Source organism: Pantoea sp. Seng (genome assembly GCF_009829935.1).
Taxonomy (GTDB): Bacteria; Pseudomonadota; Gammaproteobacteria; order Enterobacterales; family Enterobacteriaceae; genus Pantoea; species Pantoea communis.
The window spans coordinates 56,506-114,176 of record NZ_SZZV01000010.1; the positions used below are offsets into that span (position 1 = coordinate 56,506).

Here is a 57,671-nt window from a genome sequence, read left to right on the forward strand (position 1 = left end):
TAATTGGTGCGGGTGCGTTTGCCATGCTGGCGCTCAACCGTGGCGAACACGTCAACGCCGTCTGGCTGGTTATTGCGTCCGTTGCCTGCTACAGCATTGCTTATCGCTTCTACAGCCTGTTTATCGCTGAACGTATTTTCGAACTGGATGATCGTCGCCGCACGCCTGCAGAACGGCTGAATGATGGTCTCGATTATGTGCCCACTAACAAATGGGTGCTGTTTGGCCACCACTTTGCGGCGATTGCCGGTGCAGGTCCGCTGGTTGGCCCAATCCTCGCGGCGCAAATGGGCTTTCTGCCTGGCACCATCTGGATTCTGGTCGGCGTGATGATGGCCGGTGCGGTGCAAGATTTCCTGATCCTGTTTATCTCCACGCGCCGCGATGGTCGCTCGCTCGGCGAAATGGCACGTCAGGAGCTGGGTTCGTTTGCGGGCGTGGTCACCATGCTCGGTGCGCTTGGCGTGATGATCATCATCCTTTCAGCGCTGGCGCTGGTGGTGGTGAAAGCGTTAGCCAACAGTCCGTGGGGACTGTTTACCATCGCCGCAACCATTCCAATCGCGCTGTTTATGGGCGTGTATATGCGCTATCTGCGCCCCGGCAAGATCGCTGAAGTGTCGATTATCGGCTTTGTGCTGATGATGGCGGCGATCATTTACGGTGGCGATGTGGCTGCCGATCCTTATTGGGGACCGCTCTTCACACTGAAAGGCACCGAACTGACCTGGGTGCTGGTGATCTATGGCTTCGTCGCCTCTTCGCTGCCGGTGTGGCTGCTGCTGGCTCCGCGTGATTACCTGTCAACTTTCCTGAAGATCGGCGTCATCATTGGTCTGGCAATTGGCATTGTGTTTGCGATGCCGGAACTAAAGATGCCGGCAGTGACCAAATTTATCGACGGTAGCGGTCCGGTGTTCTCGGGTGCGCTGTTCCCGTTCCTGTTTATCACTATCGCCTGTGGCGCCATCTCCGGTTTCCATGCGCTGGTCTCCAGTGGCACCACGCCAAAACTGGTGGAGCGTGAAAGTCATATCCGATTCATCGGCTATGGTGCGATGCTGATGGAATCCTTCGTGGCGATCATGGCGCTGATATGTGCCTCGGTGCTCGATCCGGGCGTCTATTTTGCGATGAACTCACCCGCAGCACTGATCGGTACCACCGTTGAGAGCGCTTCGCAAGTGATTAACGGCTGGGGCTTTGTCGTGACGCCGGAGATGCTGAGCGGTATCGCGCGCGATGTGGGTGAAAGTACTGTCCTCTCGCGGGCAGGTGGCGCACCAACCTTCGCCGTGGGGATGGCGCACATCATCACCGAGGTATTTAACAGCCGGGTGATGATGGCGTTCTGGTATCACTTCGCCATCCTGTTTGAAGCGCTGTTTATCCTGACGGCGGTCGATGCCGGTACCCGCGCCTGTCGCTTTATGGTGCAGGATTTGGTTGGCACCGTGGTGCCCTCCATGGCCAACAACCGTTCCTGGCTGGGCAATATGGCGGGCACCACGGTGGCCGTAGCCGGATGGGGCTTCTTTGTCTACCAGGGTGTCGTCGATCCGCTGGGCGGCATCAATACCCTTTGGCCGCTGTTTGGCATTGGCAACCAGATGCTGGCCTCAATGGCGCTGATTCTCGGCACCGTGGTGCTGTTCAAAATGAAGAAACAGCGTTACGCGTGGGTGACGATTTTACCGACCGCCTGGCTGTTTGTGACCTCCATGACCGCCGGTTGGCAGAAGATTTTCCACGAGAAGCCCTCCATTGGCTTCCTTGCGCAAGCCAACAAGTTCCGTAAAGGAATTGATGAGGGGGTGATTATCGCCCCGGCGAAAACCGTGGCGGACATGCAAACCATCGTGTTTAGCAATCAAATTAACGCGGCCCTGTGTGGCTTCTTTATGCTGGTGGCCGTCACCATGTTGATTGCAGCGTTCTTTGTTATTCGCCGTGCCCTGGGCAGTCAGGTACCTACCACCCATGAGTCCGAAGTCTCCCTGCGTGAGGAGGTGCGGAATGTCTGAGTCCATTCATCGCTGGAAAAAACCGATTGGTGTCTGGCACATTCAGCATTGCTTACCGATCACACCCCAGGCCACCGGGCAAACTCTTAATCGCTGGCAACAAATATGGCAGGGACTGAAGCAAAGTTTTCGCTTAATGGTTGGCGTTCACGACTATCAAACTTATCTGAAGCATATGCGTGAGCACCATCCCGGGCAAACGCCGATGGATGAGCGAGCCTTTCATCGCTACTGCCTTGAGGCCCGTTTTCCCAGCCAGGCAGGCAAGCTCGGCAAGTGTCCTTGCTGACATTTTTAAGCCCCGATTTTCGGGGCTTTTTCGTGCCATTCTTTAGTGAAAACAAAAATATATTTGGTTTGCATCTTGTGCTAACGCAGGAGGTTGAATACTGTTGCTAAAATAATGAGATACCGCCTGCTCAGCATTTCCCCGGAGGAAGTTTCCATGACCGATGAACAAGGGCAAACGTTGCTATACACCCTGTTTGGCACAACCAGCCCTCATTGGCGTTTAACTTCAGATAGCGATGCTTTGCATTTTGCCGAAGATGAGAATGCCAATACCAATTTGGCGGTTCCATTAACCCCCGCGCAGGCCAGTTTGCTGCGTGCGATGACGGTGATCACCTCCAGTATCAACCTGACCCTCTCCCTGCGCGGTGCGCCGGTGCCTATGCACTTTGTCGGCCGCAAGGTCAACCAATCAACATGGGCCGGCACCTCTTCTGCCTGGGGTGATACCTCCTCCGTAGCGCGTGATTTAACGCTGGGTTTATCCTTCGCTGAACAAGTGGTCTCCGAAGCAAATTCGGTGATTGTGATCCTCGACCAACGCGGGAATATTCAGCGATTCAATCGCTTAAGTGAAGAGTACACGGGTCTGAAAGAGCAGGAAGTGATCGGCCGCAACGTGTTTCAACTGTTCATGACCAAGCAGGAAGCGCAGGCTTCGCGACGCAACATTTCGGGTTTCTTCCGCGATGGCAATTCTTATGAAGTGGAACGCTGGATCAAAACCAAAAAAGGCCAGCGACTGTTTCTGTTTCGTAATAAGTTTGTGCACAGTGGTAGTGGGAAAAATGAAATTTTCCTCATCTGTTCTGGAACCGACATCACAGAAGAGCGACGTGCTCAGGAACGCTTACGCGTCCTCGCAAATACTGATACGGTGACCGGTTTACCGAACCGCAATGCCATCCATCAACAGATTAGTCTGGCACTGGAATTAGCCAATGGCAGTCAAACTGGCGTGGTTTATCTCGATCTGGACAATTTTAAGAAGGTCAACGACGCCTACGGCCATATGTTTGGCGACCAACTGCTGCAAGCGGTCTCCCTCGCCATTCTCAGCTGTCTGGGCAAAGATCAGACGCTGGCCCGTCTTGGTGGGGATGAGTTCGTGGTACTGGCAGAACATACCAGCCAGGCTGCGCTGGAAGCCATGGCATCACGTATTCTTGAGCGCCTGCGTCAACCGTTCCGCGTCGGTTTGATCGAAGTCTACAGCGGCTGCTCGATTGGTATCGCCCTGGCCCCGCTGCACGGCGAGGATCGGGAAAGTCTGATTCGCAACGCCGATACCGCGATGTATCACGCCAAAGAGAATGGGCGCGGTAAATTCTGCGTGTTCGCTAACGAGATGAATCAGCGTGTTTTCGAATATCTCTGGCTTGATACCAACCTGCGTAAAGCACTGGAGCTGGAGCATCTGGTGGTGTACTACCAGCCCAAATTAGATCGTGACGGCGAAGTGCGCAGCGCAGAAGCATTGGTGCGCTGGAATTCCGTCGAGCGCGGTCTGGTGCCGCCTGGCGACTTTATCTCGTATGCTGAAGAATCGGGCCTCATCGTGCCGCTCGGCCGCTGGGTGATGCTGAACGTTCTGCAACAAATTATTCAGTGGCGCAGCGAGGGAATTTACCTGCGCGTTGCCGTTAATGTTTCGGCTAAACAATTGATTGACCAAAGTATCTATACCGATTTAAAGCAGGCGCTGAGCGAAGCCGGCCTCACGGATTGTCCCATTGATATCGAGCTCACCGAAAGCTGCCTGATTGAGAACGAAGCCGGTGCACTCACGCTGATGAAGCAGTTCCAGGAACTGGGGGCTCAGGTTCATCTTGATGACTTTGGTACAGGTTATTCCTCGCTTTCTCAGTTGGCTCGCGTTCCCATTGATGCAATCAAACTGGATCAAAGTTTCGTACGTAACATCAACAAACAACCGGTGTCGCAATCTTTGGTCCGTGCCATTGTCGCCGTGGCCAAAACCCTCGATCTGCAAGTCATTGCGGAAGGGATTGAAACCAAAGCTGAGGAGAAGTTTGTGATGACCAACGGTGTCGATGGGCGTCAGGGTTATCTTTATGCAAAACCAATGCCCGCAGAACAGCTCGGGCATTGGCTGGCTAAGCATCCTGCCCGCGTTTAAAGCTGCTCTCGATTATCCGGCTTTGCGCAGGGATGCGCTATGACGGTTCTGTAGTTGCACCAGTCGTTCCATGTAAGCAATGTCTTTAGGCTCCAGTGTAAAGGCGTAATCCACCCAGTCTTCCGTAATATCCATCAGCTCGGCACGCGAGAGTTGCAGTACGCGCTGGCGCGCTTTCAACATGGCACGCACACCATTCAGCTTCGGACGTAGAGTATCGATAAAGGTACGCGTGGTACGATAAGCATCACCTGGCTGGAAGACTTTATCTACCAGACCGCGCGTCTCATACCACTCTGCGCTATGCGATTCCCCTTCACAGATCAGCTCTTCGGCCAGTTTCATGCCGGAACGCCGTGCCACCAGTGAATAGCCGCCCATGCCAGGGAACAGATTGAACGCGATCTCCGGGAACCCCATCCGTGCAGAGTTCTGCGCCAGAATGAAGTGATGGGCCAGCGCGGCTTCAAAGCCACCACCCAATGCACTCCCTTCAATCATCGCCAGCGTCACCGCTCCGGTATCAAAACCCCGCGCTGCCGAATGGATGCAATCCACGCAGGCACGCGCATAGGCCCGCAGCGCTTCACGACGGTTGTTACGAATGCACTCTACAAAGAAACGCAAATCGCCACCGGCGTTGAACATCTGCGGCACCAGCGAACCCGTCACCCAAAAATCAATCGGCAAACCCGAACGCTGAGCGGCATAGCTCAGATTCATGATCTCCTCAATTAATTCGTGGTTGAAACTGGGGCGCGGTTGGGCACGCAGCATCATCCACATGGTGTGTCGACCCTCTTCATAGTAGGCCGCCAGCTGGGTGGTTTGTCCGACTTCGGTAAACAATCTGCAAGTTGGTTGGTTAATTACTGTCATAGTCTCATCCTCTAGTTATGTGATGCGTTAAACGCAACATCAGCGTAATCCAGAGTGAGGCCAGACCAAATGTGAGATTGATTTATAAAGTAAAATCCAGAGATATCCCCGACCATGGGGTCGGGGAAAGATAAGCAGGCTTACTTGATGGCAGCGCGCTGTCCTACCGCCACATGAGAACGCTTAACGCGTTTTGAATAGACGGCGGTAATAATCGGTACTAATACAGAAGTCACAATAACGGATGTCGCCACCAGTGCGGTGGCTGCGGGAGCGACCGGTTTAAACTGTGGCAGCATCTCGGCAATCAGCACCGGCGTCGCCACTGCCGCGCCTGCGGTACTGGATGCTGCAATTCCAGCCGTGCCATCACCACCACCAATCAAGCGATCGGCAATAATGAGTGGGATACCGGTGATGATGATGACGGCAACACCGAGCAATACGCCCAATAAACCGGTTTGTGCGATCACGGCCAAATCGATGGTGTTACCCAAAGCGAAGGCAAAAAACGGAATCAAAGTATGTACGGCTTTGCCGAAGAACTCGCGCAATTCCGGGTCAAGATTGCCAAGCGCGAAACCGACAATAAAGGGCAACACCGCGCCAACAAACACGTGTGGCTCAAACGAAGCAATGCCAGCGGTTCCCAAAATCACCATGGTCATCAGCGGACCCGATTCCAGCGACATCAGCACAAACGCGCCAGCTTCTTCTTTTGAACCGTATTGCTGCATGATGGAGGCATAAAGGCCGCCATTGGTCATGTCCATCGCAGCAACCAAAGCTAGCGTGGATAAACCAGCAAACATACCGACTTCTACGCCATTTTCCGGCATCATGCGGGATGCCACGGCAGCCACGACCCAGGCAACGGCGATTTTGGTTAATACCAGGGTGCCGGATTTACGCAGCACGGTTCCGGTTGCGCTGAGTTTGATCGATGCCCCCATGCAGAAAAACCATACCGCCAGAATCGGCACAGTGCCCGTCATCAGGCCGTTAGTAAAAGAGCCAAAGTATTTTCCTGCGCCGGGTGAAAACGTGTGGCAAAGCGCGCCCAAAAACAGCGGGATTAACATCATACCGCCTGGAATCTTATCGATTGCACGTTTGATATGCATAGTTGTGTCACCTTTACTGAGCCAGAAGGAGGTACGTTATCGTTCGCCGGATGGCATGGCAGGCAAGATAACCACTGGCAGTCAGGGAAAAAGTGATCGAATCGATATTAATGAAACGGTGTTTTATTTTTATAGATTTGACATTTCTTTTTTATGATATGCATCGCCATACCAGCGCTAAATAGCAAAAAATTAAGGCGCCCTCAGGCGCCTCAATGAAGTTTCAATGTTTAATTCTGCCCGTACCATGCATTCTTGCCATGCTTACGCAGATAATGCAGATCGAGTAAATTCTGCGAAATCGGAGGCAATTCGCTGCGCAGTTGTTCGGTGTGAAGTGCCATGTAAGCCACTTCTTCCAGCACCACCGCACTGTGCACAGCTGCATCCGCGTCTTTACCCCAGGCAAAGGGGCCGTGCGAGTTGACCAGCGCAGCAGGAATGTCGGTGGGTTTAATGCGGCGTTGCGCAAAGCTTTCGATAATCACCTGCCCGGTGTTCCATTCATACTCTTGCTGTATCTCTTCACGCTTCATCGCACGCGTACAGGGAATGGTGCCGTAGAAATCATCCGCATGTGTTGTACCCAGAGCCAAAATGTCGCGTCCGGCCTGCGCCCAGATTGTGGCGTGGCGTGAATGGGTATGTACGATGCCACCAATCTCCGGCCAGGCAAGATACAGCGCGCGATGGGTGGCCGTATCGGATGACGGACGTAGCGCCCCTTCCACCACTTTGCCGCTGGCTAACTCCACCACCACCATATCGTCGCGCTGCATATTCTCGTATTTCACGCCCGAAGGTTTGATCACCAGCAGACCATGGTCGCGGTCAATGGCGCTAACGTTGCCCCAGGTGAAAGTGACCAGGTTATAGCGCGGTAAGTCAAGGTTGGCTTCCAGCACCTGCTGCTTGAGCAATTCCAGCATGATTATTTCTCCTGCGAACTGTGATAGCTGAATTGTGCTGAACAAGCAGAGAAAACGTTATGGATCGAATCGCTGTAAAAGCAGCGGAAAGTCGCTGAGACCGAAGAAGTGTGGCGTAAATTAAGAATTTTCTATCCTGGAGGAATTTAGCTCTGCTTCAGCTGGCTAAAGTCAGGAGCGGTACGGTTTCCACCGGTTAATTCGCCCATTAAAGCGCTGTACGCGGGCATCAAAGTGAACAATGAATGACACGCAGGGATGACGTACTTCGTTGCGCAACATCTATACTTACAAGGTTGCCTCTGTACATACAATCAAGGAGAAAGAGATGACGACAACAATGAAACGTATGACCGTTGCGGTATTAGCTGCCACCCTGGTTGTTGCCTTGAGTGGTTGTTCGAACTGGTCAAAACGCGACCGTAATACCGCCATCGGGGCGGGTGCGGGTGCAATCGGTGGTTCTGTCCTGACTAACGGGAGTGCACTGGGTACAGTGGGTGGTGCAGCCGTTGGCGGTATTATCGGCCATCAGGTTTCTAAATAACGATAAAGATTCAGGCTACGCAGCGCATCTACAGCATCACGGGCCGCACAGTGTGCGGCCCGTTTTTATTAACCACCGGCTAATTTAACCTTCATGCCTTTGGCTTCAAGTAGTGCTTTCAAGAGATCACGTTTATCGCCTTGAATCTCGATCACGCCATCTTTGAGTGACCCACCACAACCACATTTTTTCTTCAGTTCTGCTGCCAGCTTGTTGAGCGCATCGTCATCCAAATCGATACCGGTAATCAGGCAGACGCCTTTGCCTTTACGGCCGCTGGTCTGGCGTTGAATGCGCACTATGCCGTCCCCTTGCGGGCGCGGCGCTTTTTCTTCTTCCTGTGCGATTCGGCCAGTTTCAGTGGAGTAAACCAGTCGGTTGTCCTGAGCCATTAGACCTCCTGTAAACTTTGCAGGATAGTGTGCAGCGTTGCAGCCGGATCATTGGATTGGGTGATCGGACGCCCAATCACCATGTAATCCACGCCAGCCAGTTTTGCCTGCTGTGGCGTCATGATACGGCGTTGATCGCCCGCATCACTGCCTGCCGGACGAATACCTGGGGTCACCAGTGCGAAATCCTGACCTAACACCTGTTTAAAGTGCTCAGCTTCCTGAGCGGAACAGACCACGCCATCCAGGCCACACTCACGCGTCAGGCGAGCCAGACGTTCCGCCTGCTGAGCGGGAGAAAGCGTAATGCCGAGACCTCTGAGATCGTCTTCATCCATGCTGGTTAATACGGTTACCGCAATCAACAATGGCGCATCTTTGCCAAAAGGCAGCAGCGCTTCACGAGCCGCATTCATCATCCGCGCCGCGCCACTGGCGTGAACATTAACCATCCACACACCGAGATCGGCAGCCGCGGCTACCGCGTGCGCGGTTGTATTCGGAATATCATGAAACTTCAGATCGAGAAAAACGTCAAAACCACGCGACTGCAGTGTTTTCACCAGTGACGGGCCAAATAGCGTAAACATCTCTTTGCCGACTTTCAGGCGGCACTGGCTCGGGTCAATGCGGTCCACAAACTGCAGTGCGCTGTCGAGATTATGATAGTCGAGCGCCACCAGAATCGGTGAAGTGGTTACAGGCATAACGTTTCCTCAAAGGCAGGCACCCGCGGGCGCAATGGACAAACGGCAAGCATTCTACCCGTGCATGCCCTTCCCGACAATCTCACAGCGCGCTTTAAACCGATGATCGACCGAAGGCTGCACAGTGCCACGACTCCCTCTAAGAATTCAAAATCATAGTATGTTGTAACTATAATGCGGTTATAATAAAAAAACGGCCGTTACTGGCCGTCAAGTCCGCGGATTGGTTTCACAGAAGACCATGCGCGGCAGGATGGGCAATGCCAATAAAGCGCATGCGCGGTAAATCCGCACTTTTGGCAGCGGTAGCGTGGTTTGGTGCGAATCTGTTCGCCCACCATATCGCGCAGCACCATCAGGCTCTCTTTGGCACGACCGTCTTCTGCTTCATGCAGGTGGAAATCCATCAAGCGATGGAACACGCGCATGGTCGGATGGCGCTGTAACTGGCGATTAATGTATAACTGCGCCGCTTCAGGCCCCTGCTGCTGTTCGAGGATATCAGAGAGGTAAAGTTCAGCGGCCGCGCCGGTATTCTCCTCAACGCAGCGTTGTAAAAATTGCGCCCAATCTTCAGGCTGATTCAGTCGCTGATAGCAGGTTTCGAGCATCGATAAGGTTTCGCTCACCAGCTCTTTATCTTGATCCAGTACGCGCTGCAGGCGGGCCGTTGCTTTAGCGTATTCGCCCTGCTCCATAAAGATGCGGCCCATCATAATGGAAACGCGCGCGCTTTGGTGATCGGCCGATTCACCCTTTTTCAGTAAGCTCATGGCGCGATCAAGATCGTCACTGCTCAACGCCTGAAGCGCAAGCTCGCAGTAGAAATGGGCAATTTCGCCCTTGTGCTTCTCTTTGCCGAGCTTGACCAATCTTTCCGCCACTTCGATGGCTTTCTGCCAGTCACTGGTTGCCTGATGAATCTGTATCAGCTGTTGCAGCGCACCGATACGGAAGTCGGTTTCATCAATAAGCTGGCTAAACATGTCCTCGGCGCGATCGTAAAACCCGGCGGCCATGTAATCGCGTCCCAGTTGCTGGATAGCCAACAGGCGCTGTTCATAGCTCAGGGAAGCGCTTTCCATCAGGGATTGGTGGATGCGAATGGCGCGATCAACTTCGCCGCGTGAACGGAACAGATTGCCGAGCGTCAGGTGAGCTTCAACTGTGCCGCTGTCCTCCTTCAGCATATCCAGAAAGAGATCGACAGCTTTGTCCTGTTGATTGGAAAGCAGGAAGTTTACGCCGGCAACGTACTCACGTGACAGACGATTGGCTTCCTGTTGCTTATCCTGATGTGCACTGCGACGGCCCATATACCAGCCATACGCCGCAGCAACAGGGAGAAGCAAAAACAGCAATTCAAGCATCGAAACTTAATCCCGACGACCAGCAGTAGAAGAATTTGTCACAGCCGTTGATTGTTCGTTCTGCGCCTGCATGCGTTTCAGCTTGCGCTGCGCGTGAGCGAGAGAAACACGTATCCGCAACCAGAAAAGACCGCAAATTGCCCATCCAAGCAGGAATCCGGCACCAAACAGGCTCGCCAGCAATGTGGAGATGCGGAATTCACCCTGCGCCAGCAGATAGTTAAAAGTGACGATTTGGTCGTTATGCGCTCCAAGCGTGACGGAGATGATAAAAATGACCAAAACCACGAGAAAAATCAGCAAATATTTCACAATGCGTCCTGTCGTGAGGTTATCCAGTAGAAGTATGCCAAAAAAGTGCCGCCGATGCTGCTTATCAGCACATCACTTAGCGCATTTTCCGTAAGCGCAATCAATCATATGGGGGCGCGCGCAGAAATTACAATCCATCATCACGCTGCTTAATCTCCTGCTGCTCTTCGCGCGGCACCGTAAGCGGGCCACAAAAACGCTGCGCCAGCCATGTGGCAACCGTAACCAGCAGCCAGGAAATCAGTGTGGCCACCACCAAATCGCGCGGCCAATGCATACCCAGCAGTAAACGACTGCCCATGACCATGGTAGCCCAGGAAAACAGCACGACCACGGTCACGATGTGGCGCCTTGGCCAGAGTAAGCCAATCACCAGCAGCGCCCAACTGGCAGCAAACATGGTATGTCCGGAAGGAAAGGCAAAGCCGGTTTCAAACGCCCAGTGTTTTTTTAGCCATTGCGGCAACTGAGTGTCGTTAGCCACTAAAGTCGACACCAACTGACTGCGCCCCTGACGGTTTTGCTGATAAAACGCCCCTTCATCAATACCGTAGCTCTTCTCCAGCCAAACCACATAGGGACGGGGTTCCTGCACCTGCTCTTTAATGAAAGATTTGGTGTACTGACCAGCAAGAATAGCGCCGTTCATGAAGAGGATCAGTAAAATGGCGGGTTTAAGCCGGAAGCGTAAGCACCATAAAACCCAGGCGCTGAGGATAACGCTGGTCAAAATGCCCCATGGGCTGGTGACGGTTTCGGTCATCCAAAAGAGTACCTGTAAAAACGCGCTACTCTCACCTGGCTGCCATTGCCAGCCAGAGAGCCAGACAGCAACTGGCATGATTAATAACAAAAGCATTCCCAGGGTGGTGCGCTGCGCAATTTTTAACATCCGTTTCCTTTTAGATCCGCTGATATTCGCGTGGCTGGCATAACTTTAGCTGAAAAAAGAATAACATACCCGTTGCAGCTTAGATAATTGTGCTTTATCACTACAATAACTCTGACTGATTAACGGCCCGGGTACAGGTTGTGGCACAATATTGTCAGTTTTGTCGGGCCAATCGGGCCCGTGCGTTGTCATGATGATAGCGCATCCTCTGAAGGTTCTGGAGAGTCACATGCAGCTTAAACGGGTAGCAGAAGCCAAACTGCCCACGCCATGGGGAGATTTCCTGATGGTTGGTTTTGAAGAACTGGCAACCGGCCAGGATCATGTCGCGCTGGTTTACGGTGATGTTAGCGATCACAATCCAGTGCTGGCCCGCGTTCACTCCGAGTGTCTTACCGGTGACGCACTGTTCAGCCTGCGCTGCGACTGTGGTTTTCAGCTGGAAGCGGCGCTCACCGCTATCGCTGAAGAAGGTCGTGGCGTGCTGTTATATCACCGTCAGGAAGGCCGTAATATCGGTCTGCTGAACAAGATCCGCGCCTATGCTCTGCAGGATAAAGGGTACGATACGGTGGAAGCGAATCATCAACTGGGATTTGCCGCTGATGAGCGTGATTTCACCCTGTGTGCCGATATGTTTAAACTGCTGGGCGTCAATGAAGTCCGCCTGCTGACGAACAATCCACGCAAAGTCGAGATTCTGAGCGAAGCGGGAATTAATATTGTTGAGCGCGTGCCATTAGTGGTCGGGCGCAACCCCAAAAATGCCCACTACCTTGATACCAAGGCGGAAAAAATGGGTCATCTGCTGCCAAAAGCGTAACGCAGAAAGCAAAAAGCCGGGAAATCTCCCGGCTTTTTCTTTAGTTCAGCATATTACGTATCACATAATGCAATATGCCGTCGTTCTGGTAATAGGTCAGCTCATTGCCGGTATCGATACGACACCGGGTTTCCAGCGTCTCTTTTTTACCATCGACGCGCGTCAGGGTGACATTCACAGTACAACCCGGTTTCAACTGGGAAAGGTTTTCGACATCAATAAACTCCTCCCCGGTTAATCCCAGTGTTTTGCGCGTGACGCCAGCAGGGAATTCCAGCGGCAGGATCCCCATGCCGATCAGGTTAGAGCGATGGATACGCTCGAACGACTCAGAAATAACCACGCGCACACCTTGTAAACGTGGGCCTTTCGCAGCCCAGTCGCGGCTGGAACCTGAGCCATACTCCTTCCCGGCGACCACTGCCAGTGGCACACCTTCGGACTGATACTTCATGGCAGCATCGTAGATCGCCAGCTGTTCATTGCTGGGGAAGTGTTTGGTGTATCCCCCTTCCACGCCCGGCACCATTTCATTACGAATACGAATGTTGGCAAAGGTCCCGCGCATCATCACTTCGTGGTTACCACGACGCGAACCGTAGGAGTTGAAATCGGTGCGCTCAACACCATGCGACAGCAAATAGCGTCCAGCAGGACTTTCCGCTTTGATGCTGCCCGCTGGCGAAATATGGTCGGTGGTGACAGAGTCACCCAGCATTGCCAGAATGCGCGCGCCTTTAATATCCTGGACAGGCTCCGGTGTTTTGCCCATATCGTCAAAGAACGGCGACAGGCGGATGTATGTCGATCCCTCATCCCAGTCATAAGTCGCGGCTTCACTGACTTTGATTTGCTGCCACTCAGGCGTACCGTCGAAGACCTCGGCGTATTCCTTATGGAACATATCACTGGTCACTTTCTGCACTGCGGCGGCGATCTCTTCTGGTGATGGCCAGATATCCTGCAGAAAGACATCCTTGCCCTGCCGGTCCTGCCCGATGGGATCGTTCTGCAGGTTGAGTTTCATGTTACCGGCAAGTGCATAAGCCACCACCAGCGGTGGCGACGCCAGCCAGTTAGTTTTCACCAGCGGATGGATGCGCCCTTCGAAGTTTCGGTTACCCGACAGCACAGCACCGACGGTCAGATCGCCCTCTTTAATCGCGCTTTCAATTTCATCTGGCAATGGGCCCGAGTTACCGATGCAGGTGGTACAACCATATCCCACCAAATTGAAACCTAATTCATCCAGATAAGGTGTCAGTTGAGCCACCGCGAGATAATCCGACACCACTTTTGATCCCGGTGCCAGCGAGGCTTTCACCCAGGGTTTGCGCATCAAGCCACGCTCAACCGCATTTTTCGCCAGCAGGCCCGCGGCCATCAAGACGCTGGGGTTGGACGTATTAGTACAAGAGGTAATGGCAGAAATGACCACCGCGCCATCTTCCAGCTGATAGCTATCGCCGGTCTCGCTGTCGCGATACGTGACGGTCTTGTGCGCTTTCTGCGCATGATTAACTTCAAGTTCGTTGCTGGCATCAAAGGCGGCGGGTACATCACCTAAAGAGACGCGATCCTGCGGTCGTTTTGGACCGGCAAGACTGGATTCAACATCTGCCATATCCAGCGCCAGTGAGCTGGTAAACCGTGGTTCGTCGCCCGGATTTCGCCACATCCCTTGTTGCTTCGCATAAGCTTCAACCAGCTCGACTTGTTCTGCATCGCGCCCGGTCAGCGTCATGTAACTCAGCGTAATCTCATCGATGGGGAAGAAACCGCAGGTTGCACCATATTCCGGTGCCATATTGGCGATAGTTGCGCGATCGGCCAACGGCAAATCGGCCAGGCCATCACCGTAAAATTCCACGAACTTACCCACCACACCATGCTTGCGCAGCATTTGCGTCACAGTTAAAACTAAGTCGGTCGCGGTGATGCCGGGACGCAGTTTGCCGGTGAGTTTGAAACCGACAACGTCGGGGATTAACATAGAAACGGGTTGCCCTAACATAGCGGCTTCGGCTTCAATACCGCCAACACCCCAGCCTAATACGCCCAACGCGTTGATCATCGTGGTATGGGAATCTGTGCCGACTAAGGTATCAGGATAAGCGACATCTTTGCCTTCTAGCGTTTCATGCCAGACGGATTTCCCCAGGTATTCCAGGTTAACCTGATGGCAGATACCGGTGCCGGGCGGCACTACGCGGAAACGATTAAACGCTTTTTGCCCCCAGCGCAGGAAAACGTAGCGTTCGTGGTTGCGCTCCATCTCCAGACGCACGTTTTCTTCGAAAGCATCTTCATCACCAAAATGGTCAACGGTCACCGAGTGGTCAATTACTAAATCGACCGGTGATAAGGGGTTAACTTTGGCCACATCGCCGCCGAGGCGTTTTACCGCTTCACGCATCGCCGCCAAATCCACTACCGCTGGCACACCGGTAAAGTCTTGCATCAACACGCGTGCTGGGCGATAGGCAATTTCCCGATCGGCATGGGCATCTTTCTGCCAGCCAACCAATGCCTGAATATCTTCAGCCGTCACCGAATCCCCATCCTGCCAGCGCAGTAGGTTTTCCAGCAACACCTTCATGGATTTGGGTAAGCGATCGATATTGCCCAGTTGCTGGGCGGCTTTAGGCAGGCTGTAGTAGTGATATTTTTTTGCCCGAACGTCCAGCGTATCCTGACTTTGCTCCCGTAACGTTAACGACATAGCTCCTCCTTTAATGGGCCTCTCTTTTAAACCTCAATAACCGCAAGGTTTAGCTTAAAGATAGACCACATTTTCGTTAACGATTTGATAACAACACGAAATGACACATAAAGGCACAAACAAAAATGCCCCGACGTTTGTCGGGGCATTAATAAAAGTCAGTACAATTTGAGTTATTGGATTATATCATTGCCCACACGGCCGCAGCCCAAAATGCAATGGAAAAGGCATAAACGCCAAACCATGAAAAAGTCGTGGTATTCATTGAGTCGCTCCCTCCCGTATTCCGGGCAAAAAAAAGTCCACCGTCTTCAGCGTTGTACTGATGACACCGTTTTTTTAGAGCTGAGTGTTAAAGGACGGGCTTTTAAAATGCCCACCGGATAATCCGGTAAAGAAAGGAATAGATGTCTATATATAGAACAAAACGCAGACTGCGTTATTTCGACTTCGGATCCATGAAAGATTCGATAAAGTTACGCTGGTTGTCACTCAGTTCCCACGACGCAGGAATCGCCACAGGCTGTTCAGCGCTCTTGACTTCTTTCGCTTTGCACGTTGACGTGTTCGGCTGACGCGCAGAAACCGGAGACTTACGGCTGAGTGTATTTGCCCACATGGCTTAACCCCACATACGCCAGATCATCAATGCCACCACTACCCAGAACAGTGCTGAAGCAGCGAAGACGGTCAACCAAGCCTTGCGACGCACGTTACCAGAGCGCTCAACCTTGGCAGTTTTAGTACGAAAATCTTGTTGTACAGTCAGTCTTGTATTCATAGTTTTTGATAATCACTCTCAATAAAACGATTGTTGATAACGATTAAGATTTAGGACGAATCCTAAACTTGTTAAGTCCGAAAATCCAGTTATTTTTATTGAGCACAACGATTAACACTATTTATCAAAACCCAAAAGATTGATGAGATAAATTTAATTACTGATCAAGCTATTCATCTAATACATACATTGTAAATTTGGGTTAAAACAAATTTAGTACCATTCTAAATTTGAGTTTAATTTAAAGATCCCCACGAAAAGGCCTTTCTCATCAGTTGATAACTGGAGTATGGGAATATTCCTGGCGGTCCGCAAAGCGGCAGCGTCAATTTTGTGTACTGTTTCTCATTTAATGACTAACAATGAAAAAACATGTGATCGATGTTTCATTTACAAAAAACTAATGAAGTTTTTTGAGAATCTTGTGGCGCTAACCAGAGAGAATTTCACAAGATGCCCACTGGACACCTCGTGAAAATAATGAGTTAGGGGATTATTTGAAAGGTAACTTGATATCGCGGAACATCGCTTCGATATCTTCATTAGAACGTAATGCGACCGCGGCATCCACGACATCACGCGTCAAATGCGGTGCGAAACGTTGAATAAAATCATACATATAGCTTCGCAGGAATGTGCTGCGCCTAAAGCCAATTTTGGTTGTACTATTGGTAAAAATTTCTGATGCTTCGATTCGCACCAAATCCGGATCGGAAACCGGATCCACTGCCATACTGGCAATCACACCTACCCCTAAGCCCAGACGCACATACGTTTTGATCACATCAGCGTCGGTGGCCGTAAAGACAATACGCGGCGTTAATCCTGCACGGTTAAATGCGGTATCCAGCTCTGAACGGCCGGTGAAGCCAAAGGTGTAGGTCACGAGCGGGAAATCAGCCAGCTCTTCAATCGTCACATTCGATTTGCCTGCTAGCGGATGGTCTGGCGTCACGACAATGGCGCGGTTCCAGTGATAGCACGGCAACATAATCAGGTCGTCGTACAGATGCAGCGCTTCGGTCGCGATCGCAAAGTCAGCATTGCCCTTCGACACGGCTTCAGCAATTTGCGTTGGCGATCCCTGATGCATATGCAGCGATACGCGTGGGTAACGCTCGATGAAGCCTTTAATCACGCCAGGCAAGGCATAACGCGCCTGAGTATGCGTGGTCGCCACATACAGCGAGCCTTTGTCGGGCCAGGTATGCTCACCCGCGACAGATTTAATCGCATCGACCTTCGATAACACTTCACGTGCTATCCGGATGATCTCTTCACCCGCAGGCGTTACCTGAGTGAGATGTTTCCCGCTACGCGCAAAAATCTGCACGCCGAGTTCATCTTCCAGCATACGCACTTGCTTACTGATACCCGGTTGCGAGGTATAAAGACCTTCAGCGGTGGAGGAGACGTTGAGGTTGTGATTAACCACTTCAACGATGTAACGCAACTGCTGCAATTTCATAGTTATATCTTCCCGGTAGCGACAGAGGGTCATTCCCTGCAGGCGTGTTTCCGCCTTGATTAAGGGTTGAGGAGGGAAAGCGTGTCAGCGAAACGAAAAAAAGCTATAACCACTATATCAGTTAAAGAAAGAATGTAGAACGATTAGCTATAAGGATGAGGAAAAGGCCAGCAGATGCTGGCCTTGAGGGGAATTACTTCTTCGCTTCCTGCCACTTACCGTCGATATAGAACATCGACCAGCCTGTCGCTTTGCCCTCCTTCTCGGAGGAAACATACTGCTGCTTAGTTTTACGGCTAAAACGCACTAACGTTTTATTGCCTTCCGGATCCGCCGCTGGCGCTTCCGCCAGGTATTTCAGCTTCTCTGGCAGACGGTCAGCAAAACGTTGCAGCTCTTCCACCAGCGGCGCACGCGTTTCACGCGATTTCGGGAAGGTGTTGGCCGCCAGGAATACCCCTGCCGCACCGTCACGCAATACAAAGTAGGCATCTGATTTTTCACATGCCAGCTCAGGCAACGGTACCGGGTCTTCCTTCGGTGGTGCAACTTCACCATTGCGCAGAATCTTGCGAGTATTTTTACACTCGTCGTTGGTGCAGGCCATGTATTTGCCGAAGCGCCCCATTTTCAGGTGCATTTCGGAACCACACTTTTCACACTCTACGATCGGGCCGTCATAACCTTTGATGCGGAATTCGCCCTGTTCGATTTCGTAGCCGTCACATTCCGGGTTGTTGCCACAGACGTGCAGCTTACGCTGATTGTCGATCAGGTAGCTGTCCATCGCGGTGCCACACTTCTGGCAACGACGACGGGCACGCAACGCATTGGTTTCAGCATCATCGCCTTCCAGTACGTTAAGAACCTCATTTTCCGGAATCAGATTGATGGTCTGTTTGCAGCGTTCTTTGGGTGGCAGCGCATAACCGGAGCAGCCGAGGAATACGCCGGTACTGGCGGTACGGATACCCATTTGGCGGCTACAGGTCGGGCAGTCGATCGAGGTCAGCACCATCTGGTTCGGCTGCATGCCGCCCTCTTCTGGCTCTTTCTCGGCCTGACCTAACTGCTGACTGAAATCGCTGAAGAAGGAATCCAGCACCGCTTTCCACTGCGCTTCATTATTGGCGACCTGGTCAAGGCTGTCTTCCATGCGCGCGGTGAAGTCATAGTTCATCAGTTCACGGAAATTCTGTTCCAGACGATCGGTGACAATTTCACCCATCTTCTCAGCATAGAAGCGGCGGTTTTCTACCCGCACGTAACCGCGATCCTGAATGGTGGAAATAATTGAGGCATAGGTCGATGGACGGCCAATACCCCGTTTTTCCAACTCACGGACTAAGGAAGCTTCGCTGAAGCGGGCTGGCGGCTTGGTGAAGTGCTGGCTTGGCATCAGCTCCTTCAGGTCAAGCATGTCGCCGACATTGACCGGTGGCAGCGTCAAATCTTCATCGTTTTTACGCAGCGCTGGCATCACTTTTGTCCAGCCATCGAAACGCAAAGTGCGGCCTTTCGCTTTCAGTTTAAAGTCTGCTGCACCCACCGTCAGGGTGGTGGAGTCATACTGCGCCGGCACCATCTGGCAGGCCACAAACTGACGCCAGATCAGCTGGTACAGTTTCTGCGCATCAGCTTCCATATCTTTCAGCTGTTCTGCCTGGATGTTGACATCCGAAGGTCGAATCGCTTCGTGAGCTTCCTGCGAATTCTCTTTACTGGCGTACGTGATTGGCGACTCTGGCAGATACTTCTTACCAAAACTCTTCTCCACAAAGCCGCGTGCCATCGCCACCGCATCCTGACTCAGGTTGGTGGAGTCAGTACGCATATAGGTGATGTGACCCGCTTCGTAGAGACGCTGCGCCATCATCATGGTTTTCTTCACGCCAAAACCAAGACGAGTACTCGCCGCTTGCTGCAGCGTCGAGGTAATAAAAGGCGCAGAGGGTTTGCTGCTGGTCGGTTTGTCTTCACGATCCAGCACTTCGTAACGCGCTTTTTCCAGCACGGATACCGCAGCATGAGTTTGCTCGCGATTAACCGGACGGAACGCTTTATCACCCTGATGCGTGACCTGCATTGCCAGCGCGTCGCCTTTCGGCGTAGAGAAATCCGCATCGATTTCCCAATACTCTTCCGGCACGAACGCTTTGATTTCGTGCTCGCGCTCAACCACCAGTCGCACAGCCACAGACTGAACACGACCCGCCGACAAGCCACGGGCAATTTTCTTCCACAGCAGCGGGGAAACCATATAACCCACCACGCGGTCCATAAAGCGACGCGCCTGCTGCGCATTAACACGTTCAATATTCAGTTCGCCCGGTTTTTCAAACGCCTGACGAATCGCATTTTTGGTGATTTCGTTGAACACCACACGGCTAAACCGCTTGTCATCGCCACCGATCACTTCCCGCAGGTGCCAGGCAATGGCCTCCCCTTCGCGGTCAAGGTCCGTTGCGAGGTAGATGTGGTCAGCATCGGCGGCAAGGCTTTTCAATTCGGCTACGACTTTTTCTTTACCCGGCAGAATCTGATAGTCCGCTTCCCAGCCATGCCAGGGATCGACCCCCATGCGGCTGACCAATGCGGCCTTCTCATCCTTCTTAACCTTTTTTCCTGTTTTCGCCTTTTCCCCGTCGGTAGTTTTACGGGCAGTTGAACCGCTGGTCGGCAAATCACGGATATGACCGACGCTGGATTTCACCACGTAGTCATTACCGAGGTATTTATTGATTGTTTTGGCCTTTGCCGGGGACTCAACGATTACGAGTGCTTTACCCATATGTACCTTTACCTAATTGAAACGTCCTGATAAACGGGAGAGGATTCGGTGCCCCAAAACCCAACGGGTTCAATATTGCTGCCAGCTTTTCACATTTCAAGGCAGCGGGGATAATCTCAGGTCAGATTGCATCGACTTATGCAACTTTATGATTAGAAGCGGGTTTTCCATCTGACAGCACCACACATCCGGGTGTGATCTCCCTGAAAGCTGAATCGCCCACACTCTACCTGATAAAATCCGTTACGCAACTTAATTAGCATTCTGATTAATTTTGCGCCAGTTTTGCTGACGGACGTTGATTTGATGAACAGCGCAACTCGCTAGTAATATAGAAGGAGAACGATTGCTGTCAAAAAAGAGGTGAACAATGTCAGTAGAAACGGAATCCATTTCACGCCAGGCGTTACTGGAAATAGCCAATCAAATGATCAAGCAGCACGACGATTATTTAGCCGGGATGGAAGCCAATGACGTGATTCAGCAGGGCGAGATATTGGTGTTTCGTGGGCCTTATTTCTTAGATGAAGAAGGCCTGCCGAGCGCGAAAACCACCGCTGTGTTTAACGTGTTTAAATCCCTTGCCGTTGAGCTCTCCTCACGCTATCACCTGGCATAAAAAAGCCCGGCATTTGCCGGGCTTGCTCACAACAGTGGCTTATCACCACGCTGCCATATTTTCAGAATTAACCGCTCGGCCGCCAGACTGGCGCTGTTGGTGAAGCGATCCATCATTTTCTTCTTCCGCGCATAGTGCACGCCCAGCACATTGAACCGATCCATCTGCTTGATAATCAGCGCATCGCTGGTGCCGATCTCATCAATCAGCCCCAAATCCAGCGCCTGGCGTCCATACCAGTGTTCCCCGGTGGCCACTTTTTCCAAATCCAGTGTCGGACGCATCTGCTGGACAAACTCTTTGAACAGCAGATGGGTTTCGTTGAGATCTTCCTGGAATTTTTCACGTCCCTCATCGGTGTTCTCACCAAACAAGGTCAGCGTGCGCTTATATTGACCCGCGGTGTGCAGTTCAACGTCGATATCATTGCGTTTCAGCAGACGGTTGAAGTTGGGAATCTGCGCGACCACACCAATAGATCCAATGATAGAGAATGGCGCCGCGACGATGCGATCCGCGACACAAGCCATCATATAACCCCCGCTCGCCGCCACTTTATCGACGACGGCAGTTAACTGCAGGCCCGCATCACGCAGACGCTGCAGCTGAGAAGCGGCCAGGCCATAACCGTGCACCACGCCACCCGGGCTTTCCAGACGCAGCAAGACTTCATCACCCGGCACCGCCACCGCCAGCACCGCGGAGATCTCCTCACGCAAAGAACTGACTTCGCCCGCATCCATACTGCCTTTAAACTCCAGCACATAGAGTGTCGGTTTAGCGGCTTCGCTCACACCAGCTTTGGCATTGCGCTTCTCGGTTTTGGCTTTTTGCTTCTCTTCTTTTTTATGCTGCTTCAGCCACACTTTTTGCGCCTGTGGCTTCATCTTCGCCAACTGCAGGTCTTCCTTCATTTCACGATAATCATCGTCGAGATGAGTCAAGCGCAGTTGACCACCGCTGTGGCGTTTACGCATCGCGGCATTGAGCACAATCAGAACAATAGCTGCGAACGCCACCACCACGGTGACGGCCTTGGCCAGAAATAATCCATAACTGGAGAGTAAATCCATTCTGCCGCCTTATTAAACAGTGAATTACAAACAATGGCTGAGTTTACCCGCTTTAACGACTTTCGTCGCCTGAAATGCCCGCAGGCGGCACAGAATGCGAGGCGCGGTGATTGCACCTGGCGCCAAATTGAGGCATAAAGCCCAAAACCCTCTGACTTGCCAAAGGACATCGCTGTGCATTATCAACCGAAAAGCGATCTGCTGGAAAATCGCATTATCCTCGTCACCGGCGCTTCAGACGGCATTGGTCGCGAAGCGGCGCTGACCTATGCGCGCTATGGCGCACGCGTCATTTTGATGGGCCGCAACGCCGAAACGCTGCAGCAGACTGAACACGCCATCAATCAGCTGAATAAGCAGCCCGCATCCCATTTGCTGCTGGACTTGTCGCATGCCACGCCAGAAAGCTGCGCTGAGGTGGCCGATCAGATCGCCTCCCTGGTGCCACGGCTCGATGGTGTACTGCACAATGCTGGGATTCTGGGTGAGATCGTCCCACTGGCGGAACTCGATCCTGCCGTCTGGCGCCAGGTGATGCAGATCAATCTTGACGCCACCTTCTATTTAACTCAGGCCTTGCTGCCGCTGCTGCTGAAATCAGACGCCGGTTCACTGGTGTTTACCACGTCGAGCGTCGGCCGTACCGGCCGTGCAGGCTGGGGGGCCTATGCGGTGTCGAAATTCGCCACCGAAGGCATGATGCAGGTACTGGCGGATGAGTATAAAAATCGTCATCTGCGGGTAAATTGCATCAATCCTGGTGGCACTCGCACTAAAATGCGCGCCAGTGCTTTCCCGGAAGAAAATGCCAGTTTACTGAAAACGCCTGCTGATTTGATGCCGCTTTACCTTTATTTGATGGGTGATGACAGCCGTCGCAAAACCGGGATCAGTTTTGATGCCCAGCCGGGACGTAAACCGGGGCCAGCCAGCGCATGAGTGATCGTCATCAGCAACGACAGCAGCGTTTAAAAGAACAGGTTGATGCGCGGATTGCTGCCGCGACAGAAGCGCGCGGCATTTTGATGGTGTTCACCGGCAACGGCAAAGGCAAAACCACCGCCGCCTTTGGTACGGCTTTACGCGCTTGCGGGCACGGTAAAAACGTTGCCGCCGTGCAGTTTATTAAAGGTGAATGGCCAAATGGTGAGCGCAATTTGCTGGAACAGCATGGCGTGGAATTTCAGGTGATGGCCACCGGCTTTACCTGGGATACTCAAAATCGGGAGACCGATACTGCCGCCTGCCAACAGGTTTGGCAGGCGGCAAAGCGTATGCTTGCCGATGAGCATGTGGATTTAGTGATCCTCGATGAAATCACCTACATGGTTAGTATGGATTATCTGGATCTGGATGAACTGGTGCGCGTGCTGGGACAACGTCCGGTTCAACAAAGTGTGATTATCACCGGTCGAGGCTGCCATCGAACCTTGCTCGAGATGGCGGATACCGTGACCGAGATGCGCCCGGTTAAGCATGCATTTGATGCAGGCATTCAGGCTCAGCAGGGAATAGATTGGTAAAACAGTGACGCCGCTGCATGCGGCGTCACGGGCATATCAGGAACCGCGCTTGTTGGTTCCACTGGTCCGCGTACTGCTGTTGCGGCTGCTACTGCTGCCGCCGCGACGTGGGCTGCCGCTTACATTACTATGACGTTTTACCGCGCGACGAATCTGATTGGCTTTAGTACGACGACGGTCTTTTTCAACCGCGACTTTCGTCACCGTCTCTTCCGGCATATCCACCAGCGTACGCAGGTAGTTAACCGCCGGTAATTCCATCTCCATCCAGCCACCGCGAGGTAACCCTTTTGGCAACTGAATATCGCCATAACGGACGCGCATCAGGCGGCTAACCTGCACACCTACGGCTTCCCACAAACGGCGGACTTCACGGTTACGTCCTTCGGTCAGGGTGACGTTATACCAATGGTTGATGCCTTCACCGCCAGCAAACTTAATGGTTTTGAACGATGCCGGGCCATCTTCTAACTGCACACCTTTACTGAGCTGACGAATTTTATCGTCATCCACTTCGCCGAATACACGCACCGCATATTCACGCTCAACTTCACGGCTTGGGTGCATCAGACGGTTCGCCAGTTCACCATCGGTGGTGAACAACATCAGACCACAGGTGTTAACGTCCAGACGGCCCACAGCGATCCAGCGTGAACCGCGCAGACGCGGCAGACGGTCGAATACCGTTGGACGCCCTTCAGGATCGTTACGGGTACAGAGTTCGCCTTCTGGTTTGTAATACGCCAGCACGCGGCAGACTTCAGTGGCGGATTCAGCAATCGAAACCAGATGGCCATCAATACGAATTTTAAGGGATTTATCATTTTCAATGCGATCGCCCAGCGTCGCCAGTTTGCCATCGACGCTGACGCGTCCGGCTGAAATCATCGTTTCGATTTCGCGGCGTGAACCGTGACCGGCGCGCGCTAATACTTTTTGTAGTTTCTCACTCATGGAGATGCCTCGTTGTCGCCTTCCCAGGCGTCGTGGTAAGAAGAGGTACGATACGGGGATTACCAGTTCCCATATCAGAATCTGTTACCGCTGAGCATAGCGCATGCCATCTCAGGCGGCCCGCGATTTTACACTAACGCAAGTTTCGTTAACACCTTTTCCTTTGCTGCCGATAATAAAGGCCAAAGGCTGCGTCACCCGTTTAGTGCCATATGCCTAAACATTTACGCTGCTGATAGATACACCAACCACACTTCTCTTCTTTATGCGCCAAGTGACTGAATTTTTATCATTTACTCTTGGCTCTTTATGCCTGGTTATTACCCCCACTTTAGACCCGTGATACATTAGCGCTTTTCAAGACTGGTCTGCTAGCATTGCGCACCACGCTTAAGGATAATCCCAAACATAAAATCTAAACCCAAACTGCAAAACAGGATAAAAAACTAATTAATCGGGATAAATAAGGCTCATTAGTCCAGTAATTTTAAATTACCAGTTAATTGGCACTGCAGGTTGGATTAAGTCTGTATTTTCGCATTATTTGATTCAGATTAAATTTGATGAATTGTTCTGATAAAAAAATTGTGTAAAATTTAAGCCTGAAACAGAGTGTGCCGTATTTATAAAAGCGTAACCTTTACTATTTACACTCGTTTCTCTATCAAGCCACTAACAAAATCACTGTGGCATTGTTGATAATATAAACCGGCGCACGCAGGAATTGACGCGTTTATTCATTCACGGAATGAATTTAATTTGCATGTCGAAAGTCTTCACCAGGGATTTTCCTGACATGCTTAAAAGAAGATGACTATCATGAAAACCTCTCTGCTTTGGCCTGCCCTCGCGGCGCTGGCACTGAGCGGCTGTTCCGTGGGCCATACTGAGTATAGTCGAGCGGCGCTTGAACACGTGGATATGAGCGTGACAGGCATCCCGACGGTATTGGGTCTGGGTATCCTCGGTACAACCATCCCTTTAACACCAGAGTACAGCCTGACAGCTGCGCACGTCGCCACCACTGCCGTACAGCGTGTGAAGGCTTATCATCCTTATTGCGACGTCGCCATTATCTATCATAAGAATAGCCCGGAAACGCTGGCAAAATTCCGCACCAGCAAAGTCGGTGAACCCATTAAGATGTACGGCTACAGCTTTATTTCAGCCATGCCCGTGGAATCAAGTGGTGTTAATTTAGCGCGCACCGCTATTACCAATAAATGGAATAAAAAACCGTGCATGGCAATGGCATCAAATGCTGGCGTTGTACAGGGAATGTCGGGGGGCGCGGTATATAATGCTGACCAGACAATTGGCGGAGTGATTGTGGGCTACAGCCATGAAATTTCCAATGTGCGCAGCAAACAAGTCATTCTGAAAGATGTTTCGCTGTATATTCCGTACGGTGATTTTAAACATTGGCTGGAAAAGAATATAGGCCAGACAACGTTAACGCCGCCTGACCACGCGTGATTAGAGGAACGGGCGCGTGTCGCCGACCCCTTCACGAACCACAACCGGTACATCGCTGGTGAGATCGATCACCGTCGTCGGCTGCTGCCCTAACGTGCCGCCATCAATGATCAGATCCACCAGCTTACCGATGCTGTGCTGAATCTCTTCCGGATCCGATTCCGTGAAGTCATTACCGGGCAACATCAGCGAAGTAGACATCATCGGCTCATTCAATCTCTCCAGTAACGCCAGCGCCACCGGATTGGAAGGTACGCGCAAACCAATAGTTTTACGCTTGTCATTCATCAAACGACGCGGCACCTCTTTGGTCGCTTTGAGAATGAAGGTGTAACTGCCCGGCGTATTGTTTTTCAGAATACGAAACGCGGTATTGTCCACCTGCGAATACGTCGAGAGCTCAGACAGATCGCGACACATCAACGTAAAATTGTGGTTGCCATCTAACTGCCGGATACGGCAGATACGCTCCATCGCGTTCTTCTCTTCCAGTCTGCAGCCTAGCGCGTAACCCGAATCGGTGGGATAGACAATCACGCCACCTTTATTAAGATAATCGACCGCCTGATTGACCAGACGCGGTTGCGGGTTATCTGGATGAATGTGAAAAAATTGACTCATAAAAACCTCATGTCACCTGTCTGCAGAAGCCACGGCGGGCGCTAACGCGGGAAAGCGTTCCCAGATGGGTTCAACGCCGCCCGGCAGCCATAACTTGCGCCCCAGTTCTATCCACGGACAGGGTTGGTGAAAATCTGATCCCTGCGATCCCGCCAGCTGATTGTCGCGCGCATAAGTCGCGAGCTGCGTGCGCTCGTTGGGTGCCTGCTGACACTGTGCCACTTCCATTGCATCACCACCGACCTCGGCGAAATGGGCAATCAGTCGCTTAAGCCACTTTGCAGACAATCCATAGCGACCCGGATGTGCGAGTACCGCAACGCCGCCAGAATGATGAATGGCATCAATAGCTTGTTTAATTGTACACCATTGCGGCGGCACATAGCCGGTTTTCCCACGGGCAAGATAGTTCTTGAACACTTGCGCCATGTTATCGGCTTTACCCATCTCGACCAGATAACGGGCGAAATGACCGCGGGTGATGACACCGCCCTGAGCCAGGCGTTGCGCCCCAGCCAACGCATCAGGAATGCGGGCACGTTCGAGACGCTCTGCAATCAGCTGAGCCCGTTCAACGCGGCATTGATGCTGTTGCTCAAGAAACAAGGTCAGTGCCGGATGCTGGCAATCCACATTTAAACCTACGATATGAATTTCGTGGTTTTCCCACAATGTAGAGGCCTCTAATCCGGCCAGAATACGAATCGGTAGATTCTGTTGCTGCACAGCGGCTTGCGCTTCTGCCACGCCAGCAACGGTGTCGTGATCGGTAATCGCCAGTACCCCTACTTTCATTTTGACGGCACGTTGCACCAACTCGGTAGGGGTCAGCAAACCGTCAGACGCCTGGGTATGGCTGTGTAAATCGTAAAGGGGAAAACGGGCAATATCCGACAAGGTAACTCCAGCAGCAACTTAACTCGGCTGGCATGATAACGATTTTGACCCTGACTGAAAAAGGGTATTGACTTTTTTCACCTGAACCAGTTAACTAGTACACAAGTTCACACGTAACGGGTATCTCATCATGGCTAATTTTGGTACGCATGCAAAAGGTTGGTGGCGCGATAATCCTTTAAACGGGCGACGTCGTCGTGCACAACATGCGTAACCATTGTGCAGATACCTGAGCCCGCCACCGAGCGGGCTTTTTTTTGAGCGAAATTCAGAGATGACAATAATGGCTAATGCGAAACCTACATTGAAGTTGATTACCGGTACCGCGCCCTACCGCGAAGATCCGGCCGCAGTGTTCCATCAAATTTGCGGCGCACGTCCGGCAACTCTGCTGCTTGAATCTGCCGACATCGACAGCAAAAAGAATCTGAAAAGCTTACTGATTGTGGATAGCGCCCTGCGCATCAGCGCACTGGGCAACGTGGTGACATTACAGGCGCTGTCAGAAAACGGTCGCACCATTCTGCCACTGCTGGATGAAGCACTGCCGCAGGATGTCAGCATTGAAGCGCGTCCGGATGGCCGCGTGCTGCATTTCCCGCTGCCTCAGGGGTTGCACGATGAAGATTCACGTCTGAAAGCATTGTCTGTTTTCGATGCGCTGCGCCTGATTCCGCAACTGGTGAACAGCCCAGAGGAAGAGCGTGAAGCGATGTTCCTCGGCGGATTGTTTGCTTATGACCTGGTGGCCGGATTTGAAGATTTACCCGAGCTGCGTAATGAGCAAAGCTGCCCGGATTACTGCTTCTACCTGGCAGAAACCCTGCTGGTGATTGATCACCAGACCCGTAGCGCTCGCCTGCAGGCCAGTCTGTTCAGCCCCTCCACCAGCGAATTCCAGCGCCTGCAGAGTCGTATCGAGCAGCTGCGTGGTCAAATGACACAGCCTGCACCGGCATTACCGGTGCAGCGTGTAGAGCAAATGGCTCTGAGCACCAATCAGAGCGATGAAGAGTATTGCAGTGTGGTGCGTGAGATGCAGGAAGCGATTCGCATCGGCGAAATCTTCCAGGTGGTGCCATCGCGCCGCTTCTCGCTGCCGTGCCCTTCTCCGCTGGCCGCTTATGACACGCTGAAGCACAGCAATCCCAGCCCATATATGTTCTTTATGCAGGATCAGGACTTTGCGCTGTTTGGCGCTTCACCAGAAAGCTCACTCAAGTATGACGCCACTTCACGTCAGATTGAGATCTACCCGATTGCCGGTACGCGTCCACGTGGCCGACATGCCGATGGTTCACTGGACCGCGATCTCGACAGCCGTATCGAACTGGAAATGCGCACCGACCACAAAGAGCTGGCGGAACACCTGATGCTGGTGGATCTGGCGCGTAATGATCTGGCTCGCATCTGCGTGCCTGGTAGCCGCTATGTGGCAGACCTGACCAAAGTAGACCGTTACTCTTTCGTGATGCATCTGGTCTCTCGCGTGGTTGGCACGCTGCGTGACGATCTTGATGTCCTGCACGCCTATCGCGCCTGCATGAACATGGGCACCTTAAGCGGCGCGCCAAAAGTGCGTGCCATGCAGTTGATTGCTGAGAAAGAAGGCACGCGTCGCGGCAGCTACGGCGGTGCGGTAGGTTATTTCACCGCACACGGCGATTTGGATACCTGCATCGTGATTCGCTCCGCTTGGGTGGAAGATGGTGTTGCAACCGTCCAAGCCGGTGCCGGTGTGGTACTGGATTCTCAGCCTCAGGCTGAAGCGGATGAAAGCCGCAATAAAGCGCGCGCGGTATTACGTGCCATCGCCACAGCCCATCATTGCAAGGAGATTTTCTGATGGCCGATATCCTGTTGCTCGATAACATCGACTCCTTTACCTATAACCTCGTTGATCAGCTGCGCACCTTTGGTCACAACGTGGTGATTTACCGCAATAACGTGCCGGCTGAAGTGCTGATTGAACGACTGCAGCAGATGGAAAATCCGGTGCTGATGCTGTCGCCAGGCCCCGGCGCGCCGAAAGATGCCGGCTGCATGCCTGCGTTACTGCAAGCACTGCGTGGTCGTCTGCCGATTATCGGCATCTGCCTCGGTCATCAGGCGATTGTTGAGGCTTATGGTGGTCATGTAGGCCAGGCCGGTGAGATTCTGCACGGCAAAGCCTCTTCGATTAATCACGACGGTGAAGCGATGTTTAGCGGCCTGAGCAATCCGCTGCCGGTGGCCCGTTATCACTCGCTGGTGGGCAGCAATACGCCTGCCGAATTGACCGTTAACGCCAGCTACAACGGCATGGTAATGGCCGTTCGCCATGATGCCGACCGTGTGTGTGGCTTCCAGTTCCACCCCGAATCCATTCTCACCACCCAGGGCGCACGTTTGTTAGAGCAAACGCTGGCCTGGGCGTTGGCGAAATAATAGGGAGATTATGATGCAAAATATTCTGGAAAAACTTTACCAGGCACAAACCCTGAGCCAGGCGGAAAGCCATCAGCTATTTAGCGCCATTATTAAAGGTCAGCTCGAGCCGACCCAACTAGCCGCTACGCTGATTGCAATGAAAGTCCGTGGCGAGCGCCCGGAAGAGATCGCGGGTGCCGCTACGGCACTGCTGGAAGATGCGAAACCGTTCCCGCGTCCGGATTACACTTTCGCCGATATCGTTGGCACCGGCGGTGACGGCAGTAACAGCATTAACATCTCCACCGCCAGCGCCTTTGTCGCCGCAACCTGTGGGCTGAAAGTGGCCAAGCACGGCAATCGTAGCGTGTCGAGCAAATCCGGCTCGTCCGATCTGCTGGCGGCTTTTGGTATCGATCTGGATATGCCCGCTGAAAAAGCGCGTAAGGCACTGGACGATCTTAACGTCTGCTTCCTGTTCGCGCCGCAATATCACAGCGGATTCCGTCACGCGATGCCAGTGCGTCAACAGTTAAAAACCCGCACCTTGTTTAACGTGCTGGGCCCTTTAATCAATCCGGCGCGACCCCCACTGGCGGTTATCGGCGTGTACAGTCCGGAACTGGTGCTGCCGATTGCCCAAACCCTGAAGGTGCTTGGCTATCAGCGTGCGGCAGTGGTGCATGGCGGCGGGATGGATGAAGTGGCGCTGCACAGTGCGACTCAGGTCGCTGAGCTGCGTGACGGTGAAATCACCAGTTATCAGCTGACGCCTGAAGACTTCGGTTTCGGCTTCCATGATAAAGAAGCCCTGGCGGGCGGCACGCCGGAAGAAAACCGTGACATTCTGGCGCGTTTGCTCCAGGGTAAAGGCCAGCCAGCCCATGAGCAGGCCGTTGCGGTGAACGTCGCAATGTTGCTGAAAGTATTCGGAAATGAAGATTTGCGCGACAACGCTCAGCGCGCCATCACCGCAATTCGCAGTGGTCAGGCTTACGAGCGCGTTGTTGCTCTGGCAGCGAGAGGATGAGATGAGTATCAAGGGCACCGTTTTAGAGAAAATTGTTCAGGATAAAGCCGTCTGGGTTGAAGCACGCAAGGCACAGCAGCCGCTGGCGACCTTCCAGAACAGCTTGCAGCCTGCAGGACGCCACTTTTACGATGCGCTACGTGGCACGCGCACCGTGTTCATCCTGGAATGCAAAAAAGCCTCCCCGTCGAAGGGTTTGATTCGCGAAGATTTTGATCCTGCGACCATCGCCGGCGTTTATCGTCATCACGCCTCGGCCGTTTCCGTCTTAACTGACGAGAAGTATTTCCAGGGTGATTTTGAGTTTCTGCCGATCGTCAGTGCCGCGATTACTCAACCGGTGCTGTGCAAAGACTTCATTATCGATCCCTACCAAATCTACCTGGCGCGCCACTATCAGGCCGATGCCATCCTGCTGATGCTGTCGGTTCTGGATGATGAGCAATATCGTCAGCTCGCCGCCGTGGCGCATAGCCTGAAAATGGGCGTACTGACTGAAGTCAGTAATGAAGAAGAACTGGAGCGTGCGATTGCGCTGGAAGCTAAAGTGGTCGGTATCAATAACCGCGACCTGCGCGACCTATCGATTGATCTGAATCGCACCCGTCAACTGGCACCACGTTTAAGCCACGGTGTGACAGTGATCAGCGAATCGGGCATCCATAACTATGCGCAGGTGCGTGAGCTGAGCCACTTCGCCAACGGCTTCCTGATTGGCTCCGCACTGATGGAAGAAGCCGATCTCAATGCTGGCGTGCGTCGCGTATTGCTCGGTGACAACAAAGTCTGCGGCCTGACCCGGCCTGACGATGCACGCATTGCGCACGAAGCGGGCGCGATTTATGGCGGTGTGATTTTCGCAGAAGGTTCACCGCGTAAAGTCAGCGCCGAACAGGCTCAAAATGTGATAGCGGCTGCACCACTGAAGTATGTCGGCGTATTCCGCAATAACTCTGTAAGTGACATTGTCACACATGCCAGTTCACTTAACCTTTCCGCTGTGCAACTGCATGGTGATGAAGATCAGGCGTTCGTCGCAGAACTGCGCAGCGCCCTGCCAGAAGAGGTGAAGATTTGGAAGGCGCTGAGCATCAGCGGAAGCCTTCCAGTCCGCGATTGGCCGCATGTGGATCGTTACGTGTTTGATAATGGCCAGGGCGGCAGCGGACAGCGATTCGACTGGTCACTGCTGCAGGGTGAAGATCTCAGCAACGTGCTGCTGGCCGGCGGATTAAGCGCCGACAACTGCGTGGAGGCTGCACAACTGGGCTGCGCCGGACTGGACTTTAACTCTGGCGTTGAATCCGCACCCGGCATCAAAGATGCCAGTAAAGTCGCGGCGGTATTCCGCACACTGCGCGCCTATTAATTTCGCTCGCCCGCCGATGCGCGGGCCGCATAAGGAAGATGAGAGATGACGACGTTATTGAATCCCTACTTTGGCGAGTTTGGCGGTCAATATGTACCGCAGATTCTGATGCCCGCTCTGCGCCAGTTGGAAAGCGCCTTTGTCGAAGCGCAGCGCGATCTTGAATTTCAGGCTGAATTCACCGATCTGCTGAAAAACTATGCCGGTCGTCCTACCGCGTTGACGCTTTGCAGTAATCTGACAAAAGGCACAAAAACCCGCCTGTATCTGAAGCGTGAAGATTTGCTGCACGGCGGTGCACATAAAACCAACCAGGTGTTGGGCCAGGCGCTGCTCGCCAAGCGCATGGGCAAAAATGAAATTATCGCTGAGACCGGAGCCGGGCAGCATGGCGTGGCTTCAGCGCTGGCGTGCGCGCTGCTGGGCATGAAATGCCGCATTTATATGGGTGCAAAGGACGTTGAACGTCAGTCACCTAACGTGTTCCGTATGCGTTTGATGGGCGCGGAAGTGATTCCGGTGCACAGTGGTTCGGCCACGCTGAAAGATGCCTGTAACGAGGCGCTGCGTGACTGGTCTGGCAGCTACGAAACCGCGCACTACATGCTCGGCACCGCAGCGGGTCCGCATCCCTTCCCGACTATTGTGCGTGAGTTCCAGCGCATGATTGGCGAAGAAACCAAAGCGCAGATTCTGGAGCGTGAAGGTCGTCTGCCGGATGCAGTGCTGGCCTGTGTGGGTGGCGGTTCAAATGCCATCGGCATGTTCGCTGACTTTATTGATGACACCAGCGTCGGTCTGATCGGCGTTGAACCTGCGGGTCACGGCATCGAAACCGGCGAACACGGCGCGCCACTCAAGCACGGTCGCGTCGGTATCTACTTCGGCATGAAAGCGCCAATGATGCAGACTGAGGAAGGCCAGATCGAAGAATCCTATTCGATCTCAGCCGGCCTCGATTTCCCTTCTGTTGGCCCACAGCACGCCCATCTCAACAGCATTGGTCGCGCCGAGTATGTGTCGATTACCGATGATGAAGCGCTGTCAGCGTTCAAAGAGTTGTGTCGTGCAGAAGGCATTATTCCGGCTCTGGAATCCTCTCATGCTCTGGCGCACGCCTTGAAAATGATCCGCGAGAACCCAGAGAAAGAGCAGTTGCTGGTGGTTAACCTGTCCGGTCGCGGCGACAAAGACATCTTCACCGTTCACGATATTTTGAAAGCTAAGGGAGAGATCTGATGGAACGTTATAATCAGCTGTTTCAACGTCTGTCGGCGAAGAAAGAAGGCGCATTTGTTCCTTTCGTCACCCTTGGCGACCCGACCCCTGAACTGTCACTGAAGATCATCGATACATTGGTAGCAGGCGGAGCCGATGCGTTAGAGCTGGGCATTCCGTTCTCCGATCCGCTGGCGGATGGCCCAACGATTCAGGGGGCAACCCTACGTGCCTTCGCGGCGGGTACCACTGTCGCGCAGTGTTTCGAGATCCTTGCCGCCGTGCGCCAGAAGTATCCTGAACTGCCGATTGGGCTGTTGATGTACGCTAATCTGGTGTTCAGCAAAGGTATCGACAACTTCTACGCACAATGTGAAGCCGTCGGCGTTGATTCCGTTCTGGTGGCGGATGTACCGGTTGAAGAGTCTGCACCGTTCCGTCAGGCTGCGATGCGACATAACGTTGCACCCATCTTCATCTGCCCGCCGAATGCCGATGATAATTTGCTGCGGGAGATTGCCTCACACGGTCGCGGTTATACCTATCTGCTGTCGCGCGCGGGCGTAACGGGTGCAGAAAATCGCGCCAGCCAGCCGCTGAATCATTTGATTGAGAAGCTGAGCGAATATCATGCTGCACCACCGTTGCAGGGATTTGGTATCTCAGAAGCAAGCCAGGTGAGAGAAGCCATCGCGGCAGGCGCAGCGGGTGCGATTTCGGGATCAGCTATTGTGAAGATCATCGAACGTAACCAGAACGATCCCGACACGCTGTTAGCGGAACTGAAAGCGTTTGTCAGCGATCTGAAAGCTGGCACGCGCTAAATCCTCAGGACCCTGTTCGCGATGGCGGATAGGGTCTTCTCTTGATTATTCCAGCCTGAACGTTTGCTCATCGCCTGAGCCATCAGGATAAGTCAGCTTCATCGTCAGCTTGTCGTTTCTGATTTGCCACGTCAGCTTCTCGTCTTCTGGCCCCTCACGCCAACGTCCACTGCTATCTGGATTATCTGACATCAAGATAACGCTCTCGCCCTGGACCCGGCAGCGCACGGCCCAGCGTGATTGATCGGAGGGCCGGATATAGTGCACCCACGCCACGCCCTGCTCATCCACCTTATCCAGCTGCATGATTTTGAAGCTGCGACCAAAGCTCAGCGCGGTAGCCGCTTTGCACAGGGTCCCCAGGTGTGGATTGATTAACGGTTCTGCCTGCGCGCTGGGCACTGGCAAAATTTGTGAAGCAAATAGCTGGAGGTAGGACAGATAGCTCATTGTCACTATCGCCAGAATGGCACGCTTTTTCATTATTGTTTTCCCTGCCTGATGCTTAAATTTGCACCTGTCGGCTTATCGTCTTGTTGTTTTATTATTCGTTTTGCCCTGCTTTTTTAGCTTACCGTTTGCCTTGCTGCCGTCATTGGATCAATAAGTGGTAAAAATCGCGTATTTCCATCTTTTTCACCCCAGGCGATTTGCCGATTTGCAAAGCGCATACCACAATTAATCGCACCGTCTCGTCGCGGTGAAACACCATCTAAGACAGGGAGATAACCAATGAATTTTTTCAAAGTCGTTGCAGGATTATTAATGGCTGCGGTCATGGCGATCACACTTAGCGCCTGTGCACCAACAGCAACAAAGGAAGGAACCGGGGGCTATATCGATGATACGGTGATCACAACCAAGGTTAAGGCACAGTTGTTGAATGACGACTCGCTGAAATCCACCGAAATCAACGTCGAAACCTTTAAAGGAAAAGTGCAGTTAAGCGGCTTTGTCAGCTCACCGCAGATGGCGAACCGTGCAGTGACGGTGACCCGCAGCGTGGCAGGGGTTAAATCTGTGGTTAACAATATGCAGATTAAGTAATAGCGTATCGATACTGCAGCGGGCGGCCTTTGGGTCGCCCGTTGTGTTTCAGCGGGTGCCTCAGAAACGGTAACCCACACCAAAGAAGAACACCCACGGATCGATGCGCGTGTTGATATTCTGTTGTTCACCGTTGGCTTTAAATTTCACTTCAGTATCGATGTCCATGTACCACAGCGATGCGTTCAGCATCCAGTCGCGGTTGATTTGATAATCCATCCCCACCTGACCCGCCACACCCCAGGAATCTTTGACGCTTAAATCACTTAAGCCCGCGTCCTGGCCGGTTTGATTAAATTTGGCATCGTAGAACGTGGTGTAGTTGATACCTACGCCAACATATGGGCGCACCGGGCTGCGGCTATCGAAGAAATAATACTGTGCCATCAGCGTCGGCGGCAGCTGGCGCACGGTAGCCAGATTTCCGGTGGCACCAAGACCAACCTTGTGACGGAACGGTGTCGCCGCCAGCAGCTCCACACCGATGTTGTCTGTCGCCATGTAGGTGAAGGTCAAGCCTAGTTGGGTGTCGTTACTCACGTTAAAGCCGCCCATACCCAGCACATTGTCAGAGCCTTCGGTTGGACGAACAGTCGCGCTACCGGCACGCATGAAAAAATCCCCCGCCTGATGAGCCAGTGCCAGTTGCGGGATAGCCAGAGCCATGAGCAATGCGCATTTTGCCAGTTTCATAATCACTCCTTTGCAGAAAAGTAAGGTCTTAATCGGGATCGCGGCACAAGATCTAACCCTTTTTCGGTAAAAGATCATCTGCATCAATTCAAATTAATCACTTAAAAAACAATGAATTGATTCAGATCAATTTTCGGCATTGCGCGCCTGAAAGAAAAAACGCTGAGGAGGTTTTGAGGGCAGATGAAGAGGCTTTGCTGCTTTTATGAACCGGGTACGAACTTTAATTCCCCATTCTTTACCAGAGATGACACAAAGTTATGGTCTTGCGGGTGCCCGCCAGCCCACAGAACATGTACAATCGCCGGGTTAATTAACCCGGTTCCATCAAGGAGAGTACATGTCTATCACGGCAAGCTCGTTATACCGTGACACAGGAAATTTTCTGCGTCATCAGCTGGTTACTATTGTGCTGATGGCGTTGTTGACGTCGTTCATTACGGTGATTGTCGGTCATGCATTAACCCCAGGCGAAGACCAGTTATCCCTGCTTAGCCAGGCTGACGACAGCGCGACATCACTGTTTGAATTGGTACAGAATATGTCACCGGATCAGCAGCGCATCCTGCTGCGCGCTTCCGCAGCCGGCACCTTTGCCGCGCTGATCGGCAACACGCTGCTGCTGGGCGGTATGCTGTGCCTGATCCCGCTGGTCTCCAATGGCCAACGCGTGAGTGCCCTGCGAGCAATCGGTGCCTCCGCGCCACTGCTGCCGAAACTGCTGCTGCAGACCTTCCTGATTACCTTGCTGGTGCAAATTGGCTTTATGGTATTGATGGTGCCTGGCGTGATTCTGGCGATTCTGCTCTCACTGGCACCGGTAATGCTGGTCAGCGAGAAAATGGGTGTGATTGGCGCGATGCGCGCCAGTATGAAACTGGCATGGAAGAACATGAAAGTCATCGCCCCTGCCATTGTGCTGTGGTTGCTGGCGAAGATTGTGCTGATGTTCCTCATCTCATCACTCACAGTGCTGCCGGTGAACATCGCGTCGGTGGTGATGAACGCGCTGGGTAATCTGGTCTCCGCGATTCTGATTATCTATTTGTACCGACTGTATATGCTGTTACGTTAACAGCGATGGCGCTCTGCGGAGCGCCTTTATTGAACGCTCCTGCCCTAACTGGAAACGCTATGAAGCAGTTACTCGATTTTCTTCCCCTGGTAGTTTTCTTCATCTTCTACAAGCTGTACGACATCTTTGTCGCTTCTGGTGCCCTGATTGTCGCCACGGGTCTGGCGCTGGTGGTCAGCTGGGTGCTGTATCGTAAACTGGAAAAGATGACCCTCTTCACCTTCGCACTGGTGACGGTATTCGGCACGTTGACGCTGGTGTTCCATAACGATGAGTTCATCAAATGGAAGGTCACCGTGATCTATTCTCTGTTCGCGTTGGCACTGCTCTACAGCCAGTTCTTTATGGAACAGCCGCTGATTCAACGCATGCTCGGCAAAGAGCTGCAGTTGCCCGGTGTTGTGTGGCGTCGATTGAATATTGCCTGGGCCATCTTCTTCTTCGTCTGCGGCCTGGTAAATATCTATGTTGCGTTTTGGTTATCACAAGAGTTTTGGGTTAACTTTAAAGTGTTTGGTCTGACCGGCCTGACCCTACTGTTTACTCTGTTTAGCGGCGTGTACATCTGGCGACAGATGCCGCAACAAGAACAAAAATAAGCTACTCCGCCCGACAATGTCGGGCTTCTCTTCACCTGCAGAAGAACTGAGCAATGGACGAAAAACATAAATTACCGCAAGGCGAGATGGTGTCGCGCACCCTGGCGATGCCAGCGGATACCAATGCCAATGGTGATATTTTTGGCGGCTGGTTGATGTCACAGATGGATATGGGCGGCGCTATCATGGCCAAGGAGATCGCTGAAGGTCGTGTGGTCACCGTACGCGTTGATGGTATGTCGTTCCTGAAACCGGTAGCCATGGGCGATGTCGTGAGCTGCTATGCGCGTTGCATACGTACCGGCAACAGTTCGATGACCATCAATGTAGAAGTGTGGATCAAGAAGGTTTCGTCTGAGCCAATCGGTCAAACGTATTGCGCCACTGAAGCGGTATTTGTTTACGTTGCCGTGGATAACAGCGGGAAATCCCGTCCGCTGCCACCTGGCAAAGCCAATCTTGCCGTTTAACAGCGATAAAAAAAGCGGTCAATGACCGCTTTTTCTTTGCCTTCAACCCAGGCTTACTCGATGTTAGCGCCGCCGTTGATGCGGAACACGATGTTCATGGTCAGTCCTTTTCCTGGACGACCCGGCTGATAACGCCACTTTTTCATCGCCTGCTTCACTTCACGCTCGAACATGTTGCGCGGTTCGGCTGACAGAACTTCCACATTATCGACACGACCGTCGCTATCCACATCAAACTGCACGCGTACACGGCCTTCCACGCGTAATGCAAACGCACGCGCCGGATAGGCAGGTTTGCTCACGTTCATCGCCTTAGGCCCGTCAGAGACGGTTTGCGTTGGCGCTGGGTTACTCTTCGGTGCCGTGGTCGGACGCGTCTGAGTGGTCGGGATATCCTGCTTGACCGGATTCTCCTGAGGCTTCACTTCCTTACGTGGCTTCGGCTCGACCTTTTTCTCTACCTTCGGCTTAGGTTTTGGCTTGGGCTTTGGTTCAGGTTTCGGAATCGGCACCGGCTCGACTTCAGGCGGCTCGGGTGCAACTTCCGGCTCAGGTTCGGGCTCTGGCGGCGGCGGCGTCACCACTGCGGGGGCCGGTTCTGGCTGCAATTCAGGTGCCACCATGGTCACGCTGATTGGCTGGGATGCTTTCGGAACCTCAATGGTCTGATGAAACGATGCATAGAGAATGCCCGCAATCAGCGAGCCGTGGAGTACCACGGACAAGATCATAGCTACGGGGGTACGTGTAGGAAGAGGCGTAGTCAACGTCGTCATATCAGTCATATTCATTGAGTGAAGCGCAGATTTTAAATGCAAATAGCAATCAGTTTCAATAAGCGATGTGTAAGCCACTCGCAGAAAGGCGTTTTTTAGCGGAGATTGCGCTATATGACGGTGGATTTATCTTTCATTTGCACTCTGATTAACGATCACTTAACGTGTCTCGCAATTTCGGCAAGTCTAACGGGAGTACCCCATCGTGCTTTACGTCATTTATGCGGAAGATACCGCAGATTCACTGGAAAAACGCAATTCCGTACGCCCTGCGCATCTCGCGCGCTTGCAGTTACTGCAGGATGAAGGTCGACTGATCGCCGCTGGCCCAATGCCTGCTGTCGATAGCAACGATCCGGGTCCGGCAGGCTTTACCGGTTCAGTGATCATTGCCGAGTTTTCCTCGCTGGAAACCGCACAATCCTGGGCTAATGACGACCCGTATATTGCCGCTGGCGTGTATGAGAAAGTGGCGGTCAAACCGTTCAAGCGCGTATTTTAATCGATGTGGCAGTCTGTTTTACTGCTGGTAGCGGTGTTAACGCTGATTGGCAGAGCACTCTGGATTTGGCGTCAGCAAGGCTGGCGCCAGGCCCGGCAGCACATTGTGATGTTAGTCGTGCTGGCGGCCGCATTACAGATCGTCAATGTCTCTCTGGTGTTACGCGGCGCTTAACGGCCGCGTAAGCCATTTACATATTCTGCGTGATGAACAGGATAGATCGGCGATGCTGCTGCGCCACCTGATGACGAATGGCATGGATACGTTTATAGCGACGTGACTGCCCTTCCAGCCAACGTGCACGACGGCGGTGTACCTGACGTAACATTCTCCAGCGTGCCACTTCATTTCTGCTTCGTCTCATCACATCCTCATCAGACAGGCTAAACTCGCCAGGCATTATAAAGATCTGATTGAAAATGCCAAATCGAAAGCTTCATTGAACTGTCATTCACGATTAAAGGTTTCACTAGTGCTATTCAGCACGTAAACTTTCCTCATCAAAGCGCGAACAGGATGTCCACTTAATGACTACATTTTATACCCTAATCAGTTGGTTGCTGCTGTTCGGCTACTGGTTGCTGATTGCGGGTGTCACGCTGCGTATCCTGATGAAACGCCGCGCAGTGACGTCTGCCATGGCCTGGTTGCTGATCATCTATATTCTGCCGCTGGTGGGTATTATCGCGTATCTGTCGTTTGGTGAACTTCATCTGGGCAAACGCCGGGCTGAGCGCGCACGCACCATGTGGCCCTCCACCGCCAAGTGGCTTAACGACCTCAAACAGTGCCGCCATATCTTTGCCACCGAACACAGTGACGTGGCACGTTCATTATTTGAACTCTGTCACCATCGTCAGGGCATTGCGGGTGTCAAAGGTAATCAGCTACAGCTGCTCACTAACTCTGATGATGTGATGCACGCGTTGATTCGTGATATCCAACTGGCTCGGCACAACATCGAGATGGTGTTTTACATCTGGCATCCGGGCGGCCTGGCGGATGAGGTCGCGGAGTCACTAATGGCGGCTTCACGCCGGGGTGTACATTGCCGCCTGATGCTGGACTCTGCGGGCAGCGTGGCATTTTTCCGCAGCCCATGGGCGAATATGATGCGCAATGCCGGTATCGACGTGGTTGAGGCGTTACAAGTGAGCCTGCTGCGTGTGTTCCTGCGCCGTATGGATTTGCGACAGCATCGTAAAGTGGTGCTCATCGATAACTATATTGCCTATACCGGTAGCATGAACCTGGTCGATCCTCGCTACTTCAAGCAGGATGCAGGCGTGGGCCAATGGATCGATTTGATGGCGCGTATGGAAGGGCCGGTCGCGACCACGATGGGCATCGTTTACGCCTGTGACTGGGAGATTGAAACCGGCAAACGCATTCTGCCGCCCGCGCCGGATGCCAACATCATGCCCTTTGAGCAGGAAAGCGGTCATATCATCCAGGTGATCGCTTCGGGGCCGGGCTTCCCGGAAGATATGATTCATCAGGCGTTGTTGACGGCGGTCTATTCCGCACGCGAACAGCTGATCATGACGACGCCCTATTTCGTCCCCAGTGACGACCTGCTGCACGCCATCTGCACCGCTGCGCAACGCGGTGTGGAAGTCAGCATTGTGGTGCCACGCCACAATGATTCGCTGTTGGTGGGCTGGGCCAGCCGCGCGTTCTTTACCGAGTTGCTGGAAGCAGGCGTAAAAATTTATCAATTTGAAGACGGTTTGCTGCATACCAAAAGCGTGCTGGTCGATGGACAGCTGAGTCTGGTCGGTACCGTAAACCTTGATATGCGCAGCTTGTGGCTTAATTTTGAAATCACGCTGGTGGTGGATGATGATGGATTTGGCAGCGATTTGGCCACGGTGCAGGATGACTATATCGCCCGCTCACGCTTACTGGATGGTGCGCGCTGGGCTAAACGTGCGTGGTGGCAACGCATCGTTGAACGACTGTTTTACTTCTTTAGCCCTTTACTGTAAAACGAGCGACAAGATTACCGCCTCAGAGTAAGCAGGAATGACCATGGATTTAAATAATCGCCTTACCGAAGATGAAACGCTGGAACAGGCCTACGACATTTTTCTAGAACTGGCCGGTGATAACCTCGATCCGGCTGACATCATTCTGTTCAATCTGCAGTTTGAAGAGCGCGGCGGTGCGGAGTTGTTTGACCCGTCGGAAGACTGGCAGGAGCACGTCGATTTCGATCTCAACCCGGACTTCTTTGCGGAAGTGGTGATTGGTTTGGGTGAAGCGGACGGCGAGCCGATTACCGATGTGTTTGCGCGCGTGCTACTGTGCCGCGAGAAAGACCATAAGCTGTGCCACATTCTCTGGCGTGAATAATCGCTGACGCATAAAACAACGCCGGGCAATTGCCCGGCGTTTTCTTTTCGACCTTATAAGGGGTCGACCTTCAGACAGGATACTGCGTGGCGGAAACTGCCCTCCAGCAACGGACGCGTTTTTGCACACTCAGGTCCGGCAATCGGACAGCGAGTGCGGAATACGCAGCCCGAGGGCGGATTGATCGGTGAAGGCAGTTCACCCTCCAGTAGCTGGATCTGTTTGTTTTTTTCCAGATCCGGATCCGGAATGGGTACCGCAGACATCAGTGCACGGGTGTAAGGATGCTGTGGATTGTTGTACACCGAGTCATAAGTGCCCAACTCAACCGCATGACCGAGATACATCACCAGTACACGATCAGAGATGTGCTTCACCACCGCAAGGTCATGCGCAATGAAAATGAGCGATAATCCCATTTCACGTTGCAGCTGCTGCAGCAAATTCACTACCTGCGCCTGAATCGACACATCCAGCGCCGAAACCGGTTCATCGCAAATAATCAGCTTGGGTTCGAGGATAAGCGCACGCGCAATGCCAATACGCTGACACTGACCACCGGAAAACTCGTGTGGATAACGGTTGATGAGGTTTGGCAGCAACCCAACCTTCATCATCATGTTTTTTACCTTATCCTTCACTTCCTGCTTCGGCATTTTCGGATAATAGGTGCGCAGCGGCTCGGCAATGATGTCGCCAATGGTCATGCGCGGGTTCAGCGAGGCTAGCGGATCCTGGAAAATCATCTGGATATCGCTGCGCGCCTGGCGCCACTCATCCTGACTCTGCCCCAATAAATCGCGTCCCAGCCAGGCTACACGACCGTCGGTGGCTTTCACCAGGCCGATGATGGCGCGTGCCAGGGTTGATTTACCACAGCCCGATTCGCCCACTACGCCGAGGGTTTCCCCCTCATACAAGCGCAGGCTGACGCCATCCACTGCTTTCAGTGTTTTTGGCGGCTGCCAGAACCACTGTTTGCCGTCTTTAATATCGAAATGCACCTTAAGATCGGCGATTTCCAGTAAGACTTTCTTCTCTTCGATGACGGTGCTCATGCTAATTCCTCCACCGGTTTGAAGCAGGCACGCAGACGCCCTTCCGCGAAAGGCTCCAGCGGTGGTGACTTGGCACAAACGTCCATCGCAAAGGCGCAACGTGGCTGGAACGGACAGCCCTGTGGCAAGCGCAACAGGTTAGGCGGGTTGCCAGGAATGGTGGTGAGTGACTCACCCTCTTCCGCATCCAGACGCGGCACCGCACTCAGCAGGCCAATGGAGTAAGGATGCGCAGGCTGATAAAACACATCGCGTGCACGGCCATATTCCATGGTACGCCCGGCGTACATCACCAGCACTTTGTCACAGATACCCGCAACCACCCCAAGATCGTGGGTGATCATGATGATCGCGGTATTGAACTCGCGTTTCAGCTCGTTCAGCAGCGTCATGATCTGCGCCTGCACTGTCACATCCAGTGCGGTAGTCGGTTCATCAGCAATCAGCAATTTAGGACGACACAGCAGCGCCATGGCGATCATCACACGCTGACGCATGCCGCCAGAGAATTCATGCGGAAACATCTTCATGCGCTTGCGCGCTTCCGGCATTTTCACCGCATCCAGCATGCGCACGGACTCTTCAAACGCCTGTGCGCTGCTCATCCCTTTATGCAGTTTAAGCACTTCCATCAGCTGCTCGCCGACGCGCATGTACGGATTGAGCGAGGTCATCGGGTCCTGGAAAATCATCGCAATCTGCTCTGCGCGCAGCTTGTTCAGTTTGTTCTCCGGCAGGTTAAGGATCTCTTCACCGTTGAATTTTGCCGAACCGCCAATGCGACCGTTTTTTGCCAGCAGGCCCATCAGGGCGAAAGCGGTTTGCGACTTGCCCGATCCCGATTCGCCGACGATACCCAGGGTTTCGCCGGCACGAAGTGAAAAGTTAAGATCGTTGACTGCGGTGACATCACCATCGTGGGTGCCAAAGGTGACGCGCAGGTCTTTAACGTCCAGCAGCAGGTTACTGTTTCCCGCACGTGCAGCCATTGCTGGCTGAAATTCATGTATGGTCATCGGGAAACTCCTTAACGATCTTTCGGGTCGAGGGCATCACGCAGGCCATCGCCGATAAAGTTGAAACAGAACAGCGTGACCACGAGGAAACCCGCCGGGAACATCAACAACCAGGGCGAGACTTCCATGGAGTTGGCGCCGTCACTCAGGAGTGCGCCCCAACTGCTCAGTGGCTCTTGCGTACCCAACCCGAGGAAACTGAGGAAGGATTCAAACAGAATCATGCTGGGCACCAGCAATGAGGCATAGACCACCACCACACCCAGCACGTTCGGTACGATGTGCCGTAGCACGATATTGAAGGTCGACACCCCACCCACTTGCGCCGCTTCAATAAACTCTTTGCGCTTCAGGCCCAGCGTCTGACCGCGCACAATACGCGCCATATCCAGCCACGACACCATGCCGATCGCCACAAAGATCAGCAGGATGTTACGACCAAAGAAGGTCACCAGCAGGATCACGAAGAACATGAACGGGAAGGAGTTGAGGATTTCCAGAATACGCATCATCACGGAGTCGATTTTACCGCCGAGATAGCCCGCCAGTGAACCATACAGCGTGCCCACCAGCACCGCGATCAACGCGGAGGCAATGCCGACCATCAACGAGATACGACCGCCAATCGCCACGCGCACCAGCAAGTCACGTCCCGATGAGTCGGTACCAAACCAGTGGCCTGATACCGTATCCGGAGCGGCTGACATCATGGCCCAGTCGGTATCATCATATTTAAACTGCGACAACACCGGCGCTAATATCACGAACAGGGTAATCGCTAACAGCACCAGCAAACTGATCAGCGCAGCGCGGTTATGGATGAAGCGGCGACGCGCATCCTGCCACAGGCTGCGCCCTTCGACTTCCAGTTTTTCACTGAAGGCATCCAGAGCTTCGCTGTTTTTCTTACTTAACATCATGGGCGAACTCCACCATCAGTAACGGATTTTCGGATCGATCACGGCATACAGCACATCCACGATCGCATTGAACAGAATGGTCAGCACGCCGACCAAAATGGTCAGACTCATCACCAAAGAATAGTCACGGTTCAGGGCACCGTTAACAAACAGCTGGCCGATACCCGGCAGACCGTAAATCGATTCGATCACCATTGAACCGGTGATGATGCCGACGAATGCCGGCCCCATATACGAGAGCACGGGTAACATGGCAGGTTTCAATGCATGACGCAGTACGATACGGCGCAGCGGCAACCCTTTGGCGCGCGCGGTGCGAATAAAGTTGGAGTGCATCACTTCAATCATCGAACCACGCGTAATACGCGCGATGCTGGCGATATAGGCCAGAGACAGCGCCACCATCGGCAGCAGCATGTAATTCCACTGCCCACCGTTCCAGCCACCGCCCGGCAGCCAGCGCAAGGTAATCGCAAAAATCAGCACCAGCAGCGGTGCGACGACAAAGCTGGGTATCACGACGCCCGTCATGGCGACCCCCATTACCGCGTAATCCCACAAACTGTTCTGTTTGAGCGCGGCAATGACTCCTGCCGTCACGCCAAGGATCACTGCAAGGAAGAAGGCGGCGAGGCCGAGTTTGGCCGAAACCGGGAAGGCATGGCCGACCAGATAGTTAACGGAATAATCTTTGTACTTGAACGATGGACCAAAATCGCCGTGCGCCAGCTGCACTAAGTAACTGACGTACTGTTTGCCGATCGGATCGTTCAAATGATATTTGGCTTCGATGTTCGCCATCACCTCAGGCGAGAGCGTGCGCTCGCCGGTAAACGGACTGCCGGGTGCCAGTCGCATCATAAAGAAGGAAATGGTGATGAGGATGAAGAGCGTCGGGATCGCTTCCAGAAGTCGACGCAGGATGAATTTTAACATTGCCGTACCTACCAGGCTGTTGCTTCACAAAGTCAAAAAGGCGGCGCTACAGCGCCGCCACTGTCGATAGCCTGAGTGCTATTAATGTTTAATGATATACAGGTTTTTATCGAGGGTTTTATCCAGCGGATCATTACCGGTGTAACCACCCACGTACGGTTTCACCAGACGCGCGTTAACGTAGTAGTAAACCGGCACGATGGTGCTGTCTTTATCCAGAATCTGCTCAGCTTTCTGGTAATCCGCGACACGGGCTTTATCGTCTACCGCTTTCACCGCGTCGTGGATCACTTTATCGAAGTCTGCGCTCTTATAGTGCGAGGTGTTACTGCTGCTATCAGACAGCATGATGTTCAGGAACGAGGTTGGCTCGTTATAATCTGCACACCAGGCCGCACGAGAAACATCAAAGTTGCCCTGATGACGGGTATCCAGGAAGGTTTTCCACTCCTGGTTCTCCAGCTTGATGTTCACGCCAATGTTCTTTTTCCAGATCGAAGACGCGGCGATAGCCAGTTTCTTATGCAGATCTGAGGTGTTGTACAGCAGGTTGAAGGTCAGTGGCTTATCAGCCGTGTAACCTGCTTCAGCCAGCAGTTTTTTCGCTTCTTCGTTACGCTTGTTCTGATCCCATTTGAACCAGTCTGGCGGCAGCAATTCCATGCCGTCGGTGGCTGGCGGGGTAAAGCTGTACGCCGGTAACTGCCCCTGCGCCAGCACCTTATTCACCATGATGTCGCGATCCAGACCCAGTTTCAGCGCAGTACGCACGCGCGGATCGGTGAATGGCGCTTTCTGGTTGTTGATTTCATAGTAGTAGGTGCAGAGATACGGCTTCACCATCAACTCTTTGCCGTTATCACGCTGCAGTTTTTTGAACAGCTCGATCGGCATGTTGTTATAGGTGATGTCACTGCCGTTCTCAGAGAAGTAACGGTTCACGTCACTGACTTCTGAGTTGATCGGCAGGAAGGTCACTTTGTTCAGTACGGTGTGCGCGTTATCCCAATATTCCGGGTTACGTACGATGGTGACACGTTCGTTGATGACGTGTGATTCCAGTTTAAACGCACCGTTGCCCACCCAGTTTTGTGGCTGCGTCCACTGATCGCCAAACTTATCGATAGCAGGCTTATATACCGGTGACATCACGGAGTTGATCAGCAGCTTGTAGAAATAAGGTACCGGCTCGCTGAGGGTCACTTCCAGCGTATGGTCATCAATGGCTTTCACACCCAGATCGGTGATCGGTTTTTTACCGGCGATGATGTCATCAACATTCAGGATGTGGCCGTATTGCGGATAGCTGGCGTAAGGAGAAGCGGTTTTAGGATCCACTAAACGCTCCCAGCTATAGACGAAATCTTGTGCCGTGACTGGCTCGCCATTGGACCATTTGGCATTTTTGCGCAGATGGAAAGTCCAGACTTTAAAATCTTTGTTTTCCCAGCTTTCTGCCACGCCCGGAATCGGTTTGCCATCGCTGTCGCTAATGATCAGACCTTCGTAGAGATCGCGTGCGATGTTGTCTTCCGGCACGCCTTCAATTTTATGCGGGTCAAGCGATTGCACTTCATCGCCATTACCACGTACCAGCTCCTGTTTTGCTGCCAATTCAACGCCTGCTGGCACTGCGGCCAAAGCAGCATTCCCTGCCAGTGCGCCGATTGCTGCAAGAACGCCTGCGGCAATCAGGCTTTTTTTCGTGATGTTATTCATTACTTAGCTCCAGTTTTATTATCGTCACCGGGTCAGTGAACTGCCCGGCGTACCCCGTTTCCGGGAGATCTCTGCCTGTCTGAACAGAGACCACTACCACCCTTCAGGGTTTACCACGTTAATGTGCCGTCCGACTGTAGCGCCGGTTCCACACATTACTCAATGTTTCTTTATGTAATAGTATTTCAATGCCAGCATATCCTGCGGATCTTTACCGGTAAAACCGCCTACCCAGGGTTTCACCAGACGCACGCTGACCCGATAGTAAACCGGCACGATGGGTGAGTCCGTATCCAGCTGCGCTTCCGCCTGCTGATACAATGCGGCACGGTGTGTGTTATCGGCAGCCGTCAGAGTTTGCGCCATCAATTTATCGAAGGCATCGCTGTGATAGAACGCGGTGTTAATCGAGGAACCACTCAGCAGCATATTGAGGAAGGTTGAGGGCTCGTTATAGTCCGAGCACCAGGTAGCGCGCACCACATCGTATTGCGCCTGATGACGCGTCTCCAGCAGCGTTTTCCACTCTTGATTTTGTAGTGTCACCTCGGCACCGAGGTTCTTTTGCCACATCGAGGCGGCGGCGATAGCCTGCCGTTTATTCTGCTCAGAGGTGTTATACAACAACGTGAAACGCAGCGGGTGCTGAGCATTAAAACCGGCATCGGCCAGCAGTTGTTTGGCAATGGCGTTACGTTCGGCCTGGGTTTGCTTCGACCAGGCAGGGGCTTCAGGCGAGATGCCGTGCGTAAATGGCGGCGTCAGCGCATAGGCGGGGATCTGCCCCTGCCCCATGATCTTGTCGGCGATGATGTCACGATCAAGCGTCAGCTTCAGGGCTGTACGGACTCTTGCATCATCGAACGGCGCCTTTTTGTTGTTCATTTCATAGTAGAAGGTGCAGAGTAAAGGGCTGACTTTGACCTGATTACCTAAATCCTGCTGCAACTTCTTGAATAAATCCGGTGGCACCACGCTGTTGGTCATATCTGTGCCACCGCTGCGATAGCGATTGATATCACTGTTCTCGGAGCTAATCGGCAGAAAAACGCCCTCATCAATCACGCTTCGCGCGTTATCCCAATATTGCGGGTTACGCTTCAGAACGATCTTTTCATTCACTACCCAGTCAGCCAGCGTGTAGGCACCATTTCCCACATAGTTCTGCGGTTGGGTCCACTGCTCGCCGAATTTTTCAATCGCCGCGCGATACACCGGCTTCATCGCGGTATGGGCCAGCATGTCGACAAAATAGGGAACAGGCTCAGTGAGTGTCACTTCGAGGTGATGCGCATCAATCGCTTTCACGCCCAGTGAATCCGGCGAGGCTTTGCCCGCCAATATGGCGTCGATGTTGGCGATATGGGCAGCTTGCAGATAACTGGCATAGGGTGAAGCTGTTTTCGGATCGGCCAGACGCTGCCAGCTGTAAACGAAATCTTGCGCGGTGACGGGTTCACCGTTGCTCCAGCGCGCATCTTCACGCAGGGTGAAGGTCCAGATACGCCCCTGCTGGTTGCTCCACTGCTTTGCAACGCCAGGCACAATCTGACCATTGTTATCGGTCTCGACCAGCCCCTCTAACAAATTGCGGATGACATTAGATTCGGGAACCCCTTCCGTTTTTTGCGGATCGAGCGAGGACACTTCACTACCGTTATTGATGACAATGCGCTGTGTTGCAGATAATTGCGTCCCTGCCGGGATGTCAGCCGCCTGACTATGAGAGATAAAACCTACCAGACAAAGTACCAGAGACGTGCGCGCAACTTTTTTCGCTACCATGCTCTTCATCAACAAATATCAACCTTATATAAAAACCTGATAGCGAGTAAGCAAGAAGCGTACACATTTGTCGCGAACAGGGAAAAAATTTGTGATGAGCCGAAAATTATCAGAACCGATGCCCGCACGCCAAAGCTAAACAGCAAAAATGTTAGCTAATTCTCTTTTATCATGTAGACCGCGACAGGAGAAGTGTTAATTTTCATCCTAAAATATTATTCAAATCTATGTTTTATAAGTAATAAATAAGATATTCGTCGTAATTTTCGCCAAAAATAACTTTCAACTCTCTATTTTGCAGTTAACACTGGCAATCCTTAGACAAACAATATGAAACGTTATTTGAAACGATAAAATATCCGAATAGTTACTGGATAAAACCAATTAGGCAGTGAAATATACTGTGATAATTGTCACATATATATGTTGATGAATTGGCGAAGAGAGGGAATGTAGTAGCAAAAGTGATGATAGCCTGATCATATTAAGCCAGGCGAATAATTTCACCATATTGGTGCATATAACTCACTCTTCGCACCAATATGGATCACAAAAGTTATTTTTTGACTGAAAATACAGCCTGATTAATTCAGCAACCCTGGGAATATCGCTTTCATGCCGGTGACAACAAACTCAATACCCAGCGCCATTAATAGCAGACCCATGATACGCGTAATCACGTTAATGCCTGTTTGCCCTAAGATGCGCACCATCAAAGGGGCAGCCCGGAACAATAACCAGCAACAGAAAGCAAAAATCGCAATGGCGACAGTGAAACCGAGCAGGTTTATCCAGCTGTGGTAACGCGTGCTCCAGACGATAGTCGAACTGATGGCACCCGGCCCGGCCATTAAAGGTAAAGCCAACGGCACCACACCAATACTTTCACGAATCGCGGTCTCTGATTTTTCCTGTTTGTTTTGCTTATCCTCGCCCAGCTTGCCACTGATCATCGACATCGCAATAGTGACCACCAGAATGCCGCCAGCGATACGGAATGAGTCAATGGAGATGCCGAAGAGATGGAGAATAGCGTCCCCGAGGAACAGCGAGGTCCAGAGAATGATCGCCACAGCCAGATTTGCCGTAAAGTTGGTTTTATTCCGCTCAGCGACAGCCTGATAGCTGGTCATGCTAATGAACACGGGAATGATCCCCACGGGATTGACCAGGGCAAATAAACCGACAAAAAACTTAATGTAGCCGGAAAAATCAAGTAGCACGGGGTTCACGGTGAGCTCCACGAAGGTAGTGTTTCAAATCGCGCTTAATGTAGTGCATAAGCCGGAGGGAAAACCAGTAGGTTAAGCGGAAATATATGCTGCTATTTCCCCTTACTTCCAGTTTATTCCTCTGCGAACAATGGCTCGTCACCCACCTCACGTCATCTCCATCAACTAAAACCGCTTAATGAGTTACTTTAGTTGCTAAAGTCGATGCTGAAAGGTGTCAGCTTGGCGCCAGATTGATCCACATCAAAATTTGCCAACCTCATCAGGGGTAATCTTAACCCATCGAAACTATTGATACAGGCGTCAGCATCTTATCCTGGAAACCCTTTTAGTAAGCAACGGCAATCAACTTGCCACTCTGACCAACGTATAAGCATAGCGCGACTATACTTTCCGACTCAGGCTTGCTTACTAAAAGAGTTTAACTTCCTTCAGGAGAGCACTATGGCCGTTACAAATGTTGCCGAACTTAATGCACTGGTAGAGCGTGTTAAAAAGGCACAGCGTGAATACGCCAACTTTAGTCAGGAACAAGTTGATACCATTTTCCGCGCTGCTGCACTCGCCGCTGCTGATGCCCGCATCCCTCTCGCCAAAATGGCCGTCGCCGAATCGGGCATGGGTATCGTTGAAGATAAAGTGATCAAAAACCACTTCGCTTCTGAATATATCTACAACGCCTATAAAGATGAGAAAACCTGTGGTGTGCTGGATACAGATGACACCTTCGGTACTATCACCATCGCTGAGCCAATTGGCCTGATTTGCGGTATCGTCCCAACCACTAACCCAACCTCTACCGCCATCTTTAAAGCGCTGATCAGCTTAAAAACCCGTAACGGCATCATTTTCTCACCACATCCACGTGCCAAAGATGCCACTAACAAAGCGGCAGACATCGTGTTGCAGGCCGCCATTGCGGCTGGTGCGCCAAAAGACATCATTGGCTGGATTGATGTCCCTTCAGTAGAGCTGTCCAACCAGCTGATGCACCACCCTGATATCAACCTGATTCTGGCCACCGGTGGCCCGGGCATGGTGAAAGCCGCATACAGTTCTGGTAAACCAGCGATTGGTGTCGGTGCGGGTAACACGCCAGTGGTTATCGATGAAACCGCCGATATCAAACGTGCTGTCGCTTCTATCCTGATGTCCAAAACCTTCGACAACGGCGTCATTTGTGCATCAGAACAGTCAGTCATCGTGGTGGACTCGGTCTACGATGCGGTTCGTGAGCGTTTCGCCAGCCATGGTGGCTATCTGTTACAGGGCAAAGAGTTGAAAGCCATTCAGGACATCATCCTGAAAAATGGTGCGCTGAATGCCGCTATCGTGGGTCAGCCTGCGGCAAAAATTGCTGAACTGGCCGGCATCAGCGTCCCTGCGACCACCAAAATTCTCATCGGTGAAGTGAAGCTGGTGGATGAGTCTGAACCGTTTGCCCACGAAAAACTGTCGCCAACCCTGGCGATGTATCGCGCAAAAGATTATTACGACGCGGTAGATAAAGCAGAAAAACTGGTGGCTATGGGCGGTATCGGCCATACCTCTTGCCTGTACACTGACCAGGACAACCAACACGAGCGCGTGCACTTCTTTGGCGACAAAATGAAGACCGCCCGTATTCTGATTAACACACCAGCTTCGCAAGGCGGTATTGGCGACCTGTATAACTTCAAACTTGCGCCATCGTTGACGCTGGGCTGTGGTTCCTGGGGCGGTAACTCAATTTCTGAGAACGTCGGACCTAAACACCTGATCAACAAGAAAACCGTGGCCAAGCGAGCTGAAAATATGTTGTGGCATAAACTTCCGAAGTCTATCTACTTCCGTCGTGGTTCACTGCCGATTGCCCTGGAAGAAGTTGCGACCGATGGTGCTAAGCGCGCCTTTATCGTCACTGACCGCTTCCTGTTTAACAATGGCTATGCCGATCAAGTCACTCGCGTGTTAAAAGCGCACGGCATCGAAACTGAAGTGTTCTTTGAGGTGGAAGCGGACCCAACACTGAGCATCGTACGTAAAGGTGCTGAGCAGATGAACAGCTTCAAACCTGATGTGATTATCGCCCTGGGTGGCGGTTCCCCGATGGATGCCGCGAAAATCATGTGGGTGATGTACGAACATCCTGAAACCCACTTCGAAGAACTGGCGCTGCGTTTCATGGATATCCGTAAACGTATCTACAAATTCCCGAAAATGGGCGTGAAAGCGCGCATGGTGGCAATCACTACCACTTCCGGTACCGGTTCTGAAGTCACACCGTTTGCAGTAGTGACTGACGATGCCACAGGCCAGAAATATCCGTTAGCGGATTATGCACTGACGCCTGATATGGCGATTGTGGATGCCAACCTGGTGATGGATATGCCGCGCTCACTCTGTGCGTTTGGTGGTCTGGATGCCGTCACTCACTCACTGGAAGCCTATGTCTCTGTGCTGGCTAATGAGTACTCGGATGGACAGGCGCTGCAGGCACTGAAACTGCTGAAAGAGAACCTGCCTGCCAGCTATCGTGAGGGTGCGAAGAATCCAGTGGCACGTGAACGTGTGCATAATGCGGCAACTATCGCCGGTATCGCCTTCGCCAACGCCTTCCTGGGTGTGTGTCACTCTATGGCACACAAACTGGGCTCTGAGTTCCATATTCCGCACGGCTTGGCCAACGCCCTGCTGATTTGCAACGTCATCCGTTACAACGCGAATGACAACCCAACTAAGCAGACCGCTTTCAGCCAGTACGATCGCCCACAGGCACGCCGTCGCTACGCTGAAATTGCCGACCACCTTGGACTGAGTGCTCAGGGTGACCGCACTGCCCAGAAAATTGAGAAACTGCTGGCATGGCTGGAAGAGATGAAAACTCAACTGGGTATTCCAACCTCTATCCGTGAAGCAGGCGTACAGGAAGCCGATTTCCTGGCGAAAGTCGATAAACTGGCTGACGACGCGTTTGATGACCAGTGTACCGGTGCCAACCCACGCTATCCGCTGATTGCTGAACTGAAACAAATCATGCTGGATACCTTCTATGGCCGCGAATTCTCTGAGGCTGAAGGCGCGGTAGCAGAAGTTGCGGATGATAAAGCGGTGAAAATCGAGAAAAAAACCAAAAAAGCTTAATCGGCTAAAAACAAAAAACCCGCTGCGGCGGGTTTTTTTATCGCTAAATAATCAAGCGTGTGGGGATTGCGAACCATAAATGGCTTTTAACGATCCTTCATCAATGGCCTGTTTATAGTGTTTACGACAGACAGAAATATATCGTTCGTTGCCGCCAATCACCACCTGCTCTCCTTCGCTGAACGGTTTACCGTTGGCGTCAAGGCGCAATACCATGCTGGCTTTACGGCCGCAATGACAGATGGTTTTAAGCTCAACCAGTTTATCTGCCCACGCCAGCAAATATTGACTGCCGGTAAAGAGTTCGCCACGGAAGTCCGTGCGTAATCCATAACACAATACGGGAATATCCATATTGTCGACCACATCGGATAACGCTCTCACTTGCTCCCGCGTCAGGAACTGGCTCTCATCCACCAGCACACAATGTACCGGTTGCTTCGCATGTTCATCTGCTATTTCCTGGCTTAATTGAGTCTCGGCGTTATATAAAAACGCAGGAGACGAAAGACCAATCCGTGAGCTCACCTTGCCCGCACCAAAACGGTCATCAATCTCGGCGGTATACACGAGGGTGCGCATGCCGCGCTCCTGATAGTTATAGGAGGACTGCAGCAAGGCAGTGGATTTACCCGCGTTCATCGCGGAGTAATAAAAATAAAGTTGGGCCATATGCAGAATCTCATCGCAGCACAAATCTGATGGCGCGCAGTCTACCATAAACAGGTAAACCTGTAGCGATGCATTATTTTTATCATTTGCTCAAATTAACGACAATGGCAGGTACGTGATTCATCATCGATGTTAAAACAGCACTTTTTGGCCAAGGACAATCTATGCTGAGAATTTATTCAGCATTATTACTGCCAAAGTGTAAGGATTAGCACAACGTCACGGTGGCAAACGCGGATAATCAAGGCTTCAGATCTAAGCGCTAACGGTAAATATATTTGTAAACCGTAATACAATGTGATTTCTGGTTTTTACTTAACGTTTTACTTTTTAATCTGACTATTGCAGTTATTTTTTAGCCCCACTATTATGAGTCGGCAGAACAACTCCCATTTATTATATTTTGAGATTAGGACAATGAGCGAAGCACTTAAAATTCTTAATAATATCCGTACATTGCGCGCGCAAGCTCGGGAATGCACTCTGGAAACACTGGAAGAGATGCTGGAAAAACTTGAGGTTGTCGTCAATGAGCGTCGTGAAGAAGAAACTCACGCGCAGGCTGAAAATGCTGAACGTAACCGCAAACTTGAACAATACCGTGAGATGCTGATTGCAGATGGTATCGATCCAAACGAATTGTTACAGGCACTTTCTGAGACCAAAGCACCGGGAAAAACCAAGCGTGCTGCACGTCCTGCCAAGTATTCTTACGTTGATGAAAATGGTGAAAACCGTACCTGGACTGGTCAGGGTCGTACACCAGCCGTGATTAAAAAAGCGATTGAAGAACAAGGTAAACAACTGGACGATTTCCTGCTGTAATTTTCCAGTGCTTCGAATTGTGAATAGCGCTAACGTGAGTTCACTTTACACCGGGTAAGAAAAAGGAAGCCGCTGGCTTCCTTTTTTAATGCGTCTTTATTGCTGATAAAAGCGACGATACCAATCAACAAAGTTCTGCACGCCCTGCTCAACCCTGGTTTGCGGACGGAACTGAATCGCATCATATAATGGCTGAGTATCCGCACTGGTATTGAGCACATCTCCCGGCTGCATCGGCAGCATATTTTTCTTCGCTTCAATGCCCAACGCTTTTTCCAGTGACTCGATATAGGTCATCAGGCTGGTCGGCTGGCTGTTGCCGATATTGTAAACCCGGTATGGCGCAGAACTGGTGGCCGGCGATCCCGCTTCCACGGTCCAGTTTTCATCAGCCTGCGGAATCACATCCTGCATACGCACGATAGCTTCTGCAATATCATCAATGTAAGTAAAATCTCGGGTCATTTGCCCACGGTTATAGACGTCAATTTGCTCACCGGCCAGCATTGCGCGGGTGAATTTGAATAACGCCATATCCGGACGTCCCCACGGACCGTAAACAGTAAAGAAGCGCAGACCGGTGGTGGGCAACTGGTACAAATGGGAATAAGTATGCGACATCAATTCGTTGGCTTTTTTGGTGGCCGCATACAGAGAAATAGGATGATCAACAGAGTCATCCGTTGAGAAAGGCATTTTGCGGTTAAGCCCATATACTGAGCTGGATGACGCATACAGCAGGTGGCCAACTTTATGATGGCGGCACCCTTCGAGAATATTGAGGTGGCCAATGAGATTGGCATCGGCGTAAGCGTGTGGGTTATCAATTGAATAACGAACGCCCGCTTGCGCACCCAGATGGATCACGCGATCAAATGCATGCTCTGCGAATAAAGAAGAAATGGCCTGGCGATCTGCCAGGTCCATTTTCAGGAAAATAAACTCGGGATGCTGGAGGATCTGGTCTAAGCGCGCTTGTTTCAGGCTGACATCGTAATAGTCATTCAGGTTATCGATACCGACGACCTGGTGACCGGCGGCCAGCAAACGCTGACTCACGTGAAATCCAATAAAACCTGCCGCACCGGTAACCAAAAACTTCATACATCCCTCATTTATTACACAATTTGAATTGATGCTCCGCGGCCGATAGCGTAATACGTAAAGCCGCGTTTGCTGATACGCTCCGGATCATACAGATTACGACCATCAAAAATCACGGGTTGTTTTAACGCGGTTTTGATAACGTCGAAATCTGGCGCACGGAAGTTCTGCCATTCAGTACAAATCACCAGGCCATCAGCACCTTGCAACGCCGCTTCTTTGGTACCGGTCAGCTTCAGGTCGTCGCGGTGGCCATAAATACGCTGCGCTTCTTCCATTGCTTCCGGGTCAAATGCCTGAATGGTCGCACCCGCTTCCCATAGCGTTTCCATCAGCACACGGCTGGAGGCTTCACGCATATCGTCGGTGTTAGGTTTGAACGCAAGGCCCCAGAGAGCAAAGGTTTTGCCACGCAGATCGTCGCCAAAATGACGCTTGATGAAGCTCGGCAATTTGTTCTTCTGTGAATCATTCACATCTTCTACCGCCTGCAACAGACGCGGTGTGTAACCAATCGACTCAGCAGTACGAATCAGCGCCTGCACGTCTTTCGGGAAGCACGAACCACCGTAGCCACAGCCAGGGTAGATGAAGTGATAACCAATGCGAGAATCTGAACCAATCCCCTGACGGACTTTCTCAACGTCGGCTCCCAGACGTTCTGCCAGGTTAGAGATTTCGTTCATGAAGCTGATTTTGGTCGCCAGCATGCAGTTCGCTGCGTACTTGGTCAGCTCTGCACTGCGGATATCCATCAGAATCATGCGATCGTGATTGCGGTTGAATGGCTCATAAAGCTCACGCAACAACTCAACCACGTCGTCGTTATCAGTGCCCACCACGATGCGCTCAGGACGCATGCAGTCGTTTACTGCAGCCCCTTCCTTGAGGAATTCAGGGTTAGAAACCACATCAAACGGGATGTTCACATCACGTTTTTGCAGCGTCTCGGCCATTACTGCACGCACACGATCAGCCGTTCCGACAGGGACGGTAGATTTATCGATCACCACTTTATGATCGTTCATGTGCGCTGCAATTGTCCGCGCAACCGCAGTCACATATTTCAGATCGGCAGAACCGTCTTCATCCGGCGGCGTACCCACAGCAATAAATTGCATGACACCGTGGTTAACACCCTCTTCTGCATTGGTGCTGAACTTCAGGCGACCCGCTTCATAGTTAGACATCACCAGCGGCGTCAAACCCGGTTCGAAAATCGGAATATGGCCTTTTTTCAGGTTTTCGACTTTCTTTTCATCGACATCAATACAGAGAACGTCATGTCCGACTTCGGCTAACACCGCAGCCTGAACCAGACCGACATAGCCGATACCAAATACAGTGACTTTCATTGAATTATCCTGTGTTTAATGAATTACTTTTTGTTGCCTACAGCGCCTTCCAGCCATTGAGTAAAGTCTTTACCCAGTACTGGATGACGAACGCCATACTCAACGAAAGCCTGCATATAACCCAGTTTGTTACCGCAGTCATGGCTTACACCGGTCAGGTGATAGGCTTCAACGGTCTCTTTTTCCATCAGCATGGCGATGGAG

The 57,671-nt window shown here is 52.2% G+C and carries 56 protein-coding genes, 1 pseudogene and 1 other annotated feature (2 of these 58 only partly in view); of the genes and pseudogenes, 24 read left to right on the forward strand and 33 right to left on the reverse strand.

Features of this window, described 5'->3' with window-relative positions; translation table 11 throughout:
- The 3 genes from FD737_RS12135 to pdeR form a co-directional block, all read left to right on the forward strand.
- Positions 1–2,024, forward strand: the 3' portion of a protein-coding gene (locus tag FD737_RS12135) for a carbon starvation CstA family protein (protein WP_160833600.1). Its footprint begins 43 nt before the window's first position; the window shows 2,024 of its 2,067 coding nt (coding positions 44–2,067); its start codon lies beyond the left edge, outside the window; the stop codon is at positions 2,022–2,024.
- Positions 2,017–2,313 (forward strand): YbdD/YjiX family protein, encoded by a 297-nt coding sequence (locus FD737_RS12140; RefSeq protein ID WP_160833601.1) that lies wholly within the window; start codon positions 2,017–2,019, stop codon positions 2,311–2,313. The genes FD737_RS12135 and FD737_RS12140 overlap by 8 nt, the downstream gene beginning before the upstream one ends.
- A 156-nt stretch (positions 2,314–2,469) precedes the next feature.
- Entirely contained in the window at positions 2,470–4,455 is a 1,986-nt protein-coding gene (gene pdeR / locus FD737_RS12145) for a cyclic di-GMP phosphodiesterase (protein WP_160833602.1), read from the forward strand.
- A gap of 12 nt (positions 4,456–4,467) precedes the next feature.
- Here the strand turns inward: pdeR and FD737_RS12150 are convergent, their stop codons facing one another.
- From FD737_RS12150 to araD, 3 genes are all read right to left on the reverse strand, one after another.
- Entirely contained in the window at positions 4,468–5,334 is an 867-nt protein-coding gene (locus FD737_RS12150) for a crotonase/enoyl-CoA hydratase family protein (RefSeq protein WP_034821448.1), read from the reverse strand.
- Positions 5,335–5,474: 140 nt separating this feature from the next.
- A complete protein-coding gene (gene kdgT, locus FD737_RS12155) occupies positions 5,475–6,458 on the reverse strand; it encodes a 2-keto-3-deoxygluconate transporter (RefSeq protein ID WP_038646709.1) in 984 nt (327 codons plus the stop codon).
- A 230-nt stretch (positions 6,459–6,688) separates the two neighbouring features.
- Complete coding sequence (gene araD / locus FD737_RS12160; RefSeq protein WP_097117009.1) at positions 6,689–7,387, reverse strand: L-ribulose-5-phosphate 4-epimerase; 699 nt, start codon at positions 7,385–7,387, stop codon at positions 6,689–6,691.
- A gap of 328 nt (positions 7,388–7,715) precedes the next feature.
- Here araD and osmB point away from each other — a divergent pair, with 328 nt between their 5' ends.
- Complete coding sequence (gene osmB / locus FD737_RS12165) at positions 7,716–7,934, forward strand: osmotically-inducible lipoprotein OsmB (protein ID WP_034821457.1); 219 nt, start codon at positions 7,716–7,718, stop codon at positions 7,932–7,934.
- A gap of 68 nt (positions 7,935–8,002) precedes the next feature.
- Here the strand turns inward: osmB and yciH are convergent, their stop codons facing one another.
- The 5 genes from yciH to pgpB all read right to left on the reverse strand — a co-directional run bounded on the left by yciH (position 8,003) and on the right by pgpB (position 11,607).
- Positions 8,003–8,326: a stress response translation initiation inhibitor YciH gene (gene yciH, locus FD737_RS12170; RefSeq protein ID WP_097117008.1), complete on the reverse strand. Its 324-nt coding sequence runs from the start codon at positions 8,324–8,326 to the stop codon at positions 8,003–8,005.
- A complete protein-coding gene (gene pyrF, locus FD737_RS12175) occupies positions 8,326–9,033 on the reverse strand; it encodes an orotidine-5'-phosphate decarboxylase (protein WP_160833603.1) in 708 nt (235 codons plus the stop codon). The genes yciH and pyrF overlap by 1 nt, the downstream gene beginning before the upstream one ends.
- Positions 9,034–9,233: 200 nt before the next feature.
- On the reverse strand, positions 9,234–10,403 hold the full coding sequence (gene lapB / locus FD737_RS12180; protein ID WP_058959800.1) for a lipopolysaccharide assembly protein LapB: 1,170 nt from the start codon (positions 10,401–10,403) through the stop codon (positions 9,234–9,236).
- A gap of 6 nt (positions 10,404–10,409) precedes the next feature.
- Positions 10,410–10,715, reverse strand: coding sequence for a LapA family protein (locus FD737_RS12185; protein ID WP_038646699.1), 306 nt, complete (start codon positions 10,713–10,715; stop codon positions 10,410–10,412).
- Positions 10,716–10,842: 127 nt separating this feature from the next.
- Positions 10,843–11,607 carry a phosphatidylglycerophosphatase B gene (gene pgpB, locus FD737_RS12190; protein ID WP_160833604.1) on the reverse strand — a complete coding sequence of 255 codons (765 nt, stop codon included), beginning with the start codon at positions 11,605–11,607 and terminating at the stop codon, positions 10,843–10,845.
- A 229-nt stretch (positions 11,608–11,836) separates the two neighbouring features.
- Here pgpB and ribA point away from each other — a divergent pair, with 229 nt between their 5' ends.
- A complete protein-coding gene (gene ribA / locus FD737_RS12195) occupies positions 11,837–12,430 on the forward strand; it encodes a GTP cyclohydrolase II (RefSeq protein WP_034821474.1) in 594 nt (197 codons plus the stop codon).
- Between the two features lie 40 nt (positions 12,431–12,470).
- On the opposite strand, the gene acnA is transcribed toward ribA, so the two are convergent.
- From acnA to topA, 5 genes are all read right to left on the reverse strand, one after another.
- Positions 12,471–15,152 (reverse strand): aconitate hydratase AcnA, encoded by a 2,682-nt coding sequence (gene acnA, locus FD737_RS12200; protein WP_160833605.1) that lies wholly within the window; start codon positions 15,150–15,152, stop codon positions 12,471–12,473.
- Positions 15,153–15,591: 439 nt separating this feature from the next.
- Positions 15,592–15,771 carry a hypothetical protein gene (locus FD737_RS12205; RefSeq protein WP_097117004.1) on the reverse strand — a complete coding sequence of 60 codons (180 nt, stop codon included), beginning with the start codon at positions 15,769–15,771 and terminating at the stop codon, positions 15,592–15,594.
- A 3-nt stretch (positions 15,772–15,774) separates the two neighbouring features.
- Positions 15,775–15,933, reverse strand: coding sequence for a YmiA family putative membrane protein (locus FD737_RS12210; protein WP_071845610.1), 159 nt, complete (start codon positions 15,931–15,933; stop codon positions 15,775–15,777).
- A 493-nt stretch (positions 15,934–16,426) separates the two neighbouring features.
- On the reverse strand, positions 16,427–17,401 hold the full coding sequence (gene cysB, locus FD737_RS12215) for an HTH-type transcriptional regulator CysB (protein ID WP_034821485.1): 975 nt from the start codon (positions 17,399–17,401) through the stop codon (positions 16,427–16,429).
- 193 nt (positions 17,402–17,594) lie between these two features.
- Complete coding sequence (gene topA, locus FD737_RS12220; RefSeq protein ID WP_160833606.1) at positions 17,595–20,192, reverse strand: type I DNA topoisomerase; 2,598 nt, start codon at positions 20,190–20,192, stop codon at positions 17,595–17,597.
- 370 nt (positions 20,193–20,562) lie between these two features.
- Between topA and FD737_RS12225 the strand changes: the two genes are divergently transcribed.
- On the forward strand, positions 20,563–20,811 hold the full coding sequence (locus FD737_RS12225) for a YciN family protein (RefSeq protein ID WP_097117002.1): 249 nt from the start codon (positions 20,563–20,565) through the stop codon (positions 20,809–20,811).
- A gap of 26 nt (positions 20,812–20,837) precedes the next feature.
- Here FD737_RS12225 and sohB read toward each other — a convergent pair whose 3' ends face one another.
- Positions 20,838–21,884 (reverse strand): protease SohB, encoded by a 1,047-nt coding sequence (gene sohB, locus FD737_RS12230; protein ID WP_097117001.1) that lies wholly within the window; start codon positions 21,882–21,884, stop codon positions 20,838–20,840.
- A 174-nt stretch (positions 21,885–22,058) separates the two neighbouring features.
- Between sohB and FD737_RS12235 the strand changes: the two genes are divergently transcribed.
- On the forward strand, positions 22,059–22,823 hold the full coding sequence (locus tag FD737_RS12235) for a YciK family oxidoreductase (protein ID WP_160833607.1): 765 nt from the start codon (positions 22,059–22,061) through the stop codon (positions 22,821–22,823).
- Positions 22,820–23,407 carry a cob(I)yrinic acid a,c-diamide adenosyltransferase gene (cobO, locus tag FD737_RS12240; protein WP_058959807.1) on the forward strand — a complete coding sequence of 196 codons (588 nt, stop codon included), beginning with the start codon at positions 22,820–22,822 and terminating at the stop codon, positions 23,405–23,407. Before FD737_RS12235 ends, cobO begins: the two co-directional genes overlap by 4 nt.
- 36 nt (positions 23,408–23,443) lie before the next feature.
- Here the strand turns inward: cobO and rluB are convergent, their stop codons facing one another.
- Positions 23,444–24,361 carry a 23S rRNA pseudouridine(2605) synthase RluB gene (gene rluB / locus FD737_RS12245; protein WP_160833608.1) on the reverse strand — a complete coding sequence of 306 codons (918 nt, stop codon included), beginning with the start codon at positions 24,359–24,361 and terminating at the stop codon, positions 23,444–23,446.
- 819 nt (positions 24,362–25,180) lie between these two features.
- Here rluB and FD737_RS12250 point away from each other — a divergent pair.
- Positions 25,181–25,837, forward strand: a complete 657-nt coding sequence (locus FD737_RS12250) for a serine protease (RefSeq protein WP_034821503.1) — start codon at positions 25,181–25,183, stop codon at positions 25,835–25,837.
- On the opposite strand, the gene FD737_RS12255 is transcribed toward FD737_RS12250, so the two are convergent.
- The gene (locus tag FD737_RS12255; RefSeq protein ID WP_045814395.1) at positions 25,838–26,458 is read right to left on the reverse strand and encodes an L-threonylcarbamoyladenylate synthase; all 621 of its coding nucleotides are present in this window, start codon (positions 26,456–26,458) and stop codon (positions 25,838–25,840) included.
- Positions 26,459–26,470: 12 nt separating this feature from the next.
- A complete protein-coding gene (locus tag FD737_RS12260) occupies positions 26,471–27,355 on the reverse strand; it encodes a PHP domain-containing protein (protein ID WP_160833609.1) in 885 nt (294 codons plus the stop codon).
- 154 nt (positions 27,356–27,509) lie between these two features.
- Positions 27,510–27,614 (forward strand) — a sequence feature (Trp leader region).
- A gap of 24 nt (positions 27,615–27,638) precedes the next feature.
- Between FD737_RS12260 and FD737_RS12265 the strand changes: the two genes are divergently transcribed.
- From FD737_RS12265 to trpA, 5 genes and pseudogenes are all read left to right on the forward strand, one after another.
- Entirely contained in the window at positions 27,639–29,201 is a 1,563-nt protein-coding gene (locus tag FD737_RS12265; protein ID WP_160833610.1) for an anthranilate synthase component 1, read from the forward strand.
- Positions 29,201–30,794 (forward strand): annotated as a pseudogene (gene trpD / locus FD737_RS23895) (bifunctional anthranilate synthase glutamate amidotransferase component TrpG/anthranilate phosphoribosyltransferase TrpD). The gene FD737_RS12265 and the pseudogene trpD overlap by 1 nt, the downstream one beginning before the upstream one ends.
- Before the next feature lies 1 nt (position 30,795).
- A complete protein-coding gene (gene trpCF, locus FD737_RS12280) occupies positions 30,796–32,163 on the forward strand; it encodes a bifunctional indole-3-glycerol-phosphate synthase TrpC/phosphoribosylanthranilate isomerase TrpF (protein ID WP_160833612.1) in 1,368 nt (455 codons plus the stop codon).
- Between the two features lie 45 nt (positions 32,164–32,208).
- A complete protein-coding gene (trpB, locus tag FD737_RS12285) occupies positions 32,209–33,402 on the forward strand; it encodes a tryptophan synthase subunit beta (protein ID WP_160833613.1) in 1,194 nt (397 codons plus the stop codon).
- Positions 33,402–34,205, forward strand: a complete 804-nt coding sequence (trpA, locus tag FD737_RS12290) for a tryptophan synthase subunit alpha (RefSeq protein ID WP_097116993.1) — start codon at positions 33,402–33,404, stop codon at positions 34,203–34,205. Before trpB ends, trpA begins: the two co-directional genes overlap by 1 nt.
- Before the next feature lie 45 nt (positions 34,206–34,250).
- Here the strand turns inward: trpA and FD737_RS12295 are convergent, their stop codons facing one another.
- Both FD737_RS12295 and FD737_RS23715 read right to left on the reverse strand, forming a co-directional pair.
- Positions 34,251–34,688, reverse strand: a complete 438-nt coding sequence (locus FD737_RS12295) for a hypothetical protein (RefSeq protein ID WP_097116992.1) — start codon at positions 34,686–34,688, stop codon at positions 34,251–34,253.
- Between the two features lie 83 nt (positions 34,689–34,771).
- On the reverse strand, positions 34,772–34,984 hold the full coding sequence (locus FD737_RS23715; protein ID WP_167347097.1) for a hypothetical protein: 213 nt from the start codon (positions 34,982–34,984) through the stop codon (positions 34,772–34,774).
- On the opposite strand from FD737_RS23715, the gene FD737_RS12300 reads away from it, so the two are divergent.
- Entirely contained in the window at positions 34,938–35,252 is a 315-nt protein-coding gene (locus FD737_RS12300) for a BON domain-containing protein (protein WP_034828856.1), read from the forward strand. The two genes, FD737_RS23715 and FD737_RS12300, sit on opposite strands and share 47 nt — an antisense overlap.
- Positions 35,253–35,312: 60 nt before the next feature.
- Here FD737_RS12300 and ompW read toward each other — a convergent pair whose 3' ends face one another.
- Positions 35,313–35,945 (reverse strand): outer membrane protein OmpW, encoded by a 633-nt coding sequence (ompW, locus tag FD737_RS12305; protein ID WP_097116991.1) that lies wholly within the window; start codon positions 35,943–35,945, stop codon positions 35,313–35,315.
- A gap of 340 nt (positions 35,946–36,285) precedes the next feature.
- On the opposite strand from ompW, the gene FD737_RS12310 reads away from it, so the two are divergent.
- From FD737_RS12310 to yciA, 3 genes are read left to right on the forward strand one after another with little or no spacing between them, the layout of a single operon-like run.
- Positions 36,286–37,020, forward strand: a complete 735-nt coding sequence (locus tag FD737_RS12310; RefSeq protein WP_034828852.1) for a YciC family protein — start codon at positions 36,286–36,288, stop codon at positions 37,018–37,020.
- 59 nt (positions 37,021–37,079) lie between these two features.
- Positions 37,080–37,619, forward strand: a complete 540-nt coding sequence (locus tag FD737_RS12315; RefSeq protein WP_038646666.1) for a septation protein A — start codon at positions 37,080–37,082, stop codon at positions 37,617–37,619.
- Positions 37,620–37,672: 53 nt separating this feature from the next.
- Positions 37,673–38,089 carry an acyl-CoA thioester hydrolase YciA gene (yciA, locus tag FD737_RS12320; RefSeq protein ID WP_160833614.1) on the forward strand — a complete coding sequence of 139 codons (417 nt, stop codon included), beginning with the start codon at positions 37,673–37,675 and terminating at the stop codon, positions 38,087–38,089.
- 53 nt (positions 38,090–38,142) lie between these two features.
- Here the strand turns inward: yciA and tonB are convergent, their stop codons facing one another.
- Positions 38,143–38,865, reverse strand: a complete 723-nt coding sequence (gene tonB / locus FD737_RS12325) for a TonB system transport protein TonB (RefSeq protein ID WP_202404537.1) — start codon at positions 38,863–38,865, stop codon at positions 38,143–38,145.
- 205 nt (positions 38,866–39,070) lie between these two features.
- Here tonB and FD737_RS12330 point away from each other — a divergent pair, with 205 nt between their 5' ends.
- Positions 39,071–39,367: a YciI family protein gene (locus FD737_RS12330; protein ID WP_034828845.1), complete on the forward strand. Its 297-nt coding sequence runs from the start codon at positions 39,071–39,073 to the stop codon at positions 39,365–39,367.
- Positions 39,368–39,370: 3 nt separating this feature from the next.
- Positions 39,371–39,541, forward strand: a complete 171-nt coding sequence (locus tag FD737_RS23720) for a hypothetical protein (protein WP_166936081.1) — start codon at positions 39,371–39,373, stop codon at positions 39,539–39,541.
- A gap of 16 nt (positions 39,542–39,557) precedes the next feature.
- On the opposite strand, the gene FD737_RS12335 is transcribed toward FD737_RS23720, so the two are convergent.
- The gene (locus FD737_RS12335) at positions 39,558–39,731 is read right to left on the reverse strand and encodes a YciY family protein (RefSeq protein WP_097117257.1); all 174 of its coding nucleotides are present in this window, start codon (positions 39,729–39,731) and stop codon (positions 39,558–39,560) included.
- Positions 39,732–39,894: 163 nt separating this feature from the next.
- On the opposite strand from FD737_RS12335, the gene cls reads away from it, so the two are divergent.
- The gene (gene cls / locus FD737_RS12340; RefSeq protein WP_034828843.1) at positions 39,895–41,355 is read left to right on the forward strand and encodes a cardiolipin synthase; all 1,461 of its coding nucleotides are present in this window, start codon (positions 39,895–39,897) and stop codon (positions 41,353–41,355) included.
- 37 nt (positions 41,356–41,392) lie between these two features.
- Complete coding sequence (locus FD737_RS12345; protein ID WP_196250121.1) at positions 41,393–41,722, forward strand: HI1450 family dsDNA-mimic protein; 330 nt, start codon at positions 41,393–41,395, stop codon at positions 41,720–41,722.
- 53 nt (positions 41,723–41,775) lie between these two features.
- On the opposite strand, the gene oppF is transcribed toward FD737_RS12345, so the two are convergent.
- The 7 genes from oppF to FD737_RS12380 form a co-directional block, all read right to left on the reverse strand.
- Positions 41,776–42,780 (reverse strand): murein tripeptide/oligopeptide ABC transporter ATP binding protein OppF, encoded by a 1,005-nt coding sequence (gene oppF / locus FD737_RS12350; RefSeq protein ID WP_034828839.1) that lies wholly within the window; start codon positions 42,778–42,780, stop codon positions 41,776–41,778.
- Complete coding sequence (locus FD737_RS12355) at positions 42,777–43,796, reverse strand: ABC transporter ATP-binding protein (RefSeq protein WP_097116989.1); 1,020 nt, start codon at positions 43,794–43,796, stop codon at positions 42,777–42,779. Before FD737_RS12355 ends, oppF begins: the two co-directional genes overlap by 4 nt.
- 11 nt (positions 43,797–43,807) lie before the next feature.
- Positions 43,808–44,716, reverse strand: coding sequence for an oligopeptide ABC transporter permease OppC (gene oppC, locus FD737_RS12360; RefSeq protein ID WP_034828835.1), 909 nt, complete (start codon positions 44,714–44,716; stop codon positions 43,808–43,810).
- 15 nt (positions 44,717–44,731) lie between these two features.
- Positions 44,732–45,652: an oligopeptide ABC transporter permease OppB gene (oppB, locus tag FD737_RS12365; RefSeq protein WP_034828832.1), complete on the reverse strand. Its 921-nt coding sequence runs from the start codon at positions 45,650–45,652 to the stop codon at positions 44,732–44,734.
- 81 nt (positions 45,653–45,733) lie between these two features.
- Positions 45,734–47,371, reverse strand: a complete 1,638-nt coding sequence (oppA, locus tag FD737_RS12370; protein WP_034828830.1) for an oligopeptide ABC transporter substrate-binding protein OppA — start codon at positions 47,369–47,371, stop codon at positions 45,734–45,736.
- A gap of 159 nt (positions 47,372–47,530) precedes the next feature.
- Entirely contained in the window at positions 47,531–49,165 is a 1,635-nt protein-coding gene (locus FD737_RS12375) for an ABC transporter substrate-binding protein (RefSeq protein ID WP_160833616.1), read from the reverse strand.
- A 575-nt stretch (positions 49,166–49,740) separates the two neighbouring features.
- Positions 49,741–50,388, reverse strand: coding sequence for a YchE family NAAT transporter (locus FD737_RS12380; RefSeq protein ID WP_034828826.1), 648 nt, complete (start codon positions 50,386–50,388; stop codon positions 49,741–49,743).
- Between the two features lie 444 nt (positions 50,389–50,832).
- Here FD737_RS12380 and adhE point away from each other — a divergent pair, with 444 nt between their 5' ends.
- A complete protein-coding gene (gene adhE / locus FD737_RS12385; RefSeq protein ID WP_160833617.1) occupies positions 50,833–53,511 on the forward strand; it encodes a bifunctional acetaldehyde-CoA/alcohol dehydrogenase in 2,679 nt (892 codons plus the stop codon).
- Between the two features lie 51 nt (positions 53,512–53,562).
- Here the strand turns inward: adhE and tdk are convergent, their stop codons facing one another.
- Positions 53,563–54,183 carry a thymidine kinase gene (gene tdk, locus FD737_RS12390; protein WP_160833618.1) on the reverse strand — a complete coding sequence of 207 codons (621 nt, stop codon included), beginning with the start codon at positions 54,181–54,183 and terminating at the stop codon, positions 53,563–53,565.
- Between the two features lie 417 nt (positions 54,184–54,600).
- On the opposite strand from tdk, the gene hns reads away from it, so the two are divergent.
- Positions 54,601–55,008 carry a histone-like nucleoid-structuring protein H-NS gene (gene hns / locus FD737_RS12395; RefSeq protein ID WP_034828823.1) on the forward strand — a complete coding sequence of 136 codons (408 nt, stop codon included), beginning with the start codon at positions 54,601–54,603 and terminating at the stop codon, positions 55,006–55,008.
- Positions 55,009–55,104: 96 nt separating this feature from the next.
- Here hns and FD737_RS12400 read toward each other — a convergent pair whose 3' ends face one another.
- The 3 genes in view from FD737_RS12400 to galU are tightly spaced (at most 23 nt apart) and all read right to left on the reverse strand, a layout consistent with a single transcriptional unit that may run on beyond the window.
- Positions 55,105–56,112 carry an NAD-dependent epimerase gene (locus FD737_RS12400; protein WP_160833619.1) on the reverse strand — a complete coding sequence of 336 codons (1,008 nt, stop codon included), beginning with the start codon at positions 56,110–56,112 and terminating at the stop codon, positions 55,105–55,107.
- A 14-nt stretch (positions 56,113–56,126) separates the two neighbouring features.
- Positions 56,127–57,467, reverse strand: a complete 1,341-nt coding sequence (locus FD737_RS12405) for a UDP-glucose/GDP-mannose dehydrogenase family protein (protein WP_034828819.1) — start codon at positions 57,465–57,467, stop codon at positions 56,127–56,129.
- Positions 57,468–57,490: 23 nt separating this feature from the next.
- Positions 57,491–57,671, reverse strand: the end of a protein-coding gene (gene galU, locus FD737_RS12410) for a UTP--glucose-1-phosphate uridylyltransferase GalU (protein WP_034828817.1). The gene runs 728 nt beyond the window's last position; the window shows 181 of its 909 coding nt (coding positions 729–909); the start codon falls outside the window, past its right edge — the gene reads right to left on this strand; the stop codon is at positions 57,491–57,493.

Coding starts and splice junctions, on each gene's coding strand:
- FD737_RS12140 (WP_160833601.1), top strand. CDS start 2,017: ATGTCTGAGTCCATTCATCGCTGGAAAAAACCGATTGGTGTCTGGCAC.
- pdeR (WP_160833602.1), top strand. CDS start 2,470: ATGACCGATGAACAAGGGCAAACGTTGCTATACACCCTGTTTGGCACA.
- FD737_RS12150 (WP_034821448.1), bottom strand. CDS start 5,334: ATGACAGTAATTAACCAACCAACTTGCAGATTGTTTACCGAAGTCGGA.
- kdgT (WP_038646709.1), bottom strand. CDS start 6,458: ATGCATATCAAACGTGCAATCGATAAGATTCCAGGCGGTATGATGTTA.
- araD (WP_097117009.1), bottom strand. CDS start 7,387: ATGCTGGAATTGCTCAAGCAGCAGGTGCTGGAAGCCAACCTTGACTTA.
- osmB (WP_034821457.1), top strand. CDS start 7,716: ATGACGACAACAATGAAACGTATGACCGTTGCGGTATTAGCTGCCACC.
- yciH (WP_097117008.1), bottom strand. CDS start 8,326: ATGGCTCAGGACAACCGACTGGTTTACTCCACTGAAACTGGCCGAATC.
- pyrF (WP_160833603.1), bottom strand. CDS start 9,033: ATGCCTGTAACCACTTCACCGATTCTGGTGGCGCTCGACTATCATAAT.
- lapB (WP_058959800.1), bottom strand. CDS start 10,403: ATGCTTGAATTGCTGTTTTTGCTTCTCCCTGTTGCTGCGGCGTATGGC.
- pgpB (WP_160833604.1), bottom strand. CDS start 11,607: ATGTTAAAAATTGCGCAGCGCACCACCCTGGGAATGCTTTTGTTATTA.
- ribA (WP_034821474.1), top strand. CDS start 11,837: ATGCAGCTTAAACGGGTAGCAGAAGCCAAACTGCCCACGCCATGGGGA.
- acnA (WP_160833605.1), bottom strand. CDS start 15,152: ATGTCGTTAACGTTACGGGAGCAAAGTCAGGATACGCTGGACGTTCGG.
- FD737_RS12205 (WP_097117004.1), bottom strand. CDS start 15,771: ATGTGGGCAAATACACTCAGCCGTAAGTCTCCGGTTTCTGCGCGTCAG.
- FD737_RS12210 (WP_071845610.1), bottom strand. CDS start 15,933: ATGAATACAAGACTGACTGTACAACAAGATTTTCGTACTAAAACTGCC.
- cysB (WP_034821485.1), bottom strand. CDS start 17,401: ATGAAATTGCAGCAGTTGCGTTACATCGTTGAAGTGGTTAATCACAAC.
- topA (WP_160833606.1), bottom strand. CDS start 20,192: ATGGGTAAAGCACTCGTAATCGTTGAGTCCCCGGCAAAGGCCAAAACA.
- FD737_RS12225 (WP_097117002.1), top strand. CDS start 20,563: ATGTCAGTAGAAACGGAATCCATTTCACGCCAGGCGTTACTGGAAATA.
- sohB (WP_097117001.1), bottom strand. CDS start 21,884: ATGGATTTACTCTCCAGTTATGGATTATTTCTGGCCAAGGCCGTCACC.
- cobO (WP_058959807.1), top strand. CDS start 22,820: ATGAGTGATCGTCATCAGCAACGACAGCAGCGTTTAAAAGAACAGGTT.
- rluB (WP_160833608.1), bottom strand. CDS start 24,361: ATGAGTGAGAAACTACAAAAAGTATTAGCGCGCGCCGGTCACGGTTCA.
- FD737_RS12250 (WP_034821503.1), top strand. CDS start 25,181: ATGAAAACCTCTCTGCTTTGGCCTGCCCTCGCGGCGCTGGCACTGAGC.
- FD737_RS12255 (WP_045814395.1), bottom strand. CDS start 26,458: ATGAGTCAATTTTTTCACATTCATCCAGATAACCCGCAACCGCGTCTG.
- FD737_RS12265 (WP_160833610.1), top strand. CDS start 27,639: ATGGCTAATGCGAAACCTACATTGAAGTTGATTACCGGTACCGCGCCC.
- trpCF (WP_160833612.1), top strand. CDS start 30,796: ATGAGTATCAAGGGCACCGTTTTAGAGAAAATTGTTCAGGATAAAGCC.
- trpB (WP_160833613.1), top strand. CDS start 32,209: ATGACGACGTTATTGAATCCCTACTTTGGCGAGTTTGGCGGTCAATAT.
- trpA (WP_097116993.1), top strand. CDS start 33,402: ATGGAACGTTATAATCAGCTGTTTCAACGTCTGTCGGCGAAGAAAGAA.
- FD737_RS12295 (WP_097116992.1), bottom strand. CDS start 34,688: ATGAAAAAGCGTGCCATTCTGGCGATAGTGACAATGAGCTATCTGTCC.
- FD737_RS12300 (WP_034828856.1), top strand. CDS start 34,938: ATGAATTTTTTCAAAGTCGTTGCAGGATTATTAATGGCTGCGGTCATG.
- FD737_RS23715 (WP_167347097.1), bottom strand. CDS start 34,984: ATGACCGCAGCCATTAATAATCCTGCAACGACTTTGAAAAAATTCATT.
- ompW (WP_097116991.1), bottom strand. CDS start 35,945: ATGAAACTGGCAAAATGCGCATTGCTCATGGCTCTGGCTATCCCGCAA.
- FD737_RS12310 (WP_034828852.1), top strand. CDS start 36,286: ATGTCTATCACGGCAAGCTCGTTATACCGTGACACAGGAAATTTTCTG.
- FD737_RS12315 (WP_038646666.1), top strand. CDS start 37,080: ATGAAGCAGTTACTCGATTTTCTTCCCCTGGTAGTTTTCTTCATCTTC.
- yciA (WP_160833614.1), top strand. CDS start 37,673: ATGGACGAAAAACATAAATTACCGCAAGGCGAGATGGTGTCGCGCACC.
- tonB (WP_202404537.1), bottom strand. CDS start 38,865: ATGACGACGTTGACTACGCCTCTTCCTACACGTACCCCCGTAGCTATG.
- FD737_RS23720 (WP_166936081.1), top strand. CDS start 39,371: ATGTGGCAGTCTGTTTTACTGCTGGTAGCGGTGTTAACGCTGATTGGC.
- FD737_RS12335 (WP_097117257.1), bottom strand. CDS start 39,731: ATGAGACGAAGCAGAAATGAAGTGGCACGCTGGAGAATGTTACGTCAG.
- cls (WP_034828843.1), top strand. CDS start 39,895: ATGACTACATTTTATACCCTAATCAGTTGGTTGCTGCTGTTCGGCTAC.
- FD737_RS12345 (WP_196250121.1), top strand. CDS start 41,393: ATGACCATGGATTTAAATAATCGCCTTACCGAAGATGAAACGCTGGAA.
- oppF (WP_034828839.1), bottom strand. CDS start 42,780: ATGAGCACCGTCATCGAAGAGAAGAAAGTCTTACTGGAAATCGCCGAT.
- FD737_RS12355 (WP_097116989.1), bottom strand. CDS start 43,796: ATGACCATACATGAATTTCAGCCAGCAATGGCTGCACGTGCGGGAAAC.
- oppC (WP_034828835.1), bottom strand. CDS start 44,716: ATGATGTTAAGTAAGAAAAACAGCGAAGCTCTGGATGCCTTCAGTGAA.
- oppB (WP_034828832.1), bottom strand. CDS start 45,652: ATGTTAAAATTCATCCTGCGTCGACTTCTGGAAGCGATCCCGACGCTC.
- oppA (WP_034828830.1), bottom strand. CDS start 47,371: ATGAATAACATCACGAAAAAAAGCCTGATTGCCGCAGGCGTTCTTGCA.
- FD737_RS12375 (WP_160833616.1), bottom strand. CDS start 49,165: ATGAAGAGCATGGTAGCGAAAAAAGTTGCGCGCACGTCTCTGGTACTT.
- adhE (WP_160833617.1), top strand. CDS start 50,833: ATGGCCGTTACAAATGTTGCCGAACTTAATGCACTGGTAGAGCGTGTT.
- tdk (WP_160833618.1), bottom strand. CDS start 54,183: ATGGCCCAACTTTATTTTTATTACTCCGCGATGAACGCGGGTAAATCC.
- hns (WP_034828823.1), top strand. CDS start 54,601: ATGAGCGAAGCACTTAAAATTCTTAATAATATCCGTACATTGCGCGCG.
- FD737_RS12400 (WP_160833619.1), bottom strand. CDS start 56,112: ATGAAGTTTTTGGTTACCGGTGCGGCAGGTTTTATTGGATTTCACGTG.
- FD737_RS12405 (WP_034828819.1), bottom strand. CDS start 57,467: ATGAAAGTCACTGTATTTGGTATCGGCTATGTCGGTCTGGTTCAGGCT.